This is a genomic window from Mesorhizobium sp. P3_A8 (assembly GCF_056402995.1).
In genome coordinates this window covers 1-57,431 of record NZ_JBFUGI010000010.1, presented here as the reverse complement: position 1 = coordinate 57,431, position 57,431 = coordinate 1, and the positions used below count along the sequence as shown (strand labels likewise).

52 protein-coding genes are annotated in these 57,431 nt (G+C 62.0%); 33 read left to right on the top strand and 19 right to left on the bottom strand.

From position 1 onward, the window contains the following. Positions 1-81 precede the first annotated feature (81 nt). Together AC1DX4_RS22835 and AC1DX4_RS22830 are read left to right on the top strand one after the other, a co-directional pair. Entirely contained in the window at positions 82-540 is a 459-nt protein-coding gene (locus tag AC1DX4_RS22835; RefSeq protein WP_477222443.1) for a PaaI family thioesterase, read from the top strand. A gap of 148 nt (positions 541-688) precedes the next feature. Continuing rightward, on the top strand, positions 689-1,351 hold the full coding sequence (locus tag AC1DX4_RS22830; RefSeq protein WP_477222442.1) for a 5'-methylthioadenosine/S-adenosylhomocysteine nucleosidase: 663 nt from the start codon (positions 689-691) through the stop codon (positions 1,349-1,351). Here the strand turns inward: AC1DX4_RS22830 and AC1DX4_RS22825 are convergent. Further along, positions 1,341-1,658: a hypothetical protein gene (locus AC1DX4_RS22825; protein WP_477222441.1), complete on the bottom strand. Its 318-nt coding sequence runs from the start codon at positions 1,656-1,658 to the stop codon at positions 1,341-1,343. The genes AC1DX4_RS22830 and AC1DX4_RS22825 overlap by 11 nt on opposite strands. An 84-nt stretch (positions 1,659-1,742) precedes the next feature. Here AC1DX4_RS22825 and AC1DX4_RS22820 point away from each other — a divergent pair, with 84 nt between their 5' ends. Together AC1DX4_RS22820 and guaA are read left to right on the top strand one after the other, a co-directional pair. Then, positions 1,743-2,225: a MarR family winged helix-turn-helix transcriptional regulator gene (locus AC1DX4_RS22820; protein WP_477222440.1), complete on the top strand. Its 483-nt coding sequence runs from the start codon at positions 1,743-1,745 to the stop codon at positions 2,223-2,225. Between the two features lie 56 nt (positions 2,226-2,281). Next, on the top strand, positions 2,282-3,844 hold the full coding sequence (guaA, locus tag AC1DX4_RS22815; RefSeq protein WP_477222439.1) for a glutamine-hydrolyzing GMP synthase: 1,563 nt from the start codon (positions 2,282-2,284) through the stop codon (positions 3,842-3,844). 397 nt (positions 3,845-4,241) lie between these two features. Here the strand turns inward: guaA and AC1DX4_RS22810 are convergent, their stop codons facing one another. The 5 genes from AC1DX4_RS22810 to AC1DX4_RS22790 form a co-directional block, all read right to left on the bottom strand. Beyond that, positions 4,242-5,036: an N-acyl homoserine lactonase family protein gene (locus AC1DX4_RS22810; RefSeq protein ID WP_477222438.1), complete on the bottom strand. Its 795-nt coding sequence runs from the start codon at positions 5,034-5,036 to the stop codon at positions 4,242-4,244. Between the two features lie 2 nt (positions 5,037-5,038). Beyond that, entirely contained in the window at positions 5,039-5,962 is a 924-nt protein-coding gene (locus AC1DX4_RS22805; protein WP_477222437.1) for an NAD(P)-dependent oxidoreductase, read from the bottom strand. A gap of 69 nt (positions 5,963-6,031) precedes the next feature. Then, positions 6,032-7,987 carry a (Fe-S)-binding protein gene (locus tag AC1DX4_RS22800; RefSeq protein WP_477222436.1) on the bottom strand — a complete coding sequence of 652 codons (1,956 nt, stop codon included), beginning with the start codon at positions 7,985-7,987 and terminating at the stop codon, positions 6,032-6,034. Between the two features lies 1 nt (position 7,988). Next, positions 7,989-8,957, bottom strand: a complete 969-nt coding sequence (locus tag AC1DX4_RS22795; protein ID WP_477222435.1) for an electron transfer flavoprotein subunit alpha/FixB family protein — start codon at positions 8,955-8,957, stop codon at positions 7,989-7,991. A 3-nt stretch (positions 8,958-8,960) separates the two neighbouring features. After that, the gene (locus AC1DX4_RS22790) at positions 8,961-9,725 is read right to left on the bottom strand and encodes an electron transfer flavoprotein subunit beta/FixA family protein (RefSeq protein WP_477222434.1); all 765 of its coding nucleotides are present in this window, start codon (positions 9,723-9,725) and stop codon (positions 8,961-8,963) included. 315 nt (positions 9,726-10,040) lie between these two features. On the opposite strand from AC1DX4_RS22790, the gene AC1DX4_RS22785 reads away from it, so the two are divergent. The 11 genes from AC1DX4_RS22785 (at position 10,041) to AC1DX4_RS22735 (ending at position 22,233) form a co-directional block, all read left to right on the top strand. Then, positions 10,041-11,252, top strand: a complete 1,212-nt coding sequence (locus tag AC1DX4_RS22785) for a substrate-binding domain-containing protein (RefSeq protein ID WP_477222433.1) — start codon at positions 10,041-10,043, stop codon at positions 11,250-11,252. Between the two features lie 74 nt (positions 11,253-11,326). Continuing rightward, complete coding sequence (locus AC1DX4_RS22780) at positions 11,327-12,856, top strand: sugar ABC transporter ATP-binding protein (RefSeq protein WP_477222432.1); 1,530 nt, start codon at positions 11,327-11,329, stop codon at positions 12,854-12,856. Next, entirely contained in the window at positions 12,853-13,803 is a 951-nt protein-coding gene (locus AC1DX4_RS22775; protein ID WP_477222431.1) for an ABC transporter permease, read from the top strand. The genes AC1DX4_RS22780 and AC1DX4_RS22775 overlap by 4 nt, the downstream gene beginning before the upstream one ends. A 2-nt stretch (positions 13,804-13,805) precedes the next feature. Next, a complete protein-coding gene (locus AC1DX4_RS22770) occupies positions 13,806-14,774 on the top strand; it encodes an ABC transporter permease (protein WP_477222430.1) in 969 nt (322 codons plus the stop codon). Positions 14,775-14,810: 36 nt separating this feature from the next. Beyond that, positions 14,811-16,484 carry a GMC family oxidoreductase gene (locus AC1DX4_RS22765; RefSeq protein WP_477222429.1) on the top strand — a complete coding sequence of 558 codons (1,674 nt, stop codon included), beginning with the start codon at positions 14,811-14,813 and terminating at the stop codon, positions 16,482-16,484. Position 16,485: 1 nt separating this feature from the next. Next, positions 16,486-16,893, top strand: a complete 408-nt coding sequence (locus tag AC1DX4_RS22760) for a hypothetical protein (RefSeq protein ID WP_477222428.1) — start codon at positions 16,486-16,488, stop codon at positions 16,891-16,893. Positions 16,894-16,922: 29 nt separating this feature from the next. Further along, entirely contained in the window at positions 16,923-17,300 is a 378-nt protein-coding gene (locus tag AC1DX4_RS22755; protein WP_109661499.1) for a carboxymuconolactone decarboxylase family protein, read from the top strand. After that, entirely contained in the window at positions 17,297-18,796 is a 1,500-nt protein-coding gene (locus AC1DX4_RS22750; protein WP_477222427.1) for an aldehyde dehydrogenase, read from the top strand. Before AC1DX4_RS22755 ends, AC1DX4_RS22750 begins: the two co-directional genes overlap by 4 nt. A gap of 26 nt (positions 18,797-18,822) precedes the next feature. Further along, positions 18,823-20,325: an aldehyde dehydrogenase family protein gene (locus tag AC1DX4_RS22745; RefSeq protein ID WP_477222426.1), complete on the top strand. Its 1,503-nt coding sequence runs from the start codon at positions 18,823-18,825 to the stop codon at positions 20,323-20,325. A gap of 14 nt (positions 20,326-20,339) precedes the next feature. After that, a complete protein-coding gene (locus tag AC1DX4_RS22740; RefSeq protein ID WP_477222425.1) occupies positions 20,340-21,254 on the top strand; it encodes an SMP-30/gluconolactonase/LRE family protein in 915 nt (304 codons plus the stop codon). A 52-nt stretch (positions 21,255-21,306) separates the two neighbouring features. Further along, complete coding sequence (locus AC1DX4_RS22735) at positions 21,307-22,233, top strand: LysR family transcriptional regulator (RefSeq protein ID WP_477222424.1); 927 nt, start codon at positions 21,307-21,309, stop codon at positions 22,231-22,233. A 306-nt stretch (positions 22,234-22,539) separates the two neighbouring features. Here the strand turns inward: AC1DX4_RS22735 and AC1DX4_RS22730 are convergent, their stop codons facing one another. Next, positions 22,540-23,259, bottom strand: coding sequence for a class I SAM-dependent methyltransferase (locus AC1DX4_RS22730; RefSeq protein WP_477222423.1), 720 nt, complete (start codon positions 23,257-23,259; stop codon positions 22,540-22,542). 243 nt (positions 23,260-23,502) lie between these two features. Here AC1DX4_RS22730 and AC1DX4_RS22725 point away from each other — a divergent pair, with 243 nt between their 5' ends. Then, on the top strand, positions 23,503-26,175 hold the full coding sequence (locus AC1DX4_RS22725; RefSeq protein ID WP_477222422.1) for a glycosyltransferase: 2,673 nt from the start codon (positions 23,503-23,505) through the stop codon (positions 26,173-26,175). Positions 26,176-26,220: 45 nt separating this feature from the next. Here the strand turns inward: AC1DX4_RS22725 and AC1DX4_RS22720 are convergent, their stop codons facing one another. Genes AC1DX4_RS22720 through AC1DX4_RS22710 form a run of 3 tightly spaced genes read right to left on the bottom strand, consistent with a single transcriptional unit; the run spans position 26,221 to position 30,745 of the window. Further along, positions 26,221-26,991 carry a glycosyltransferase family 2 protein gene (locus AC1DX4_RS22720; RefSeq protein WP_477222421.1) on the bottom strand — a complete coding sequence of 257 codons (771 nt, stop codon included), beginning with the start codon at positions 26,989-26,991 and terminating at the stop codon, positions 26,221-26,223. Positions 26,992-27,040: 49 nt separating this feature from the next. Next, positions 27,041-27,955 carry a UbiA family prenyltransferase gene (locus AC1DX4_RS22715; protein WP_477222420.1) on the bottom strand — a complete coding sequence of 305 codons (915 nt, stop codon included), beginning with the start codon at positions 27,953-27,955 and terminating at the stop codon, positions 27,041-27,043. A gap of 3 nt (positions 27,956-27,958) precedes the next feature. Then, entirely contained in the window at positions 27,959-30,745 is a 2,787-nt protein-coding gene (locus AC1DX4_RS22710; RefSeq protein ID WP_477222419.1) for a hypothetical protein, read from the bottom strand. Positions 30,746-30,848: 103 nt separating this feature from the next. On the opposite strand from AC1DX4_RS22710, the gene AC1DX4_RS22705 reads away from it, so the two are divergent. The 3 genes from AC1DX4_RS22705 to AC1DX4_RS22695 all read left to right on the top strand — a co-directional run bounded on the left by AC1DX4_RS22705 (position 30,849) and on the right by AC1DX4_RS22695 (position 34,805). Then, on the top strand, positions 30,849-31,640 hold the full coding sequence (locus AC1DX4_RS22705) for a sulfotransferase family protein (protein ID WP_477222418.1): 792 nt from the start codon (positions 30,849-30,851) through the stop codon (positions 31,638-31,640). 280 nt (positions 31,641-31,920) lie between these two features. After that, positions 31,921-34,494, top strand: coding sequence for a glycosyltransferase (locus AC1DX4_RS22700; protein WP_477222417.1), 2,574 nt, complete (start codon positions 31,921-31,923; stop codon positions 34,492-34,494). Between the two features lie 44 nt (positions 34,495-34,538). Then, entirely contained in the window at positions 34,539-34,805 is a 267-nt protein-coding gene (locus tag AC1DX4_RS22695) for an ATP-binding cassette domain-containing protein (protein WP_477222416.1), read from the top strand. 76 nt (positions 34,806-34,881) lie between these two features. Here the strand turns inward: AC1DX4_RS22695 and AC1DX4_RS22690 are convergent, their stop codons facing one another. The 3 genes from AC1DX4_RS22690 to AC1DX4_RS22680 all read right to left on the bottom strand — a co-directional run bounded on the left by AC1DX4_RS22690 (position 34,882) and on the right by AC1DX4_RS22680 (position 37,821). After that, positions 34,882-35,553, bottom strand: coding sequence for a 4-carboxy-4-hydroxy-2-oxoadipate aldolase/oxaloacetate decarboxylase (locus tag AC1DX4_RS22690; RefSeq protein ID WP_477222415.1), 672 nt, complete (start codon positions 35,551-35,553; stop codon positions 34,882-34,884). A 66-nt stretch (positions 35,554-35,619) separates the two neighbouring features. Beyond that, on the bottom strand, positions 35,620-36,642 hold the full coding sequence (locus tag AC1DX4_RS22685; protein WP_477222414.1) for an amidohydrolase family protein: 1,023 nt from the start codon (positions 36,640-36,642) through the stop codon (positions 35,620-35,622). A 69-nt stretch (positions 36,643-36,711) separates the two neighbouring features. Then, a complete protein-coding gene (locus AC1DX4_RS22680; protein WP_477222413.1) occupies positions 36,712-37,821 on the bottom strand; it encodes an alcohol dehydrogenase catalytic domain-containing protein in 1,110 nt (369 codons plus the stop codon). 281 nt (positions 37,822-38,102) lie between these two features. On the opposite strand from AC1DX4_RS22680, the gene AC1DX4_RS22675 reads away from it, so the two are divergent. Then, entirely contained in the window at positions 38,103-38,459 is a 357-nt protein-coding gene (locus AC1DX4_RS22675) for a DoxX family protein (protein WP_477222412.1), read from the top strand. Between the two features lie 57 nt (positions 38,460-38,516). Continuing rightward, positions 38,517-39,134, top strand: coding sequence for a TetR/AcrR family transcriptional regulator (locus tag AC1DX4_RS22670; protein ID WP_477222411.1), 618 nt, complete (start codon positions 38,517-38,519; stop codon positions 39,132-39,134). 72 nt (positions 39,135-39,206) lie between these two features. Here the strand turns inward: AC1DX4_RS22670 and AC1DX4_RS22665 are convergent, their stop codons facing one another. The 5 genes from AC1DX4_RS22665 to AC1DX4_RS22645 form a co-directional block, all read right to left on the bottom strand. Next, positions 39,207-40,778, bottom strand: a complete 1,572-nt coding sequence (locus AC1DX4_RS22665) for a bifunctional 3-(3-hydroxy-phenyl)propionate/3-hydroxycinnamic acid hydroxylase (protein WP_477222410.1) — start codon at positions 40,776-40,778, stop codon at positions 39,207-39,209. Positions 40,779-40,830: 52 nt separating this feature from the next. Further along, positions 40,831-41,868, bottom strand: coding sequence for an Ldh family oxidoreductase (locus AC1DX4_RS22660; RefSeq protein ID WP_477222409.1), 1,038 nt, complete (start codon positions 41,866-41,868; stop codon positions 40,831-40,833). Between the two features lie 32 nt (positions 41,869-41,900). Further along, positions 41,901-42,782, bottom strand: a complete 882-nt coding sequence (locus AC1DX4_RS22655) for an alpha/beta hydrolase (protein WP_477222408.1) — start codon at positions 42,780-42,782, stop codon at positions 41,901-41,903. A 103-nt stretch (positions 42,783-42,885) separates the two neighbouring features. Next, positions 42,886-43,785 carry a VOC family protein gene (locus tag AC1DX4_RS22650; protein ID WP_477222407.1) on the bottom strand — a complete coding sequence of 300 codons (900 nt, stop codon included), beginning with the start codon at positions 43,783-43,785 and terminating at the stop codon, positions 42,886-42,888. A 103-nt stretch (positions 43,786-43,888) separates the two neighbouring features. Continuing rightward, on the bottom strand, positions 43,889-44,737 hold the full coding sequence (locus AC1DX4_RS22645) for a fumarylacetoacetate hydrolase family protein (protein ID WP_477222406.1): 849 nt from the start codon (positions 44,735-44,737) through the stop codon (positions 43,889-43,891). A gap of 250 nt (positions 44,738-44,987) precedes the next feature. Here AC1DX4_RS22645 and AC1DX4_RS22640 point away from each other — a divergent pair, with 250 nt between their 5' ends. Together AC1DX4_RS22640 and AC1DX4_RS22635 are read left to right on the top strand one after the other, a co-directional pair. Next, the gene (locus AC1DX4_RS22640) at positions 44,988-46,142 is read left to right on the top strand and encodes an alcohol dehydrogenase catalytic domain-containing protein (protein WP_477222649.1); all 1,155 of its coding nucleotides are present in this window, start codon (positions 44,988-44,990) and stop codon (positions 46,140-46,142) included. A 61-nt stretch (positions 46,143-46,203) separates the two neighbouring features. Continuing rightward, positions 46,204-46,746 carry a cupin domain-containing protein gene (locus AC1DX4_RS22635; RefSeq protein WP_477222405.1) on the top strand — a complete coding sequence of 181 codons (543 nt, stop codon included), beginning with the start codon at positions 46,204-46,206 and terminating at the stop codon, positions 46,744-46,746. Positions 46,747-46,812: 66 nt separating this feature from the next. On the opposite strand, the gene AC1DX4_RS22630 is transcribed toward AC1DX4_RS22635, so the two are convergent. Then, positions 46,813-47,769, bottom strand: coding sequence for a LysR family transcriptional regulator (locus AC1DX4_RS22630; RefSeq protein WP_477222404.1), 957 nt, complete (start codon positions 47,767-47,769; stop codon positions 46,813-46,815). 103 nt (positions 47,770-47,872) lie between these two features. On the opposite strand from AC1DX4_RS22630, the gene AC1DX4_RS22625 reads away from it, so the two are divergent. The 10 genes from AC1DX4_RS22625 to AC1DX4_RS22580 all read left to right on the top strand — a co-directional run. Beyond that, on the top strand, positions 47,873-49,054 hold the full coding sequence (locus AC1DX4_RS22625; protein WP_477222403.1) for a cytochrome P450: 1,182 nt from the start codon (positions 47,873-47,875) through the stop codon (positions 49,052-49,054). Positions 49,055-49,083: 29 nt separating this feature from the next. Continuing rightward, entirely contained in the window at positions 49,084-49,383 is a 300-nt protein-coding gene (locus AC1DX4_RS22620; protein WP_477222402.1) for a 2Fe-2S iron-sulfur cluster-binding protein, read from the top strand. 15 nt (positions 49,384-49,398) lie between these two features. Continuing rightward, positions 49,399-50,661, top strand: a complete 1,263-nt coding sequence (locus AC1DX4_RS22615; RefSeq protein WP_477222401.1) for an NAD(P)/FAD-dependent oxidoreductase — start codon at positions 49,399-49,401, stop codon at positions 50,659-50,661. A gap of 367 nt (positions 50,662-51,028) precedes the next feature. Then, positions 51,029-52,237: an amino acid ABC transporter substrate-binding protein gene (locus AC1DX4_RS22610; protein ID WP_477222400.1), complete on the top strand. Its 1,209-nt coding sequence runs from the start codon at positions 51,029-51,031 to the stop codon at positions 52,235-52,237. A gap of 60 nt (positions 52,238-52,297) precedes the next feature. Beyond that, positions 52,298-53,164: a branched-chain amino acid ABC transporter permease gene (locus AC1DX4_RS22605; protein ID WP_477222399.1), complete on the top strand. Its 867-nt coding sequence runs from the start codon at positions 52,298-52,300 to the stop codon at positions 53,162-53,164. Beyond that, complete coding sequence (locus tag AC1DX4_RS22600) at positions 53,164-54,132, top strand: branched-chain amino acid ABC transporter permease (RefSeq protein ID WP_477222648.1); 969 nt, start codon at positions 53,164-53,166, stop codon at positions 54,130-54,132. The genes AC1DX4_RS22605 and AC1DX4_RS22600 overlap by 1 nt, the downstream gene beginning before the upstream one ends. Next, a complete protein-coding gene (locus tag AC1DX4_RS22595; protein ID WP_477222398.1) occupies positions 54,129-54,860 on the top strand; it encodes an ABC transporter ATP-binding protein in 732 nt (243 codons plus the stop codon). Before AC1DX4_RS22600 ends, AC1DX4_RS22595 begins: the two co-directional genes overlap by 4 nt. Further along, on the top strand, positions 54,853-55,581 hold the full coding sequence (locus tag AC1DX4_RS22590) for an ABC transporter ATP-binding protein (protein ID WP_477222397.1): 729 nt from the start codon (positions 54,853-54,855) through the stop codon (positions 55,579-55,581). The genes AC1DX4_RS22595 and AC1DX4_RS22590 overlap by 8 nt, the downstream gene beginning before the upstream one ends. Positions 55,582-55,632: 51 nt before the next feature. Then, the gene (locus AC1DX4_RS22585) at positions 55,633-56,631 is read left to right on the top strand and encodes an SRPBCC family protein (RefSeq protein ID WP_477222396.1); all 999 of its coding nucleotides are present in this window, start codon (positions 55,633-55,635) and stop codon (positions 56,629-56,631) included. A 76-nt stretch (positions 56,632-56,707) separates the two neighbouring features. After that, positions 56,708-57,431: alcohol dehydrogenase catalytic domain-containing protein (locus AC1DX4_RS22580; RefSeq protein ID WP_477222395.1), on the top strand; the 724-nt coding region annotated here is incomplete at its 3' end.

Here is a 57,431-nt window from a genome sequence, read left to right as displayed (position 1 = left end):
TTGTTGCAGTGCAGCAAAAGCATTTGCCTGCCGCTCGTGCCTCTGCGATAAGCTTTCCCGGCAAACGTGAAGGCATCAGCGATGGCAGCAAAGATCGTACCGGCTCCCGACTATGAGGATCGCGTCAGGGCATCCTTCGCCCGCCAGCAGGCTATGGCGACGATCGGCGCCGAGCTGACATTGGTGACGCCCGGCATCATCGAGATCGAGATGCCCTATTCGGTCGCCTTGACCCAGCAGCATGGTTTTCTCCACGCCGGCGTCATCTCTACAGCGCTCGACTCGGCCTGCGGCTATGCCGCTTTTTCCCTGATGCCGGAAAATTCCGGCGTGCTGACCATCGAGTTCAAGGTCAACCTTCTGGCGCCGGGAAGGGGCGAGCGTTTCCTGTTCCGTGGCTCGGTGACCAAGCCCGGCCGCACCATCATCGTTGCCGATGGCCAGGCCTATGCCTTCGCCGCCGACGGCGAGGCCAAGCTGATAGCCACCATGACCGGCACAATGATGACGGTGGTGGGCCGTGACGGGATTGCTGGGTGAGGAGCGGTCCGCGTAGCGGACGAAAAGCCCCCGAATGGGCCTTTCGAGCGACGAACGCCCGGAGCCATAGCGAAGGGCCGGGCGCCGGTGAGGGCACGTCGCTCCTCTTGTCTCCAGCGTAGGTAGTAGTGCAGGGAGGTGCAGGGTCATGACCGGTAATGTTACGCGAGTTGGCGGCAAGGATGTCCTCTTCGTCATGGCGGCGCAGGCCGAATATGGCCCGCATCTTCAGCGGCTGTTCACGCCGCTGATGACAGGCGTCGGCCCCGTCGAAGCCGGTGTCCGGCTCGGCGCCGAACTCTCCTGGTTGAAATCCGAGAAGGCTTTGCCGGACCTCGTCGTGTCGCTCGGCTCAGCCGGCAGCCGGACCCTGGAACAGACGGAAATCTATCAGGCCGTCTCCGTCAGCTATCGCGACATTGACGCCTCGCCGCTGGGTTTCGAGAAAGGCGCGACGCCGTTTCTCGACCTGCCGGTGACCGTACCGCTGCCGTTTCGTATCCCCGAAATCAAGCAAGCCACGCTGTCGACCGGCGGCGCCGTCATCACCGGTTCCGCCTATGACACGATCGCGGCTGACATGGTCGACATGGAGACCTTCGCCTGCCTGCGCGCCTGTCAGTTGTTCGACATCCCTCTCATCGGGCTGCGCGGCATTTCCGACGGCGCGGCGGATTTGCGGCATGTCGGCGACTGGACTGAATATCTGCACGTCATAGATGAGAAGCTGGCGGACGCCGTCATGCGCCTCGAACAGGCGGTCGGTGCCGGCCTACACGGCGCGCCTGAGCGCAATCAGGTCAAGCCGTGAGGTTCTCCGGATCGCCGAAATCGATGCGCGAGATGCGCCCGCGCGCAATGCCGGTCGCATCGACATAGTCGATGGCTCCCGGTGTATGATCGAGTTTCCAGGAGCCTGTCGGGCCGTCCTGCCATTCGACCTTGTAGCCATCGTCTTGCAGCGTCCAAAGTCCATGGAAACGGTTGCCGTCCGGCAATAGCATGTGCGCCCGGTCCTCGGTTTCGTAGTGGATGAAGGCGCTCTTGCCGCCCATGTCGACGACATGCGTGGTGCCGATCATGATAATGGCCAGCGTATCCTTGTTCAGAATTGTCATTATCCCTGTCCATAGGTTTGAGTTCGAAAGCGCTCGACGCAAGCAAAGTCGTCAAGTATCTTGACTATATGGAGTCGCAATAAAGTGGTCAAGGAGCTTGACGAAAAAACCGAAGCGCTGCCCGACCACGTCGGCTGGCGCCTGTGGCAGGCAAGCCGTGCCTGGCAGGCCGAATTCGCTGCCGCGATGCGCATCGCCGGCCACGGCTGGTTCACCGAAGCGCGCGCCGGGCTGCTGGGACATATTCCTCGCGGCGGCATTCGTCAGGCGGCATTGATCGAGCGCTCGGCAATCTCCAAGCAGGCGGTCCAGCAATTGCTCGATGGTCTGGAGGCGGAGGGCGTGGTGCAGCGTCTGCCCGACCCGCGGGACGGGCGCGGCAAGCTTGTCGGCTACACGCGCAAGGGTCTGGATGCCTTGCGTGACGGCGACCGCATCAAGCTCCAGATCGAGCATGGCTATGTCGAGCGCATCGGCCAGAGGCGGTTCGCGGCGCTGATGGACGCTTTGCGGACACTCGACGCCGGGCAGGCGGACGCCAGCGATAAATCGGCCGGCGTTCAGTGAACGGCGCGGCTTTGTAACCCATTGCGCCGACTCGTTTCTTTCTCTAAACGCTCGCCATGACAACAGCCAATCACCCCGACACCGTCCTGATTGTCGATTTCGGCAGCCAGTTTACCCAGCTCATCGCCCGCCGCATCCGCGAGGCCGGCGTGTTTTCCGAGATCGTGCCGTTCCAGTCGGCCGAAGCCGCGTTCAAGCGCATCAATCCCAAAGCCGTCATCCTGTCGGGTGGCCCGGCCTCGACGTCTGATATAGGCAGCCCCCGCGCGCCGCAGATCGTTTTCGACGCCGGCGTGCCGGTGCTTGGCATTTGCTATGGCCAGATGGCCATGTGCGTGCAGATGGGCGGTGTCGCCGAAAGCTCCAACCATCGCGAATTCGGCCGCGCCTTCGTCGAGATCGAGAAGGACAGCCCGCTGTTCGAGGGCCTGTGGGCGACCGGCCAGCGCCATCAGGTGTGGATGAGCCATGGCGACCGCGTCATCGCCTTGCCGCCGGGCTTCCAGGTTTTTGGCAAGTCGGAAAGCTCGCCCTTCGCCATCTTCGGCAATGTCGAGCGCAAGATGTACGGCATCATGTTCCACCCGGAAGTGGTGCACACGCCCGACGGCGCCAGGCTGCTCAGGAACTTCGTCCACAACATTGCCGGCATCGAAGGCGATTGGACGATGCGCGCCTACCGCGAACACGCGGTCGAAGCGATCCGCAAGCAGGTCGGCAAAGGCAAGGTCATCTGCGCGCTGTCGGGCGGGGTGGACTCGTCGGTTGCTGCGCTGCTGATCCACGAGGCGGTCGGTGACCAGCTCACCTGCATCCTTGTCGACCATGGCCTGATGCGCAAGGACGAGGCGGCCGGTGTGGTCGCGATGTTCCGCCAGCATTACAATCTGCCGCTGATCCTGGTCGATGCCTCCGAAAAATTCATCTCGGCGCTGGAAGGCGAGGTTGACCCGGAGAAGAAGCGCAAGACCATCGGCCGGCTGTTCATCGAAGTGTTCGAGGACGAGGCCAAAAAACTCGGCGGCGCCGATTTCCTGGCGCAAGGCACGCTCTATCCCGACGTCATCGAGAGCGTCTCCTTCACCGGCGGCCCGTCGGTGACCATCAAGTCGCACCACAATGTCGGCGGCCTGCCCGCGCGCATGAACATGCAACTCGTCGAGCCGCTGCGCGAACTGTTCAAGGACGAGGTGAGGGCGCTCGGCAAGGAGCTCGGCTTGCCCGAAAGCTTCATCGGCCGCCACCCGTTCCCGGGTCCGGGCCTCGCCATACGCTGCCCCGGCGGCATCACGCGCGAGAAGCTGGAGATCCTGCGCGAGGCCGACGCCATCTATCTCGACGAGATCCGCAAGGCCGGCCTCTACGATGCCATCTGGCAGGCCTTCGCCGTGCTGCTGCCGGTGCAGACCGTCGGCGTGATGGGCGATGGCCGCACCTACGAGTTCGTCTGCGCACTGCGCGCCGTCACCTCGGTCGACGGCATGACGGCGGACTTCTACCACTACGACATGGCCTTCCTCGGTGCCGCCGCCACCCGCATCATCAACGAGGTCCGCGGCATCAACCGCGTTGTCTATGACGTGACGTCGAAGCCGCCTGGTACAATCGAGTGGGAATGATTCAGGCCCACTTAAACGCCGCCGAAAATACGCCAGTCTGCGACGTAACGTACTGAAAACAAAAATAAATCCTTTCAGAAACAATCAGCGACAATCGGTGCGCTAGGATTGGCTTTGACGGACCGCTTGACGGACCTTCCCCATATTGCCCACCCAAATTTTTCTGAGTACCGTCAGAGTCAATGAGGCTCGTGACGGTACTTTTTTACCCATTAAGGCATTGAAGAAAAAGGGAATTTCCTGCCACGAAGCCTCTAAACTGTCCTGACGGTACTTTTCAGGAGGCGGTGGTGATCCTTGTCGCCTGGACGTCGTGGCTGGTGCCACTTCACACGAGATCTCTTGGTTTTTCCAAAATCTGCGGGATGCCGCGGAGACCTCTTGCCACCGCAATGCGTCAGCCTTGGGGCCGGTTCAACGCAACAATACCTTCGACGTCCTGGCGGCTACGCGCGAAGCGCTTCAGCACTAGCGGGTCGTGGCCAGGAACAATGTGAGCGGGGGAACTGGCGAGTTGTTTCATCCGCTCGACCCCGAAGATCACATCGCTCAGCCGGTCGAAGACCGGAAAAGGCTTTTCGCGTTCCATGTTGGCGTAGAAATGGGCCGCGTCGGACGCGATCACGACCGCGCCATTGTCGGTTTCCACACGCACCACCTGCAATCCGCGCGAGTGGCCGCCAACCTTGTGCAAAGTTATGCCGGGCGCGATCTGCGACTCCGGGTCATGAAAGCAGACCTTCCCCGCATACAGTCGCCGCACCATGGTGGTCACGTCTTCGGCCTCGAAGGGATGACGCATCGCATGGTGGCACATGCAGCGGCCGGTCGCGAATTCCATCTCCGCATCCTGCAGGTGAAAGGTCGCATTCGGGAACAGGTGATGGTTCCCGCAATGGTCGTAATGCATGTGGGAGATGATGACGTCGCTGACATCCGCATGATTGATGCCGATTGCCGCCAGGCCTTCATCGACGGGCCTGACGACACTGCGCCCGCGTTTGTCGCCAGTCGGCTTGTCGAAGCCGGTGTCGACGATGAAGGTACGCTTCTCCCCGACGATTGCCCAGACGAAGTAGTCGAGCGGCATGGGAACATCATGCGTGTCGCCGCCCAGGAAATTCTCGCCCGAGCGGCGCTCGAAATGGCCGTAGCGAACGGCATGGATTTCATAGCGTCCGGCATCACCCATGATCAGCTCGCTTTGGCGACATCTGTGGTCTGGGCCGAGCCGACTTCTACATGCGCCCATGTCTCGACCGTCTTGACCATACAGGTAAAATCGGAATCAGGCCCGTAGAGTTGGTTCGTCACGCTGAGCAGCTGGCGCACGGCACTGCCCACCACCATCGGCACGCCCATCGCCTCCGCCTCATCCACGCACAACCGTACATCCTTGAAGGACAGGCCGGTCGCGAAACCGAAATCGAAGGTGCGCGGCAGGACGGATTTTGGGAACTTGTCCTCGGTGGCGCTGTTGCGGCCGCTCGAGGCGTTGATGACGTCGATCATCACCTTGGGATCGAGGCCTGCCTTGACGCCCATCACGACCGCTTCGGAGGAGATCGCCAGTGCTGCCGCCGCAAGCAGGTTGTTGGCAAGCTTCATGGTCTGGGCGGAGCCCTGCACTTCGCCCATGAAGAATATCCGGCCGAAATTCTCGATCACCGGCCTTGCCGTTTCGAAGGCAGCCTTCGGCCCGGACACCATGACGGCGAGCGTGCCGTTGCGCGCTCCCTTCAATCCTCCGCTGACGGGCGCGTCGATCATGGCGATGTTCTTGGCTGACAGGCCCTCGGCAACCTTGGCGGCCGTCCGCGGACCCGTCGTCGAGATGTCGATGAAGATCCGGACCGCCTTGCCCTCGGCGATGCCGCCTTCGCCGAGCACCACCTTCTCCAGGATCTGCGGGCTAGGCAGACTGGCAAAGACGATCTCCGCAACATCGGCAACATCGCGCGCACCGGCGGCGGCTTTCGCGCCCGCATCGGTCAACTCCGCAACGGCTTTGCTGTCGACGTCGTAGACAGTCACTTCGTAGCCGGCCTTGATAAGACGGGTCGCCATCGGCGTACCCATTTTTCCAATGCCAACAAAGCCGATTTTCAGGGTCGACATGATCGCTCTCTCCTCATTCGGGGCCTATAGCCCATGGTGCTTGGTCTCGATCTCTTGGATCGTATTCCGTCAGGTCGTTTCCACTGTGGGCATTTCGAGCGCTTGGCCTGTTCGCGGCACGAGAAGCTCCGCTATGTCCACGACCTTCAATCTGTCGGCCACGCCGAGCGCATCGATCGCGGCGGTGTACATCACCTTGTCCTTCGGGCAGGCGACGACGAAATAGGCGACGTCGCCCAGGCTCAGTGCTTCACGGATGCGGCTCTCGCTCGGCCGCTCGGTCACGCCGTCGTCGCCTTGCCAGATGCGGCCGCCGCCGGCGCCGCAGCAGAAGGAATTCTCGCGACAGCGCGGCATGTCATGAAGCGTGTAGCCGGCGGCGCGGATCAGCGCGCGCGGCGCATCGAAGCCGCCATTGTAGCGCCCAAGATAACAGGGATCGTGATAGGTGACCCTGGCGCCGTCGGCGACATGCAGGTCGAGTTTTCCCGCCGCGATGAGTTCCGCCAGCAGCGCCGTATAGTGCAGCACCTCGAACGCCGCGCCGAAATGCCGATAGTCGTTCTTCAGCGCATTCAGGCTATGCGGATCGGTGGTCATGATCCGGTTGAAGCGACACGCATTGATCTCATCGATGTTGGACTGAGCGAGCGTCTCGAACAGACCTTCTTCGCCGGCGCGCCGCACGTCGTTGCCGCTGTTGCGCTCGGCATCGAAGAGAATGCCGAAGTCGACACCGGCTGCGGTCAGCAGTTCGGCAACCTTGCGGGTGATCTCCTGAACGCGCGGATCGTAGGAGGCGTAGTCTCCGACGAACCACAGAACGTCGACGGGTTCCTCGCGCGCGTCCTTGACCGGAAAGCCGAGCTCCCTGGTCCAACGCGCCCGCATCTTGGAAGGCTTGCCCATGGAATTGCCGAGACGGGTCAGGTTCGATAGCGCCTCCTGCAGGCCGGGGCTGACACGGCCTTCGTCGACCAGATGACGGCGCATGTCGATGATCTTGGGCAGATGCTCGATCTCGACCGGGCATGCTTCCATGCAGGCACGGCAGGTGGTGCAGGCCCACAGCGTCTCCTCGGAAATCACGCCGCCGACCAGCGGGGCCGCCGATGGTCCCGCGGCAAGCGCATCGCGCATGTCGGTGATCAGCAACTTCGGGCTGAGCGGCAGACCGGCAGCATAGGCTGGGCAGACCGCCTGGCAACGGCCGCATTCGGTGCAGGACAGAAGGTCGAGCTGCTGTTTCCAGTCGAACTGCGCCAGGCTGTCGATGCCTGGAGTTTCACGGGCCTGCGGGACCGCTGGCGCCAGGCCGCGCGGTTCGAGGCTGCGGAAGTAGATGTTGGGCGCGGCAAGGAACATGTGCCGGTGCTTCGAACCGGGGATATAGACAAGGAATGCCAGAATGGCGCCGACGTGAACCCAGTAGAACAGCTCTTCGCCCGCATGTGCCGACATGCCGGTACGATCGAGCAGTCCTGCCAGCGCCGACGCGACCGGCCGCCACGAGCCGTCGGCGCCACCGACTATGCGCGCCGCCGCCTCAAGCAGCAAGGACGCCACGATCAGAACGATCAGCACATAGATGATTGCCGCATCACTGCCGCTCGAGCCGTCGAAGCGGGCAGGCCTCAGCACATAGCGCTGATAGAGCGCAAGTCCGACGCCAACCAGCATCAGCACCGAAAAGATATCTTGCAACCAGGCGATCCAGGTCTCGCCGCCAATGGGGGCAAGCGAAAACCCCGGGAACAGCCGCGAGCCGAAGGCATCGATGGTGGCTGTGAACAGCACGAAGAACGAGATGAAGATGATTGCGTGCAGCACGCCGGAAAGCGGCTTGCGAAGCATTTTCCGATGCAGCCCGATCGCGACCATGACGCCTTCGAGACGCCGCATCGGCTGGTCGAAGCGGGCCGCGGCCGGCGCCTTGGCAAGAGCAAAGGCGTAGTGTCGCGCGCGCCAGCCCGTCAGGACCAGTGCTGCTATGACCAAAACCCAGAGTGGCAGGGTCGATGCCATCTCAGCGGCCAGAGCCGGCCCGCAGCCTGTCGCTCAGATTGGCGACGAGATCGAACAGGTCACAGGTGGCGCCATAATGCGCGACATTGAAAATGGGCGCCTTCGGATCGGTGTTGACGGCAATGATGAGGTCGGCCTGCGACATGCCTTCGAGATGTTCGGGCGCACCGGACACGCCGAGCGCCAGATAAAGCTTCGGCTTGACCTTCTGGCCGGATTTGCCGACCTGGCGCAGCTTTGGCAGCCAGCCATTGTCGACGACCGGACGGCTGCCGGCGATCTCCGCCCCCAGCATCGTCGCCAGATCGCGCGCAAGGTCGATGCTTGCCTCGTCGCCAATGCCTCTGCCCACGCACACGATCCTCTCGGCTGTCGTCAGATCGACGTCGGCATAGTCGGGCACGTCGATGGCCACCATCTTCACCTTGCCGCCGGTGAGCACGGGTTCGGCATCGATCGTGCGCACCCTCGCGGTCTCGATCGGACCAGCTGCTGCCTCCGCAAAGGCGCCCGGATTGATCATCAGGATCGCCGGCAGCCGCACCGCGCATTCAGCGAGGATCTTGCCGCCATACATCTGCGCGACGACCGTCAGGCTTTCGCCGTCCCGCTTGATTTCATTGACGTAGGAGATGAGCGGCCAGCCGGTTCTTGCCGCGATGTCGGCGGCCACATCCAGGCCGTTCGCCGAATAGGGCACCAGCACGAGGCTTGGGCTCTCGGCGGCGACGACGTCGCGCAGAAGTCGTGCATAGGTCTCGGCCGGAATAAGATCCGATGTTGCCACGCAGGCCGCGATCAACCGGTCGGCTGCGCCGAACGAAGCAGACGCTGCTTGCGCATCCCGGCCGGCGAAAAAGGCGACGACCTCATCGCCAGCCCTGGCGGCCGACCGCGCCGCGGCGATCATTTCGAGCGAGAAGGCTTCGATCTTGCTGGAGTGGCCTTCCGTACAGGCAATCAATTTCATGACTTAGTTCCTTGCCAGGCCTTTGGCTGCCAGGATGGTGACCAGACGATCCGCTACAGTCTCGGCATTGCCGCCCAGGTTCTCGCCAGCGCCGCCCTGGACGGGCAGACGCAATGTGGTGATCTCGGCGGAACGCTCGAAGCCTGACGATTCTGGAGTGGCGCGGCCGATGGGCGTCTTGGACGCCTCGCGAAGTTTGCTGCCGGAGACATAGCGCGGCGCCTTCGACGCCGTCTGCACGCCCAGCACCGCCGGCGTGGCCAACTCATAGGTGACGGCGACACCCGCGCCGCGCTCCTGCGTGACGCGAAGCACGGTGCCGTTCGCAACGATGCGGGCGGTTCCTGAAACGTGCGGCCAGTCGAGCAACGCACCGACATAAGGCGCGAGCTGGCCGAAGACATCCTCGGTGGATTGAACGCCGCACAGCACAAGGTCGGCCGACTTCGCCCGCGCCATCGCAGCGATGGACGCCGCGATCTCGCGTGAGGAGATCATGGCGTCCTCCTCGGATTGAAGCGCCACGACTTCGTCGGCGCCGCGCGCGGCAGCCATCTGCAGGACACGGTTGGCACCTTCGCCAACGGCGACCGCCGTCACCTTCGCGCCGCCGGCTTCCTTGAGCAGGATTGCTTCCTCGAGGGCATGATCGTCGAAATCGTTGAGCTGGAAATCCAGCCATTCCCGATCGATGCTGCGCCCGTCCTCGGCGAGCTGCAGCTCGCCTGCGGAATCCGGAATCATGCGCAAGACAACAAGAATATTCACGGCCTCTCCTCCGACGGAACGCACCTCAAGCGCCCGGCACCGGCTGCTAGATAAGTCGTATTCTTCGCTGCCCCCAATGGCGAAAAAGGTAATAGCAGCTATTACAAGACGGCAGATTGACGATCGTGGGTAATCGACTGCTAATTTGCGTCAAATCGCTCTCAATCGAATTTTCCTGAATTGGAGGGTATCAGGAAGATAGTCGTGCGGTTTGCCCGAGATATAAACATATATTCTTTGTTTATACTTTCTCGAGTGCGAGGATTTCTGAGGAGAATTTCAAACGCTCTGTCGAGCGTTCAGGAGGAGGAACCAATGTCAATAAAGAGCATCCTAGACCACAAGATATCACGCAAAAGCTTCATCAGGGGTATGCCGGCCGCCGCTGCGGCGATCGCCGCCGTGCCGGGGCTCCAGCTTGCACAGGCCACCCCGGCCGCCGCGGCCGAAGCCGAAACCAAGCCCGGCTACTATGGTGCGCCACGCACCTGGATGTGGAACCCTAATGCCAACAGCATGGTCGACACGTCGAAGTGGAAGAAGGCGGGTCCTTATACGATCGGCTTTTCCAATGCGTCGATTTCCAATGCCTGGCGCGTCGCCTTCCAGCATGGCGTCCTCTGGTCGGCCGGCCAGCATCGCGACGAGATTGCCCATCTGCTGGTCACCGACGCCAACGACGATCCCTCCAAGCAGATCGCGGACATCCAGGATCTGATCAGCCAGGGCGTCGATATTCTCCTCATTGCGGCCTCTACCGAGGACGCGCTCGATTCCGTCGTCGGCCGCGCCACGGAACAGGGCATTCCCGTGGTCATGGTCGATCGCAAGGTGAAGACGCCGGCAAACTACATCACCTACGTCACCGCATCCGATTGGGCACTGGGCCGTCTCGAGGCGCAGTGGCTGTGCGAGACGCTGGGCGGCAAGGGCAACATCGTCATGCTGCCGGGCATCGCCGGATCAAGCGTCGCGGAAATCCGCATCAAGGCGAACGAGGAAGTGTTCTCGAAGTTCCCCGGCATCAAGGTGCTGGAAAAGCAGTATTGCGACTGGAATCCGGCCACGGGCAAATCGGTGATGGCTGCGCTGATCCAGAAGCACGGCAAGGCTATCGACGGCGTGCTGTCCGACAGCGCGCTGCAGGGCTATGGCGCGATCGAGGCGTTCCTCGACGCCGGCTACAAGGACGGCGAATTTCCGCCGATTACCGGCGGTGACGTTGCGCGGATGTATCAGCTGGCCAACCAGCACAACATCAAGATGGTCGGCATCGACTATCCGACGTCGATGGGCATCACCGGCATCGAAACGGCGCTCGACGTGCTCAAGGGCATTTCGGTTCCCGACAAGGTCGAGGTCAGCTTCCAGGTGGTGACGTCGCCAGGCGCCGATACGGTGTCCGTCAAGGGCGACCGGCATCTGCTCGACCATGTCAGCATGAGTGACCCGGGCGACCTGTCGCCAAGCAACGGACTGCCGGCTGGGTACAACCCTAGCACGTTCAATCCCGACTATCCGAAGTGAGCCTCCCAGCTCAACCGGGTGTGCGTCCACGGACGCGCACCCGGGTGTGATTTGATTGTTTTGAGCGTCGGATAATGTCCATTTCTGTTATCGAACTCAGCCAGATCGAGAAGGAGTATCCCGGCGTAAAACCCCTGGACAAGGTTGATTTCGCCGTGCAGCCAGGCGAGATTCACGCCCTTCTCGGCGAGAATGGCGCGGGCAAGTCGACCCTTATCCGCGTCATGGGCGGGGCCGTGAAGCCGAATTCCGGCGCCATCACCTATCTCGGCAAGCGGGTCTCCTGGCAATCGCCAAAGGCAGCGCGAGCCGCCGGCATCCATGTCATTCATCAGGAACTTGCGCTTTTTCCCGAACTGTCGGTGGCCGAGAACATTCTGGTCGACGCACAGCCTCGCGGCCGGTTCGGGCTCATCTCCAATCGCGCCCGCCACGCCCGCGCCGCCGAAATCCTCGCCCAGCTCGGGGTCAGCATTCCCACGCACGCCAGGATCGACGAACTGCCGCTTGCCGACCAGCAGATGGTCGAAATTGCAAAAGCTCTGGTCGGCAAGGTCAGGCTGCTCATTCTTGACGAACCGACCGCTGTCATTGCTGGCCATGAGGTCGACCTTCTGTTCGAGAACATGCGCAGGCTGCGCAACGAGGGCGTCGGCATCGTCTATGTCTCGCATCGGCTCGAGGAGATTTTCGAGATCGCCGACCGGGTGACAATCCTGAAGGACGGTCAGGTCGTCGGCACGAGTCCGGTGGGAGAGATCAGCCGCGAAGAGATGATCACCAAGATGGTTGGCCGCCGCCTCAGCCAGATCTATCCGGCGCGGCGCGCGGCGCCGGCGGACGGGCCGGACATCCTCAGCGTTCGCAACCTGCGGGCCGGTCCGCGCGTGCGCGACGTCAGCCTGAGCGTGAAGGCCGGAGAGATCGTCGGCGTGGCCGGCATGGTCGGCTCGGGGCGCACGGAAGTCGCGGAGGCCATTTTCGGCGCGCGCGCCGTCGAAGGCGGGGTGATCGAGTTCGACGGCAAGCCGTTCCCAGGGAGAGTGCCGAAGGATGCCATCGCTGGCGGCCTCGGTTTTCTGACCGAGAACCGCAAGGACGAGGGCCTCTTTCTCGGCCTTCCGATTTCCGCCAACATTATGGCGCCGGACCTCCAAGGCATCACGAGATATGGCCTGATCGAGCGCTCGCGAGAGCGTGCGCTGGCCGAGCGCCAGATCCACGATTTTTCGGTCGCAACACCTTCGCCCGATGTGAAGGTCGGCAATCTGTCCGGCGGCAACCAGCAGAAGGTGCTGTTCAGTCGCTGGTCCAGGATCGCCAATCGGCTGCTCATCCTCGACGAGCCGACGCGCGGCGTCGATATCGGCGCCAAGGTCGAGATCTACCGCATCGTCCGGCGTCTGGCGGATTCGGGCGTCGGCGTCCTGATGATCAGTTCCGAACTGCCCGAAATCGTTGGTCTGTCCGACAGGGTCTTCGTGATGGCCCAGGGTCGCGTCGTGGGCGAAGTCGAAGGCGACGCTCTCGGCGAGGAGGTAATCATGGATCTCGCGGTAAGATCGATCGAGCGTCACAAGGCGACAGCGGAGGAGATCGCATGAGCGCCATCGCCATGGATATTCGCCGCAACCGGTTGACGATGTCGTACCTGATCGTCGCGGTGCTGCTGGTCGTGCTTGCTGTTGCCGGGGGTTTCCTGTCCGACCGCTTCCTCACCTGGCGCAACATCGGCAATCTGTTCCAGCAGCTTATCGTGTTGGGCATGGTCAGCCTTGGCCAAACCTTCGTCGTGCTGATGGGCGGCATCGATCTGGCGATCGGCTCGCTGGTGAGTGCTCTGACGGTCTTCCTGGCGAACTTCCTTGAATGGCGCCCTGATCTGGTCTGGCTTGCACTGCCGCTGGCATTGGTCGCTGCCACCGCCGTCGGCGCGCTCAACGGGCTGCTGACGGTCGTGCTGCGCGTCCATTCGCTGATCGTGACGCTCGGCATGTCCTCTGTCATTTTCGGCGCAACGCTGATGTATCGCAAGGAACCGGGAGGCTCCGTACCGCGTGCTTTCGCCGACGTTGCCTATGCCAAGGTCGCGGGCATTCCGGTCAGTGCCATCATACTCGTCGCCATTTTCGCCCTGGCTGGTCTTTGGCTGCAGCGGACGCGTTCGGGCCGCAGCATCTATTTCGTCGGCGGTGATCGGGAAGCGGCAAGGCTGAACGGCCTGCCCGTCGACCGCATCGTCGTGCTTGCCTACGCGCTGTCAGGCCTGTGCGCCGGCATCGCGGCGATTTTCCTCACCGCCCGCACCGGTGTCGGCGATCCGCGCATCGGTGCTGCGCTGACACTTCAATCGGTGACGCCTGTCGTTGTCGGCGGCACCATATTGGCCGGCGGCAGGGGTGGCGTGCTTGGCACGTTCCTCGGCGTGCTGCTGGTCACCATGCTCAACAACCTGCTGAATTTCGTGAACGTCTCGTCTTACTACCAGTGGGTCATCCAGGGTCTCATCATCATCATCGCGGTCGGCATCCACACTTCGAGGCGGAGATAACGATGGCGCCTCTCGACACTCCGATGCCACGCTCACGAGGCCTGTCGCTCGCGACCATCCTCGAACGCTACGGGCTCTTGATCTTCCTGGCGGTGCTGATGGCGGTCGCCGCGGCGGCGTCGCCGACCTTCCTGCGGCCGGCCAACCTGGTCAATGTGCTGACCATCGCCGCACCGCTCGGCATGGTCGTGATCGGCCAGACATTCGTGATCCTGGTGCGCGGGCTGGACCTGTCCGTGGCGTCGCTGATGGCCACGGTCGCCGTGCTCGCCACAGCCTTCAAGGCCACCACCAACGACGCCATTCCGCTGATCTTCCTGGCGGCGATCGTCTTCTCGGCCATTGTCGGCCTGCTGAACGGTTGGCTGGTGGCCAGGCGCAACGTCAGTCCGTTCCTGGCGACGCTGGCGATGATGATCATCCTGCAGGGTATTCGCTTCGCCTACACCGGCGGTGCGCCGATCAGCACTTTGCCGCCTGGCATGGGCTTTCTGGCCTCCGGCCGCATTCTTGGCGTTCCCGTCAACCTGATGACGCTGGCGGTGCTGGCGATTGCTTTCGGCATCGTGCTGCATCGCTCGCGCCTCGGCCGCGAAATATTCATGGTCGGAACCAATCCCAAGGCCGCGTTCCTCAACGGCGTCGCGCCCGATCGCGTGATCATCCTGTGCTACGTGATCTGCTCGGTCTGCGCGGGAATAGGCGGGCTGTTCCTGCTCGGCTATGTCGGCACCGTTTCGAACTGGGTCGGCCAGGGCTACGAACTGGACTCCATCGTCGCCGCCGTCATGGGCGGTGTCGCGCTGACCGGGGGGCGCGGCAACATCTTTGCGGCGCTGCTTGGCGTGGCCGTGCTGATGGTGATCAACAATCTCGTGCTGTTGCTCGGATTTCCGATCGAGATGCAGCTCATCATCAAGGGCATCATCATCATCGGCGCGGCGGCGTTTTACCGGACGCGCCTCGTCTGACACGATGTTGCCATTGGACCGCAAGGGAGGAAGAAAATGACCGTTGAAGTTCTGGCGGATCGCAGTGCACGGGCAAGGCGCGACGAGGAAGTCGATGTCGTGATTGTCGGCGCTGGTCCATCCGGCTCGGTCGCCGCACTTCATCTGGCGCGTGCCGGCATTTCCGTCGTCGTGCTCGAGCAGGGCGAATGGCCGGACTATGCCGACTATACCGGTGCCCGTCCCGAGCACGAGCTTGTCAGCACCAAGCTCTGGCATCCCAATCCCAACGTGCGCGACAACCCGAACGACTATCCCGTCGACACCTCGACGACGGACATCAACCCGCTGATGTTTGCCGGCGTCGGTGGCAGCGCGACGCTCTACGGCGCGCAGTGGATGCATTTTCTGCCGTCCGACTTCCGCGTCCGCTCGATGGATGGCGTGGCCGAGGACTGGCCGTTCACCTACGAAGACCTGTTGCCCTACCAGCTCGAGATCGAGCGCGAAGTGGGCGTTTCCGGCCTTGCCGGCGATCCGGCCTACCCGCCGCGCGGCGCCTATCCCTTTCCGGCGCTCCCCATGGGCTCCGTCGGCCAGCGCGGTGCGCTGGGCATGGAGAAGATGGGCTGGCACTGGTGGCCCGGCAGCAACGCCATCCCGTCGGAGAAGTTCGGCGAACTCAATCCCTGCGTGCGCCGCGGAACCTGTCTTACCGGCTGTCCGGAGGGCGCGAAATCGACGACCGACCGGTCGCATTGGCCGCTGGCCCTGAAGGCCGGCGCGCGGCTGGTCACCCGTGCCCGTGTCAAGGAGATCGAGACCAACGACCAGGGGCTGGCGACCGGTGTCGTCTATGTCGATGCGAACGGTCGCGATCGGCGCCAGCGCGCCAAGGTGGTGATCCTGTGCGCCAACGGCGTCGGTACACCCCGGCTGCTGCTGATGTCGGGTGGAGCCGGGAACCAGGACGGCCTTGCCAACTCGTCGGGCATGGTCGGCAAGCGGCTGATGATGCATCCTTTTGCAAGCGTACTCGCCTCCTACCAGGATCCGCTGGATTCCTGGCGCGGTCCTTTCGGCCAGCAGGTCTATTCGCTGGAATTCTACGAGACCGACGAAAGCCGCGGCTTTGTACGCGGCTCGAAATGGAACTGCATGCCGTCGGGCGGACCGGTCGGCGTATCCGGCGCGACCGGGTCCAAGGTCTATGTCGCCGAAAGCGGCCGGTTTCAGGATTTCTGGGGTGCCAACCTGCATGAAAATGTGGCGCGCCGCTTCGGCCACTCGCTGATCTGGGGCATCGTCGGCGAAGATCTTCCGGAGGAGAGCAACCAGGTGGTGCTGTCGAAGGATCTGGTGGATTCCGATGGCCTGCCGGCGCCGCAGATTGTCTACAAGGTCAACGAGAACTCCAACCGGCTGCTGAAGTTCAACATCGACCGCTGCCTGGAATCGGTGCGCGCCGCCGGCGCCATCGAGACGCTGGTTTCGACGCCGGTGCGTGAATCCGGCTGGCATCTCATCGGCACCACCGTCATGGGCGACGATCCGAAGCGCTCGGTCGTCGATCAATGGGGCGCCTGCCACGACGTGCCGAACCTCTACGTCATGGATGCGTCGACCTTCCCGACCTCGGGCGCCACCAACCCGACGGCGACCATCATGGCGGTCGCGCTGCGCAACACGCGCCGCATGATCGCCGAGCGCCGCAACCAGAAGGTGGCCTGACATGTCGAACCAGAACACTTTCTTCGCGCTCGCCGACTTCCTCATCCCCGCGCATGGCGAGATGCCGAAGTTCAGCGACGTCTGCGGTTACGCCGATGTCGAGAAGTCGCTGGATTTTCGTATTGATCTGAAGCCGGGCTTTGCGCGCGGCATCTCGGTCGATCCGGCCAACGGCGCCGAGGCTCGCCTGGAAAGCCTCAACAAGGAGGATGGCGAAGCCTTCTCGGCGATCAGCACCATTGCCATCGCCACCTACTATATGAGCCCGCGCGTGCGCGAACTGATCGGCTATCCCGGCCAGGAGAACGTCCCCTACGATTCGAAGGCGACGCAGATCTACCTGACCAACGGCTCGCTCGGCCACGTCATCGCGCGCGGCCGCAAATATCGGCCGACTCCCGGCCTTTGATCTCCCAATCAACCGGAAAGGACAATCCAATGGGCAAAGACGTATTCGACAAGGGTTTTGAAATCCGCAAATCGGTTCTGGGCGCCGAATTCGTCGAGAAATCCTTCGCCAGCGCCGACGATTTCAATCGCCCGCTGCAGGAACTCGTGACGGAATATTGCTGGGGTGCCGTCTGGGGCCGCGACACGCTCGACAAGAAGACTCGCAGCATGCTGAACCTCGCCATGCTTTCCGCGCTCAATCGTCCGCATGAGCTGAAGATGCATGTGAAGGGCGCGCTGACCAACGGCGTGACCAAGGACGAGATCCGCGAAGTCCTTCTACAGGTCGTGATCTATGCCGGCGTGCCCGCAGGCGTCGATTCCTTCCGGGTGGCACGCGAAGCGATGCAGGAAGTCGGAGCATGACAACCCGTCCGCCGCTCGCCACGGAAAAACTCTCCATGCTGATCGGCGGCCGCTCGGCCGCCGCGCAGTCAGGGGATTTTTTCGAGTCCTTCGATCCTTTCACCGGCAAAGCTTGGGCGCTGGTTCCGCGCGCCGGCGTCGCCGATGTGGATGCGGCCGTTCAGGCAGCCGCGGCCGCCTTCCGCGGCGAGTGGCGGACGATGAACCCAAGCGCGCGTGGGCAGATCATGACGCGCTTTGCAGAGCTCGTGGCGGAGGAGGCCGAAAACCTGGCCGTTCTCGAAACCCGCGACAACGGCAAGCTGATCAATGAAATGCGGATGCAGTGCAAATACATTCCGCAATGGTTCCGCTTCTTTGGCGGTCTCGCAGACAAGATCGAGGGACGGGTCATCCCGATCGACAAGCCGGGCGTGTTCAACTACACGCGCCGCGAACCCCTCGGGGTTGTAGCCGCGATCACGCCGTGGAACTCTCCCTTGATGCTGGCGACGTGGAAGCTTGCCCCAGCGCTCGCCGCCGGCAACACGATCGTCTGGAAGCCGTCGGAATTCTCCTCGGTGTCGGCATTGTTCTTCGGCCGGCTTTTCGAGAAAGCCGGCTTTCCCAAGGGCGTCGTCAACATCGTCACCGGCTTCGGTCACGAAATCGGCGACCGCCTCGTCACCCATCCCGATGTCGCCAAAGTGGCCTTCACCGGCGGCGACGCGACCGGCCGCCGCGTCTACCAGGCTGCCGCTGGCGGGCTCAAGAAGGTCACGCTCGAACTCGGCGGCAAATCCGCCAACATCGTCTTTGCCGACGCCAAGATGGAGGCCGCCATTCCCGGCCTCGTTTCCGGCATTTTCGCCGCGACGGGGCAGACCTGCATCGCCGGTTCGCGCGCGCTTGTGCAGCGTTCCGTCTACGACCAGGTGACGGAAACACTGGTCGCCTTCGCCAGGACCGCGAAGATCGGTGATCCGCTCGATCCCGAGACCCAGGTCGGTCCGATCACCACCTTGCCGCAGCGCGCGAAAGTGCTCGATTACATCGGCATCGCCAACGGTGAGGGCGCCGCGCAATTGCTCGGCGGCAAGATACCCGAGGACACATCGATCGCCGACGGCTGGTTCGTCGAGCCGACGATCTTCGGTAACGTGAAGCAGTCCATGCGCATCGCCCAGGAAGAGGTCTTCGGACCGGTGCTATCGGTCATTCCCTTCGAGGATGAGGACGAGGCGGTGGCCATCGCCAACGACACCATCTACGGGCTTGCGGCCGGAATGTGGACTCAGGACCTCGGTCGGGCGATCCGCCTGCCCGAGCGGCTCGAGGCCGGCAGCGTCTGGGTCAACATGTACCGCGCCACCAGCTATCTCTCGCCTTTCGGCGGCTACAAGCAGTCGGGCATCGGCCGCGAGAACGGCCAGACCGCCATCTACGAATATCTTCAGGAAAAAAGCATCTGGATCGATGCCGGGAATTCCATTCCCGCACCGTTCGTCCAGCGCTGACCGACCAGATGCTTCGGGAGGAACCCATGACCATACGTTTCGATGCCGTGCCGCCACTCGATCCCAAGGTGGCGGCGTTCGTCGGCGGCAAGCATGCGATGCTGATCGGCAACGCGTGGCTCCCGGCGGCCTCGGGAAAGACGTTGGACGTGGACGATCCTTCGAACGGCCGGATCATTGCTGCCGTGCCGGCTGGCGACAGCGCCGATGTCGATCTGGCGGTCAAGGCCGCGCGGACGGCGATCGACGGTCCCTGGTCGAAAATGGTGCCAGCCGAGCGCGCGAAGTTGATCTGGAAACTCGCCGATCTGATCGATGCCAATGTCGATATGCTGGCAACGCTCAATTCCTATGAGAGCGGCAAGCCGATCGGCGATTCCCGCAATGGCGAGGTGCCGTTCACGGCCGAGACGTTCCGCTACTATGCGGGATGGGCCACCAAGATCAACGGCGAGACGATGACCATCAACGCGCCGGGTGATTGGCACGCCTACACCCGCCGCGAGCCGGTCGGCGTCGTCGGCCAGATCATTCCGTGGAACTTCCCGCTCAGCATGTTGGCCTGGAAGGTGGCACCGGCCCTGGCGGCCGGCTGCACGATCGTGCTCAAGCCAGCCGAGCAGACACCCCTCGGCGCGCTCTATTTCGGCCAGCTGGTCCAGGACGCCGGCTTTCCGGAAGGCGTGGTCAACATCCTGACCGGCTTTGGCGAAACCGTGGGTGCGGCGATGGCGGCCCATCCCGATATCGACAAGGTGGCTTTCACCGGTTCGACCGAAGTCGGCCGGCTGATCGCCCGCGCCGCGACCGGCAATCTCAAGAAGGTCAGCCTCGAGCTTGGCGGCAAGGCGCCGACCATCGTGCTGGGCGACGCCGATATCGACATGGCTGTGGCGGGAGCCTCGAGCGCGGCATTCTTCAATGCCGGGCAGAGCTGCGGCGCGGGAACGCGTTTCTTCGTTCACAAGAAGATCTACGACAAGGTCATGTCCGGGATCGCGGCGCGCGCCGAGAAGCTGAAGCTCGGCGCCGGGCTTGATCCCTCAACCGAGCTTGGCCCCGTCGTCTCACAGCAGCAGATGGAACGCATCACCAGGCTGATCTCCGAAGGCAGGAGCGACGGCGCCGAGATCGTCACCGGTGGCGCGCGTGCCGGCGACGTCGGCTATTTCGTCAAGCCGACGGTCATTTCCCGCACGCGGCCGGAAATGTCGGTGATCCGCGAAGAGATATTCGGGCCAGTGGCCTGCGCTATGCCGTTCGACGACGAGGATCTGGACAACCTCGCCAAGGACGCCAACGATACAGAATATGGCCTTGCCGCATCGATCTGGACCAACAATCTGGGCACCGCGCATCGGTTGGCCGCGAAGATCAAATCCGGCACGGTCTGGGTGAACTGCCATAACTTCAACGACGTCACCATGCCGTTCGGTGGGTTCAAGCAATCGGGCTGGGGGCGAGAACTTGGCGAACAGGCGCTCCAGCTTTACACCGAGACCAAGACCGTCGCGATCCGGCTGCCATAGGCGAGGGGCGGCCGATGTCCTGCTACGAGACGATCGATGCGCGGTTCGGGGATCTGATCGACCCTGTCGCATTCCTCGAAACCATCCATACGGGAAATCGTTGGGCGGAGGGACCGGTTTATTTTGCCGACCTTCGCTCTCTGATCTGGAGTGATATTCCCAACGACCGCATGCTGCGCTGGGACGAGGACACGGGGGCGGTTTCGCTGTTCCGAAGCCATGTCTCCAACCCGAACGGCAACACGCGCGATCGCAACGGAAGGCTGGTCACCTGCATGCAAGGGGAGCGTCGCGTCGTGCGCACCGAATGGGACGGCTCGATCACCGTGCTGGCCGCCTCTTTCGATGGCAAGCCTTTGAACTCGCCGAACGACGTAGTCGTGAAATCCGACGGCAGCATCTGGTTCACCGATCCTAATTACGGGATCATTTCAGACTATGTCGGGCGCAAGGGCCTGCAGGAGCAGGCTGGCTGCCACGTCTATAGGATCGACCCGCAGTCGGGGATGATCACAGTCGTTGCCGATGATTTCTCAATGCCGAACGGGCTCGCCTTCTCGCCTGACGAGAAGCACCTTTATATTTCGGACTCCGGCTTTCTCACCGATCGCAGCGCTCCGCATCACGTCAGGCAGTTTGACGTCGACGGCGACAGATTGGTAAATTCTCGCGTCTTCGCCGACATATCACCTGGCATTCCGGATGGCTTTCGCGTTGATATCGCGGGCAATCTCTGGATCAGCGCATGGGATGGCGTACAATGCCATACGCCCGAAGGTGAACTCATCGGGAAAATTCAGGTGCCGGAGATGGTTGCGAACCTGGCCTTTGGTGGGCCGCGCAACAATCGGCTGTTCATCACGGCGACAACATCGGTCTATGCCGTGTTCCTGAATGTTCGAGGCCAGAAGTACCCGTTCGGCACGTGACACCATTGGGGGAGCATGGAAGCGCCGCAGCAGCGGATGGTTAGGGTGAAAGTTGGACACGAAGCAGCTACAGGTATTCATCGCCGTCGGTGCGGCTGGCAGCTTCTCCAAGGCCGCGCTCGACCTCAATGTCACCCAGCCTATGGTCACGCGTCATATTCGCGGGCTTGAGGAGGAACTCGGCGTCGAGCTGTTTTATCGCAACGGCCGCGGTGTCGTGCTGACCGAGGCGGGCGTGCTTTTGAAGGCCCATGCCGACGAGATCGTCGAGCGGATGCGGCTGGCGCATAATGCCGTCTCGAACCTCAAATCCTCGCCGAAGGGAAGGTTGGTGCTGGCCGTGCCGCCTTCGGTCGGCACCGTGCTGACGGTGCCGCTGGTCAAGAAGATCAAGAACGAGTTTCCCAATGTCGCGCTGCAGGTGATCGAAGGTTTCAGCGGCCATATCCTGGAATGGCTGATCGCTGGTCGCATCGATGCCGCCGTGCTCTACAATTCGCCGAACCATCCTTCCGTGCTGACCGAACCGCTGGCCGATGACGAACTGTTTCTGATCGGACCGGTCTTGTCCGAGCGCGTGCTGCCGCGCGGGCCGGTCGGCCTCAACATCTTCGCCGAACTGCCGATGATACTGCCCAGCCGCCCGCACGGGCTGCGGCGGCTCATCGACAATACCCTGGCGGAGCATGGCATCTATCCGCGTGTCGAGATGGAACTGGAGGCGATGCCTTCAACCTTGCTGCTTGTCGAGGAGGGTACTGGCTATACGGTTCTGCCCTATGCTTCCGTGCATCTCCTTGTCGAGGCTGGCCGCATCGAGGTCTGGCCATTCGACCCGCCGATTACCCGACAGCTGATCCTCGCGACCTCCTCGCAGCGACCGATGTCCTCGAACTTTCGCCCACTCTTCCGCGCGGTGCGCACGGAACTGCGAGACATCATTTCCACCCACATCTGGAAACCATTGACGCCATCTTGAAAACCGATGGGCTCGGACTTGCGTCCATGGTGCAGATAGAAGCGTCGGCGGCGACGTTCGGTTATCATTGTTCGTCGATTCGATGGCTGCGTGAGCCTGACGTATTCATCAGATCCAGATGACTCTTGCGATGTCTTGCATAGAGATGTCTGCATTTTGCCGATTTGTCCGCAGCCGGGACCGCCGCTTCCGGCCTTTTACGCCCTTCCTGCAACTCGCATGCGCCTTTTTCTTCCCGTAACGTTGATTCGCAGGCTGGACGTTGTCCTGCGGCTATCCATTTTTGCCAGCCGACGCCGTTGGCGGTTAACCCGGAACCAAGCCGTAAGCGAGGTCCATCTTCTTGGTGTTTGTCTTGAAGCGAGAGCTATCGACCAGCAGGCGCTTGCCCCAGCTATCCTCTCTCCTCATATGGAAGCCTGTATCCCGCAATATCGCAAAGAGACATTCCCTGTTGGGCACCCAGAAGTTGGTGATGTCGTTCGCCAGAGTGCCCGCTTCGTAATATCGCGCCACCGCCACACCCGGCATCAGTTCCGGCTCAAACTGCGTTTCGACAAGCAGGCGGCTACGGCACAGTCGCGCTACGATATCGAGCGCGCGTATCATGTCGGGCAGGTGATAAAGGACACCTAGAAACAGCACGAGGTCGAATTCGCCAAGATCCGAAGCGGGTATGTCGTACAGGTTCATCTGCCTGTAATCGAACTCCAGGCCGGTAAGGCGCTCCATGGCCCCAAATCCATGACCATCCTTGGCCCGGTAGTCGATTGCCGTGACCTGGGCTCCACGACGCGCCATGTTCATGGAAAAGAACCCATCCGAAGGGCCGATGTCCAACGCCCGCATGCCGGTCATATCGGTCGGCAACTGCAGTTTTTCGAGTAGAAATTGGGGATCGTAGCTGCCTGGAGTGACCACCCCGGGGAACACTTCGAACTTGTGATGCCAGTGCGTCACTTTTGAAACGATCGCTTGGGCGCGCTCCCTTTCAGCCGAACTCGACGCTGGTGCTTGGTAGTGCATCTCTCTAATCTCCAACCAAGGTCCTGCGTCAATCAGGAGATGAAGGTTTGATCCAAAAGTGCCACGTCGGTCACGACACTGCCAGGCGACTATGCATGCGCACCCTGTCGTTGCCAACAGACCAGCCGAATTCCTGCGGGGTCTCACCGATGTTGAACCAAAAGCGCTTGGGCGTCATGCGCGCGTGAAGGTCGACCACATCCGCTCCGCCCGGCCCCGCAAGCATTTATCGTTGGAAATATCGTGACCCGCAGAACCGCCATAGTCGTCGTTGGAATGCATCGCAGCGGTACGTCCGCCTTGACGCGAATGCTCAGCCTTCTGGGAGCATCATTGCCGCGCAACCTCTATGGTGAGGAACTGGGCAATGTGTCAGGCCATTGGGAACCCGAAGCTGCAATTCGTCTCAACGACCAGATCCTGGATCTGGCTGGATCGCCGGTGAACGATGTCAACGGACCGTCTCCCGCCTGGCTGGAAACGCCTGCCGCGACAGCCTTCGTCGACACGCTGAAGGACCTGATCTCCGCTGAATACGGAGACGCTCCGCTCTTCGTGTTGAAAGACCCACGCATCGCACTGGTGTTCCCGCTTTGGGAGGCCGCGTTGGCCAAGCTCGATATACGCTGCGTTGCCGCAATTATTTCGCGCAATCCGGCAGAAGTCGCACTGTCGCTGGCGAAGCGCCAGGGCCTGGCGGGAGATAGCCAGCCCTGGTCCTTGGAGCGCGGCGGTCTGGTGTGGTTGCGCTACAATTTGGCGGCAGAGGAGCATACGCGGTCGATCAACAGGGCGTTCTGCGATTATTCGCAGCTGCTTGACGACTGGAGATCAGTCGCAGCCCGCCTCGGCGATGAACTCGACATCCGGTGGCCGGTGTCCATCCCTGACGCTGCCTCCGATATCGACAGTTTTCTGTCGCAGGAGCTCCGACACCATCGCGAGTCCGATGACCTTGGCTCGAGCCCGGGGATCTGGACGACATGGATAGCGCCGGTGTTCGCGGAGATGCGCGGCGCCGGTCGGGGCCACCCTCTCGATCGTGCCGTTTTCAGCGCGGTAAGGCAGTCGTTCGATGAAGTCTATGAATGCATCCGGCATCCTGCCTCGCACCAATCCATAGTTCGCAGCACCCAGCGTTGCATAAGAGTCATGCGTCGTGGGAAGGGCCGACGAAGAGTATGTCTTGTCGGCGATCTGTTTTGGAAGCCTGCCCCCGGCACCAAGGATGAGAGAGCCGCAATCGACGCTGCCATTGCCGCGGACATCGATATTTCTATCGTCGAAATCGGCACTTTCCAGTCAGCTGATGTCGACTCCTTTGCCGAGTTCGCCCAAAGCCGTGGCTTCGACGTTGAATATCTCGGTATCGATGACCCTCCAATCCAGCCCTCGTTCCTGGCATCGACAATCCAGTTGCTCAGATACGCCCGCGGCCAGGCATTCGATGCAGTTCTTTTCCAGGATCGGGATGGCCTGGCCTACGCCAGTGCCATCGCCAATCAGACAGATCTGGCCTTTGACGGAGTGCCGCTCGCCGTCGTGGCCATGGGAAGCTCTGGTCGCACCCGGCAGCAGCAAGGCGAGTTTCCCTCAAACCTGATGACGATCGGCATCGAGCATCTGGAGAAAATGGCGTTCGAGTTTGCCGATTTCGTCATCCTGCCGCGTCCCGAGATCGCGCAATGGATGACCGAGCAAGGATGGCGAACGGCCTCAACGCTCTCAATCGGCGATGAGACGCCCGAAAACGATTGGTTTCGTGCTTTTCAACAGATCCTGCCGATGAAAGCCGGAATTTCGGTCAAGCAAACGCCGCGTAGGGATGCAGCCGACACCACTGTGCTGATTACGTCTTACGAGCAACCACGCCTTTTGGAACAGAACTTACAAGGCCTGATGCAGCAGACGGAGAAGGGCTTTTCCGTTGTCGTGGTCGATGACGGAAGCAGAGGCGTGGAGGCCCGGGAATATCTGGAGACGGTCGAGGATCGGTTTCGCCCGCTGAACCTGAAATTGATAAGGCAGGAGAACAGGTACCTTGGCGCCGCGCGCAACACCGGCATACGGGCGGCGGCGACCGAGTTCGTCATCCTGCTTGACGACGACAACGTGGCGTTTCCAGACATGGTCGGGACCCTTTGCAGTGCCGCCCGAACGTCCAAGGCCGATGTGGTGACCTGTGGAATCAAACATTTCCATGATGAAACCCAGCCACCAGACGCTGCGACGCATGGGAATGGAACGGAGCATTATTTTTCGGCAGGCCCAGTTCYCCTCGGCGCCATCCACAACTGCTTCGGCGACTGCACGGGCATTTATCGAACTGACATATTTGGCCAGGTCGGTGGCTTCCACGAAATCCACGGCGTCACTTACGAAGACTGGCAGATGCATCTGCGAATTGCCGTCGCGGGATTCCGTATCCTGAGCCTGCCTGAGCCTCTGCTTTGGTACCGGATACGCAAGGCCAGCATGCTACGCTCGACGCGGCCCTACACAAATGCACGCGTGATAGCGTCCGTGATCGACTCGCTACCGTCTTCGGCCCTGGCTCCCCTTGGCGACTACCTTATCGGCACGGAGTTGGAGCAAAGCAGGCTCAACGGGGATCTGGAACGGCTTGGCGTTCGAGCAGCGCTTGAGCGACAGATCACTCAGGCGATTATGGCCACCGGCTTGACGGGCGAGGTCGGCCGATATGTTGGCAGCTTGCAGGCTGCCTTGGAAGAGCGCTCGAAAAGCGCTTCGGAGGCCGCTCGCTACGCGAACTCCCTGGAACGCGCGTTAGCCGAGATGCGGGCCGCGAATGAAACCGCAACCGAATATGCGAAGAGCCTCGAAAAGTCGCGGGCCGAGATGGAAACCTACGCCAAGACGCTCGAGGCCGAACTGAAGAAAATCAACTCCGGCTAACAGGCGTTGACAGGCCGGCATCCCTTGGAACAGTAAGGCGGTGGCTTATGAAAAGAGCCGGAAGCGGATGAGATACCAGATCGCCTTGACGCCATCGCGCCAGCCGATTTTCTTGCCCTCCTCGTAGGTGCGGCCGAAATAGCTGATGCCGACCTCATAGATACGCCAGCGGTTGGCCAAGGCAATCTGGGCACTGAGTTGGATCTCGCAACCGAAATCGTTGCAGGTCAGGCGCAGGTGCCTCATGACTTCCCGCGTGAACATCTTGTAGCAGCACTCGATGTCGGTGAGGGTCTGGTTGTAAAGAAGATTGAACACCAATGAGATGAAGCGATTTGCGACATAGTGGTGGAAATAGAGCGAGCGATGAGGCCGGCCGTAGAAGCGTGAGCCGTAGACGACGTCCGCCACTTTGCGCCGGTCGATGAGGTCGTACATGACGGCCCAATCCGCGGGATCGTATTCCAGGTCCGCGTCCTGAACCACAATGACATCACCGTTGGCTTTCGCCAGCCCGGTCTGCAGGGAAGCGCCCTTTCCGCTGTTTTTGTCGTGGTAGAGCGGCATTATCGTGACGCGGGCAGCTGCTGATTCATTCGTGATGACCAGGTCTCCGTCGACCCCGACGGTTATACAGGTGCCATTGCGGGCACCGGTTGGAAAATTGGCCAGCAGCCACTCCCGCGTACCATCGCGGGATCCGTCGTCGACGATGATGATCTCCTTCTCCACCGTGGGAAGCGCCGCACTTGCCATCGCCAGCACGAGCGGCAACGTCGCGACTTCGTCGTAGACCGGTATGATTACAGAGAGCATGAAACCTCGGGCCTATGATGTCGGCTTCCGCCGGAGCCGGCAGTGCCTGTCAAGACAGGACGACCGACACGGTCATGACGACGCCGACAGCGGCGAACAGCACCCGGTAGCATCGTTGCAGCCGGCGAAGACTCTCGGGCGTCAGACCAGCCCGTATGGCCTGGAAGGAAGCCAACAGGTGCACCGGAATGAGCCCGGCGGCAAAGACGAGTGTTGGTGGCACAAATCGGAGCGCGCCCAAGGCAGCCACAAACGCATATGCCAGGATGAAGAGAACGAGACCGGCGCCGAAGCTTCTTGCCTTGCCGAAAGCCACGGCGTTCGTCCTGATCCCGTTGAGGCGATCGACCTCATGATCACTTGCCTCGTGCGTGAAATGGCCGGCGGTGAATACCAGCCCGAAGAAACAACTGACGACAAGCGCCCGAATGTCGATGGCGCCGAAAGCCGAATAGCCCAGCAGGAAATGCACCGACCCGCCGACGAAATGGAGGGCCGAGTTGAGGAGCGGAGACCCCTTCCAATGCAACGCGGGAGCAGAATACAGGGCGCTCAGCCCGGCAATCACCACGGCGAACAGGAGTACTCTCGTGTTGAGCAACCCGAACAGGACAAGACTGATCGCGAGCAACAAGCCCGCGATGTAGCCGACTTCCGTTCGCGTCAGACCTTTTGCGGCAAATGTTCTGTTGGCTCGCTTCGGGTCTTTGACATCGCCGTCGATTCCCGACCAGTCGTTGATAACAAAGACATGAGCCACCAGGCAAACATTTGCCGCCATCATGACGGCCAGGGCCAGGACATGGGTCACCGAAAATGACCCGGCTGAAAAAACCGCGCCGATCAGCGGTGTTGCCTGGAGCGCGGCGACTTCGTCGAACCGGATGCAAGACAACCAGCGTGCCGCCAGCCGATACGCTGCGGGGCGACTTTGAACAGCTGTGTCGGTCGTGATTCTCGTCAATTGTCACCCGCACTTCTGTTTTGGGCCGCCAGAGGCACAGGGAAGTTTTGCAAGCATGATCTCATTCTCGAAATAGAGCCTTAACCAGAGCGCATATCCGAAATCCTGTGACCAATAGAAGCGTTTTACCGTCGCCGTGAGGTCATTGTGATAGAGGAGCGGAGGCGCGCGGCTAAGCAGGTCGAAGTCGTCCGCGGCAATCGCACGCAGCAATTCGCTGGTTTGCTGATAGAATTCATACGAGCCACCACCAGTCTCCATCTGCCGAAGCTGCTCCGCGGCCCGAACCCAGATGTCCTGGCCGGGCGTTTCAGTCCGTAGTCGCGCTTGCGGGAACTGTGGCACGCATCCTGCCTTTTCCAGATCCGCCAAGCGCAGCCTGACCATAAGCGGCGCACCGGCATAGTAGACCCAGATATCGTCGTCGGCCGCCTTTAGCGACAGCGCTTCGCAGAGCGCATGCGCGGCTGGCTTGTCCACCTGCTCGAGAAACAGCAAAATATGCATCTGGATCCCTACATCGGCCGGGTTGGGGTCATGTCCAGGATCAAGGCATTGATATTTGTCGCGCGGCGCGAGCCAGGTCCGATAGAGGCCGTCCGCCCGCTTGAATTCTGTCATCATGGCAAGCGCGGATTGCCGCAATTCCATCCTGTCGCTGGGCGCGACACGCCAGGTGAGGGCAGTGTCGTCCGAATCCGGCGTGATGGCGCAGCCAAGAGTTCCAATCGTTGGCGCGTCCGGTCGTCCGTGATAGCGCACAAGCCCGCTTTGCTCGATCTGGGTGGTCAGGAACTGGCGCACCCTTGCCAGCATGTCGGTTGCACCCGCCGCTTCGGCCACCGGATTGAGTACATCGAGGATGACGGCGTTGAGATAGGTATTCATCTCCTGGCGCGGCTGCTCGAAGCGCGTTGCGGACGAATACGCCGTCAGCCAATAACCGCTGGCCTGCTGGCGGCTTTCGAGCATCTGCCGTGCGCGCCGTGCTGCGCTCGGGAGGTCCGTGACATGCTCGAAAGCTTCGTTGCCTTGCGCGACGAAGAGTGAAGTCTGCTTCAGCAGGCGCGGCTCGCCGCCTTCGGTGGCGCGCACCAATACCGCCAGAAGGTGCTCTCCTGGGGCGAGTTGATCGATTGGCATGGTAAGGCGCCAACCGGCCGGGCTCGATTGCCCAAGCGTCTTCTCGACATCGGGCCGCGAGAAGAAGGCCCTGGTTCCAGCGCCGGGCCGGCCATCGATCAACACCGCGACGTCACTTGGAGAATGGTTGTTGGTCAGTGCCCATCCCAGGACCTCGACCTGTCGGCGCACGAGCCCGCCGGTGCTTGCCTCGCCAGGCAGGATGTTGACGGCATCGATATTGCCGCGCAGATCAACGATCAGGTCGGGTTGGACGTGCGGATGCATCAGTTCCGCGACAAAGGCGGCATTGCGAATGTCCCATGCGGGCCGCATCCGGTCTGGTCCCTGGGTGGAGATGACGGGCATATCGGCAACGCCAGTGTACCAGAACGCGCCAACGGTCTGGATCGAGATTGCCACAAGGGATGCAAGCGCAAATGCCACCCGCCCGCTGCGGGAAAGAGCCTGGACCACGGGCGGAAGCAGCCAGATGAGCATGGGCAGCATGTCTGTCAGCCACCGCGGACCCCAGGACAGACCCTGCCTCCAATCGATCATGGCATAGAGAAGCAACTGGATGACCATGGCGCAGCCAACGGCCGCGGTGAGTCCCCGCCCCAGGCGCTCGGTTGCTATTCGTCGGCAAAAGATCAGAACGAACATCAGGAAGGGCGAAAATACAAATAGCCCTCGGGTCGGGCTGAAAAGCAGGCCAGCAATGCCGCCCACGATGCTGTCGTTGAAATTGTCGGCGCGGACATGGACCGCATAAGCTCCGGCAACATTGCCGACGAGCATGATGTTGTAGCTCAGGACCAAAACAACGGGGATCAGGCCCGCCAGGACGAACAAAGGCCGCATGCGGCCGGCCCACCACAGGCCGTAGAGACCAAGCCCAGCCGCCAGAATGGCATCGGGCTGACGGTTTGCTGCGATAAGTCCGCAAAGCAGGCCTGCCAGGAAAATCCGCCACGTTGTGGCAGGTCCCGTGAGCAACAGCATCGTAGCCACGATCAGGACTTGGGCGAGCCCGTGCATCCACAGAGCCTGACTGCTGATGACCCACGTCGTCGTGCCAAATGCATAAAGCAGCGTGAGAATGACGGCCATGTTTTGATCGGTGCGCCGTCGCAAAAGCAGATAGATCAGAGCGACCGACAGCGCCGCCAACGAAGAAGCACAGAGCTTTTCCATGATGCGTGCGACTTTGTCGAAAACCAGCGGATCGGAACCATGATGGTTCAGATAGACGACGGCCGGCAGGTAAAACGGGGAGAGGATGACCGGAACAACAATGGGAAACTTTGAGACATAGTTGTCTCCACGAACCTTCAGAATCCAGTGAGCCGTATCGCCTTTCTCCAGCGTTGCCGGGGGCTTTCGTCCCTGAGCTACGGTGGTCAGAATTGGGTTCAGGGTCAGGCTGTGGTTCTGCCAGATTGAAAAGGGCAGGTAGCGCGCTGCATAGCTGTCAGCCGCCGTTATCGAGCGCAGGTTTGCATTGTAGACAAGAAGGGAAAGAAGCCCGAGCAGCAGCGCGACGGCCGCATCGCGGGCGCAACTGCGCCGAAACGCCGGCTTCGATGCCGCCTGGTCCGGGACACGGGTCGTGATCGCCCCAGTCGCCAACAATCTTCCCCGTTGTGATTTTCTGCCAAAGGTCATAGGGGCACGCACCGCGTTCGACAACGATCGTCTTGGCGCTTCAACAGGATCGTTTAGAGTGCTGGAGTCGCGCCTGGTTTACCGGCCGTCCCGAGAGGTATAATTGCTGGCATTGAACGAGCAGTCCCCAAGGCGGGCAAATCTCATCGGTATCGGCGCGCCGCGAACAGCCACAAGCAGTCTGGCCAGAATGCTTGGCGCCACGCGGAAAGTTTTCATACCCCCGGAAAAGGAAGTTAATGGCTTCGGCATCGACGCCGATATGGCCGAAGCCCGCTATGAAACGCGCTTCGCCGACGCACGCAGTGACTGCCGCTATCTGGCGGATATCTCTCCGGTCTACCTTTCAAGCCGGCAGGCGGCCGAACGGATACAGTCCTACAATCCCGAAGCAAAAATCATCGCAACGCTGCGGGAACCCGTCAGCCGTGTGATTTCGCAATACAGACACATGAAGGCAAAAGTAGACGTGTCCCTCGGCCCGGAACTCGCGTTTGATATCGATGCGTATCTGAGAGCCGGGCTCGCCGAGATGAAAAGCGCGCAACATCAGGAAAATTCCTGGTACTCGGCGTCTCTGAACATCGCCCACTCGTTCTATGGCAGCAACCTGCGCCGCTACTATGATCTCTTTCCCAGAGATCAGATAATAGTCCTCATCTATGAGGATCTGATAAGACCCCGCCGCTTCTGGGAAAAGGGGATATGGGAACAAGATCTGCAGAGGTTCCTGGGCATCAAAGTCAGCCAGAGAGTTTGGGACAATCGCGCGAAGGGCTCCAAAATGGCTGTTTCGGATGAAGTAGCGGGCGACTTGAAAGCGTTGTTCGCGGCAGAGGTCGCCATAACCAGCGACCTGATCGGACGCGATCTGAACCAGATGTGGGGCTACTGACGCGCGCCGTGTCGAAGCGTTCCCAAATAGCTTCAACTTGGACCCTACACTGACCCCAGTTCCGATCCGTATCGAGACCGTCGATCCGCCGCGAGACTTCCCCCTTTTCACCGAGTACTTGACCAGCCTTGTTTGATGCCCACAGTCCTGGGCCGTGATGCCTGTTGTCGACGCCGGCTCATTTGCCACGCCTGTCCTCCCGCGTTTGAATTGTGGCGGCTCAACGCATGCGCTATGGCGAAGTTTCTAATGTACCGGCGAGGGAAGATTCGAGCCAAGCATGAGGAATGTGTTTTTTACGATTTCGTCGTGGAACTACCTCCACTATTCCCGGACCGTGGCATCCTCCTTCGCCCGTCATCATCCCGATTTTTCATGTGTGATCGCGATCTGCGACAAGCCTCGCGATGACCTGGGAAAGGACGCGTTTCCCGAGTTCGACGATCATGTTTTTTTCGACGATCTCGATCTTCCGGATCGTCATGCTCTGAGTTTTCGCTACGATGTCATGGAGCTGAACACGGCCATCAAGCCGACGATGTTTCGTCGACTGTTCGCCGAAGGTTTTGATCGCGTCATTTACCTCGACCCCGACATCTTCGCCTATCGTCGCTTCGACGAGCTGTTGGCGGCGTTTGACGCCGGAGCTTCCTCGATACTGACGCCGCACGCGCTCGAACCCAACCTTCATGCAGAGAGTCCGAACGACCTGACCTTCCTGCGCGCCGGCGTCTACAATCTGGGATTTCTGGCCCTGGCCAAGACGAAGGAGACGCTGGCCCTGCTGGAATGGTGGGAGACACGTCTGCAAAAGGAATGTGTCTGGACCCGGATATCCGACGGAATTTTCGTAGATCAGAAATTCATGGACCTGTGGCCGGCCTATTGCCCCGGCACGCACATCCTGCGCGATCCGGCCTACAACGTGGCGTATTGGAACCTGGATTCGCGCACGATCACGAAGAAGGGCGACGACTACGACGTCAACGGTTCGCCGCTGGCCTTCTTTCACTTCAGCGGGATCATGCCCAGCGATCGAAGTGTCCTCTCCAAGCATCAGCAGCGCTGGAAGCCGAATTCCACCCCGGAATTGGCGACCTTGCTGACGGACTATCACCAGCAATTGGAAGATCACGGCGCCAGCAGATTTTCTTCGATGCCCTACGGCTTCGGGACATTCGCCGACGGAACCGCAATTCCGATCCTGGCGCGCGTGCTGTTTCGCGAGAAGCTTGAGCCGATCGAAGGTGACCCCTTCGCCGTCATGCCCGACTATCTCGACCGTCCAGCCGATGTCGATCCAAATCCCGGTGGCGTGGTCACGGAACTCGCGCGCACACTTTGGGCGGCGCGGCCGGATTTGCAGTTCCACTTCCCGCTCAGGGAAGCCCAGGCGCAGGTCAACTTCGCCGACTGGTATGTCACCGGCGGTGCCACGTCGGCTGGGATCCCAGCGCGGTTCATTGACACCGTTGCCAAGAGAATTGATCGGCTCGGCTCATCCATCACGGCTGCAGAAGGTGTGACAAGCGCTTCAGGCAGAGCGGTATCGATCGCCACGCGTCGTGTCGCGCGTGGTATTTATAGAGCTCTGCTGAGGGCCGAGCCCCGTATTCGATGGCTCTACAGAAAGGTACCGGCGGCTAGGCGAAGGCAGGTTCTCGATGCGCTCCTGCGACGCGGATGGCCCACCAATTTCGACGCAACAACCAAGGCCGCGCTTGTGCCCGGTCTTTCTCTGATCGGTTATCCCTTTTCGGAGACGGGCGTTGGCGAGGGCATGCGTCTGTTGGCAAGCTCGATCGAAAGCGCCAACATCGGCTACGACGTCACGAATTTCGATCAGCAGGTAACCTCGTCACGTGGCGATCGGGCGCTGGCGTCTCGAGTTGCCGAGCGACCATCGAAAACGGTGAACGTTTTCTGCGTGAACGCTGACATGCTGGGATCGACCATCCAGGGAATAGGCAACGACATTCTTCCCAACAGGTACAATGTCGTGCGCCCGTTCTGGGAATTGCCCAACATCAATCCGCAATGGCTGGACGCCTTGCAGCAAGTGGACGAGATCTGGGCCCCGACGACCTTTGTCCGCGACGCGTTCGTGGCGGGGACGGATCGCCCCGTTACGCATATTCCGGTCGCTATATCCATCCCACCCGACATAGCGCCGAACCGGGAGCGATTTCATATTCCCGCCACCTCGACCGCATTTCTCTTCGCGTTCGATTTTTCGTCCTACCCGGACAGAAAGAACCCGGATGCCGTCCTGCAGGCATATCTGCACGCGTTCGGGCAAGACAGCGATCGTCGGGTGTCCCTCGTCATCAAGACAATGGGAAGCAGCCCGCAAAAAAAAGCGATCCTGAATACAATTCGCAGCCTGGCACAGGCGGACAACAGGATCATCCTGATCGACGAGGTTCTGACCCGATCCGAAACATACAGCCTGACGGCATCGTGCGATGTCTTTGTGTCTCTACATCGCTCGGAAGGCTTTGGATTGGGAATTGCCGAAGCCATGGCCATGGGCAAGGCAGTCATCGCGACGGACTATTCGGGAAGTAAGGATTTTGTCAGCCCTCAGACGGCATTTCCGATTCCTTACCGGCTGATCGGCGTGGAACCTGAACAGTATCCTTATTTTATCCCAGGGCAGAAATGGGCGGACCCCGATGTCATCGAAGCCGCCCGGATCATGACGTTACTGGCTGGGCAAAGCGATTTGATCACCGCCATCGGCGAGCGTGCCCGCTCCTATATGGCCGCAATGCACAGCCCACAAGCCGTGGGCAAGATGATCGCAAACCGCCTCCAGGATATCCACGGATACAGAAATCTCTATTTGCGCTAGTCGAGACGCGAACCGAGCAATAGTTGAATTTCGATCCGGGGCACATGAGCGAGCCCGTGCTTTCTATCCGTCATCTGGTCAAGCGCTTCGGCGGCCTGACAGCGGTCGATGATGTCAGCTTAGATATCGCGGCGGGCGAAGTGGTTGCCTTGCTCGGCGACAATGGCGCCGGCAAGTCGACATTGATAAAATGTGTCTCGGGAGTCTATCAGCCTGATGGCGGCGAGATCTGGTTCGGCGGCAAGCCACAGATTTTCTCGAGCCCGATTGCCGCCCGCGATGAAGGCATTGAGACCATCTACCAGGAGTAAGGGCGCGCCGGCCATAACATAGGTCGTTAGCCCTTTCGATTTCCGTTTCTACTGCGCGCCTCATGGCAAGGCGTCTTTATTCGTAGATGAGGCCCTTGCGCTGCAAGCGCTCGCGCATGTCGTTGACATCGAGACTGAACTTGCCCGCGGCATAGAGGCTGCGCTTTTCTTCTTCCATCGCCTCGCGCTTGCGGGCGATTTCGAGGATCTTTGCAGCGGTTTCGCGCGGCACCACGCACACGCCGTCGTCATCGGCTACGATCACGTCGCCGGGCCGGATGTGGGCCCCGGCGCAGACGATCGGCACCTGGACGTTGCCGAGCGTCTCCTTGACCGTCCCCTGTGCGCTGATCGCCTTCGACCAGACCGGGAAGGCCATGGAGCGCAAGGTCGACACATCGCGCACGCCAGCATCGATGATGAGGCCCCTGATGCCTTGCGCCTTGGCCGATTCAGCCAGCAGGTCGCCGAAATAGCCGTCGTCGCAAGGCGAGGTCGGGGTGACGACCAGGATGTCGCCTGGTCGCGCCTGTTCCAGGGCGACGTGGATCATCCAGTTGTCGCCCGGCGCGACTTCACAAGTCAGCGCGTTGCCGCCAATCCTGGCGCCATCATAGATGGGCCGCAGCCGCGCGGCGAGCAGGCCCGTCCGTCCCTGCGCCTCGTGAACCGTGGCCACGCCAAGTTGGCCAAGAGCATCGCAGGTCTCGATCGGCGTACGCTCGGTCTTCGTGACGACTTTGGCCATCGGTGTTCTCCCGTAACGATGAGGGGCGGCCGTCTGGCCGCGCCCAAACAGTGCTCATAGGTCGACCTAGCGCCCTTGCGCCTTCAGCCGCGCATCAAGCCTCGGATAGACCTTGCGGGCATTGCCTTCGAACACGGCGTGCCGTTCGGCCTCATCGAGCGAAAGCGCGTCGATGTAGCGCCGCGTGTCGTCGAAGTCGAAGCCGGTCTCCGGGTCGATGGCCTTGACCGCTCCAAGCAACTCGGAGCCGAACAGAATGTTGGCCGGACCAACGACGCGAAACAGCGTGTCGATGCCTGGCTGATGGTAGACGCAGCTGTCGAAGTAGACGTTGCGCAGCAGGTGCGCGCCCAGTTCAGGCCGGCCCAACATCATCGCCAGGCCACGATAGCGGCCCCAGTGATAGGGCGCCGCACCGCCGCCATGCGGGATGATCAGCTTGAGATCGGGAAACGCGCTGAACAGGTCGCCCTGGATCAGCTGCATGAACACTGCGGTATCGGCATTGATGTAGTGCGCGCCGGTCGTATGCAGGCACAAGCTGCAGGAGCCGGAGACATGGATCATGGCCGGCACCTGCAGCTCGACTAGTTTTTCGAAGAGCGGGTACCAGTAGCGGTCGTGGATCGGCGGCGCCGACCAGAAGCCGCCGGACGGATCAGGATTGAGGTTGCAGCCGACGAAGCCAAGTTCGACGACGCAGCGCTCGATCTCGGCAAGGACCGGCTTCAGGTCGCCGCTCATCGATTGCGGCAGCTGGCATACGCCGGCAAAGTTGGCCGGGAACATGTCGACGATGCGGGCGATCAGATCATTGGAGATGCGCGACCATTCGGCATTGTTCTCCGCGCTGCCGATATGATGGCCCATGCCTGAAGCACGCGGCGACAGGATGGTCAGGTCCGAGCCGCGCTCGCGCTGCAGGCGCAACTGGTTCTGTTCGACCGTTGCCTTCAGCACGTCGTCTGCAATGCGGGGATAGGCAGGCCTCAAGTCGCGCGTGCCCTCGACGAACTCGACCTGCGCCTTGCGAAAGGCATGATGGTCCTGCGGTTCGCTCGTGTAGTGGCCGTGGCAGTCGATGATCATTTCGGTTCTCTTCGCGACGCGATCCGGCAAGCGGCGGATGCCGAGATCCGCCGCCGCCGATTGTTGCGCCTATGGTTCGAGCACGTAGTTGGTGAAGCCGCCGTCACCGGAGGCGACGCCGTTGATAGCCTCGTTGATCCGCTCGAGCGGATACGTCCTGGCCTCCAGCACCGAGAGATCGATCGTGCCGGAGCGGACCATGTCGGCGATCTCCATGCCCTCGGCCGTGGTCAGCCAGGCCGAGCCGATCAGCTCCATCGAATTGTCCATCCACCATTTGGTGTTGAACAGCATGTCGCTGCCGGTGCCGCCGATGTTGACGATGCGGCCGCCGCGTTTGACGCCCATCATGGCATCCTTCATGGCATTGACGTCGGCGACCGCGCCGAGGCAGTCGAGCATGAAGTCGGCGCCGAGACCACCGGTCTGCGAGCGGACCCAGTCGGCGACCTTGCCGTCCTGGTTGGAGAAGGTCTGGATCCGGTTCGGGGCAAGCTGCTTCAGCCGCTCGAGCAGGGGCTTGCCGCGTGCCACCGCGTAGATCGTCGAGACGCCCATGGCGAGCGCGAAGAGGGTGGCGCCGACGCCCAGCGTGCCCGTCGCGCCATTGATGATCAGCGACTTGCCGGTCGGTATGCCGAACTTCTTGATCGCGGAATAGGACGTGCCGAGGTACCCCATGCGGGCGGCCTGCGGAAAGGTCATGTTGTCGGGAATCTTGACGATCGCATTCTGCGGCGCGCACATGAACTGGGCGAAACCGCCTTCCGGATAGCGCTTGTAGATTTCGAGGCTTTTCTCGTTGAAGCCGAAATAGCCGTTGAAGGTGAAGTACTCGCACTTCGCCTGATGGCCGCTGACGCAGGCATGGCAGGCGCCGCAGGAACGCAGCGGATTGACGTAGACGCGGTCGCCAGGCTTGATCGCCACGACTTGGTTGCCGACCTGATGCACGATGCCCGCGGGGTCGAGGCCGAAGATCGCGGGCTTTGTCGGCAGCGGCTGATGTGGGTACCAGGTTTCCCAGTTGTTCAGCACGTTCGCGAGGTTGGGCACCATCCCGCAGGCCTTGACCTCGACGACCACATCCGTGCCGGACGCCACCGGTTTCGCCACCTCCTCGACACGCATCGGCTCGTTCACGGCATGTAGCCGTGCCGCCCGCATCATGATCGTCATCGTCTGTTCCTCCCAATATGTCGGTTCCCGGAGATGCCGCATTGACATTCCAACTGGATTGCAGATACCGTACAGTATCTGGATTGGATGACGCAAGAGCCGATTTCCACTGACGAAAGCATTTGCAGGAGATCTCGGCGTATGCCGTGCCGGTTGCGGCCCGGCGATGAACGCTTTCGCCGCGCGAACTTCGCTCGCTGAATGAACGTGGCGCCATCCAGGCAACAAGGACAGATGAAAGGGCATCGAAGGCCCGTTCGGCGTCCTACACGGAGGGATGAGTGCCGGAGTTTACGCTAACGCCAATCGATCTTCTGCGCATTCTGTGCGGGCTCTGGTTCCTTCCGCATCTCGTCGGAAAGATCAGGAACTTCGAAAAGGCGACGAAGACGTTCGAGGCCGCGGGACTGAAGCCAGGAAAGCCTTTCATCGTGCTGACCATAGGGCTGGAGTTTCTCGCCGCCGTTGGAATGGTGTTCAACATTCATCCGCGATGGGCGGCGGCGTGCGGCGTGGCTGTCTTGCTGGGGGCGGCCTATGCGGTGGTGCGCATCAATGGGCCACGCTGGCGCTGGCAGCTGATGGGCCCCGAATACCCGATTTTCTGGGCGCTTGCCTGTATTGTTTCGGCCTTCTAACCTTCGGCCGATTCGGATACCAGAGGTATCCCGATAGTGGACTGGAAGGACTAAAAGATGGCGCGACTGACACGCGAACAGAGCCAGGCTCTGACCCGCGAGAAGCTTTTGCTGTCGGCGAGCGAGGTCGTGGCGCGCGACGGTTATTCCGGCGCGACCATCGAACGCATCGCGGAAGAGGCCGGATATTCGAAGGGCGCCTTCTATTCGAACTTTGCCACCAAGGAAGAGATTTTCCTTCAACTGCTTGAGCGCCATGCCGGCGGCGACGTGGTCGAACTCACCGGCCTGCTCGACGGTTACGATGACCCGAAAGAGATCATCGACGCGATGTGCAATTGGGCCAACCAGCGCGCGAAGGACAAGCGGTGGGGAACGCTTGCCATCGACCTGCTGCGGATCGCCCGCCGGGACAACACGCTAGAAGAGCGGCATCTGCGCTTGTTCAAGGACCAGTGGGTGGGCCTGGGCAAATTGCTGTCCGGAAAGCTTTTCCCGTACGGTGGTTCCGATATCGAACCACTCTATGTCGGCGGCGTCGTTCTCGAACTCATCTATGGCGGCCTGTCCAGCTTCATGAAGGACGATTCGCCGGGTGAGATGGTGAGGGCCACGCTCACCTCGATGCACGAAGCCCATCTCTACAGGCACTTGAAGCAGCCAGCCCGCAAATAAGGCCGCTTCCAACACGCACCGGTCAGTCTTGGCTCGCAGCCGAGGCCGTCCAGGCGCACGACGCAAGCACCGTCATTGGGTTGGTGCCGCCACCAGCATCATCTGAAGTTGACACACGAGCTGCTCGGCCTCCCTTGTGCCGGCGGCTGTACCGAAGACCACATGGTCGGGACGCACCAGGGCGGCGCGCGCGCCCTTCGCGGTCAGCCAGTTGACGAGAACGCGGTCCTCTTCCATCAGCAGCGAAGGGTAGGATTTCTCCTGCGCCACGCGATGCACGGCAATGCCCACCTCCCGCGCCTTGTCCAGGAGGGTAGGAGAGGGGTCCATGTCGCCGGCGATGAGAAGCTGGAATCCTGGCGGCGACGCATCGTCGAGCCGCATCCGGCCGAAAGGCCCGATAACCCAGGGTTGAGGACATGGCTCACCGGCGCCAGGGCTCGGCGAGCCGTCGATGTTGCTGGCGACAAGTCCGTGACGGATGGGCGGAAAGAGGTTCTGCCGGATCTGAACACCCTGGCCCGCGCGCATGGCTGCGGCCATCTCGGCATCACGCGCCTGCGCCTTGTCCGGATCCAGCTCGCAGATGAACTGTCCAAGCCGCTTGGTGATGTCGATGACTTCGCGCATGAACGGCCTGCGCTCGGCCTGGTAGGTGTCGAGCAAGTGCTCCGATCCGCCGCCGATCACATGGGCCAGCTTCCATGCAAGATTGGCTGCATCCTTGATGCCTTGCACCATTCCCTGCGCGAGAAACGGCGGGGTCATGTGGCAGGCATCGCCGGCGAGAAAGACATTACCCACGCGCCACTGCTCCGCAACGAGGGCGTGGAAGTTGTAGGTCGCCGAGCGCCACAGCCTGGCCTGTTCCGGCCGAAGCCAGGGCGAAAGCAATTGCCAGATCCGTTCCGGGCGGTTGATCTCCGCCGGATTTTCGCCCGGCAGGATCATGAACTCCCAGCGGCGTAGCTGATCAGGCCCACACACGTAGGTGTGCGGTCTCGCGGGATCGCAGAACTGGACGTTGGTCTCCGGCAATGGCGCCTGCTGGTCCTCCAATATCATGTCGACCACGAGCCAGGGTTCGTCGAAGTCGAGGTCCTCAAGCGCGACGCCGAGCCCGCGCCGGATGAAGCTGTTCGCGCCGTCGCAACCGACGACATAGCGCGGGTCGCGCGTTGTGCGCTCACCGCTCGCCTTGTCGTGCAGCTTAAGGACCGGTCTTTCGGGATTCTCAAGGCCGACGAGTTCCGTTCCGGTGCGAAGCGTCAGATTGGCGAACCTCTTGCCATTGGCGCGCAGGGCCTGTTCAAGCTGCGGCTGCAGGAAGGTCTGGTAGGGCGGCCAGGCAAGCGGGTAGGGTTCGGAAGGGGACTCGAACCGGCGCAACAAGGTCCCGTCGGCGGACCTATATTCCGATGGACGATAGTGCCCCGTCGCTGCGGCCACGGCGTCGGCCGCGCCGATGTTCTGGAAGACCCGCATCACCTCATGGTCCATGCCGATCGCGCGAGGCAGGGCATAGACGTCGTCCGCGGCGTCTATGCCTTCCACCCCGACGCCTGCTGCCGCAAGAAGATTGCACAAGGTGATGCCGACCGGTCCGAGCCCGACCACCACGACGTCCGCCTCATCATGCGCCATCAGTGATACTCCCGTCCTCTCTGGCCGGCACGGTGCGAACTGCCGCGCGGCATCACTGCAGGAAAGTCGGCACCGAGAGCCCCAGCCGAACGGCTACATCGGTGAGGTTCCTGGCCGTGCCCTTGGCCAGCGGGATGCCGTTGGCGGTACGCTCCCGCCTGGTCTGGAAGCCACGTTCGCCAGGCAGTTTCACGCCATCGGAGCCGCCTGCCGGATCAAGCGCATGGATCGCGCCGGCGAGGCTTTCCACCGAGGTGAGAAAGGATGAGCTGTCGCCGAAGGCCGCCGGATTGATGGCAAGCATGAGGCCATTGAAGCCGCCTTTCTTTTCGCCGCGCAGGAACGGCGCGATGACCGCATTGCCCATCAGCACGCTCGACAGAATTTCGATCATCAGCGACAGGCCGGATCCCTTCGGTCCGGCCATCGGCAGGATGGCGGCCACGGCATGTGGATCCTGTGTTTCGACGCCGTTGCCGTCGATGGCCCAGCCTTTGGGGATCGGGTTGCCCGAATCCTTGGCCGCCATGATCTTGCCGAGCGCGACGGCGGCGGTCGACATGTCGAGCACGATCGGATCGGCGCCGCCCGGCCGTGGAACGGCGATCGACAGGGGGTTCGTCGACAGGGCCTCGCCCTTGGCGCCGAAGTAGCTCATGAGCGGCCTCGACGCGGTCATGGCGATGCCGATGAGGCCGCGGCCGGCCAGTTGGGTGGTGAAGTAGCCGATTGCGCCGGCATGCGATATGGCGCGGGCGCCGCACCAGCCGATGCCGAATACTTCGGCCAGATCGCCGGCCTTGCCCGCCGCGTGCATCATGGCGCCGGCGCCCGGCGCCTTGGCGTAGTCGAAGACGCAGGTCGCCCCGAACTCCCGGATCAGCGTCGGCTGCTGACCAGAGCACACGACGGCGGTCTTGATCATCTCGATGTAGCGCGGGATCCTGAGAACACCGTGCGAATCCGTGCCACGCATATTGGCCCACACCAGCAGCCGCGCGGTCTGTGTCGCCTCGTCCGGCGTATAGCCGGCAGCATGCAGGAGCGCTGCGGCAAAATCGGTCAGTTCGGTTTCCTGGGCGACGGGCATGCCTGATGTCTCCTGGTCTGGCCGCATCGACCTCAAGCGACCGGCGTTGCCGGGAAGAATTTGTCGAGCCAGCCCTTGATCATCACCTTGGTGCGCGGCGCGTCCTCAGGGGCGAGCGGGAAATGGGCGGTGCCCGTGATCAGCATCAGTTCGGCCGGCTGCCCGGCCTTTTCGAACAGGCGGATGGATTGCTCGGTCGGCGTGATGATGTCGTCGGCGGTGTGGAAGAACAGGGCCGGCCGCGGTGCTATATTGGCCACCACGTCATCCGCCCTGAAGTTCATCATGCTCCATGCCGTCTCGGTCGGGATTTCCATGATCGCCTTGGGCGACAGGTTCTTGCGCAGTTTTTCCGGGATCGGCACGGCGTCGAAGCGCGAGATCCACAGGCTCTCGCCCGTCGCGCGCTTGTGCTCGCGCCCCTTCTCGAGCAAGCCCATGAAACGCTCCCAGGCCTCCGGCGTGGGATGCTGGCCGCGGAACTTCCGCTCGCCGTGGCCCCAGCCGCATGAGGAGATGACGCAGGCGAACCGCTCATCGATCCCGGCTGTGTAGACTGACACCGCGGCGCCGAAGCTGTGGCCGGTGATGCCAATTCGCTTCGGGTCGATCTCGGGGCGCTTGGCGAGGAAGGTGAGCGCGTTCTTTGCGTCGGCGACCTGATCGAAGCAGCGCACCTGGGCGCGCTCGCCCTCGCTCTCGCCGCAGCAGCGGAAGTCGAAGCGCAGCGCGGCATAGCCGAACGCTTCCATCATCTCCGCCTGGATCTGGGCGTGCGACTCGTCCTTGGAGCCGACGAAACCGTGGCAGACGATGAACGCCGGCAGCTTCTGTCCAGGACGGTGGCTGTCGGGAATGTGCAGAATCGCCGACAGTTTCAGGCCGTCGGATTCGAACGTCAGTTTTTCCTGCATGGCAATCTCCTATCGAAGCAGCGCCCACACCCTGGGTTGAGCTGCTTCGCCTTGCTTCCTTGTACGGTCTGCCGAAGCGCGGCCCGCCGCCGCACCTTCCTGGTCAGTCGATCCTGGCGAACGGAAAATGGTGCTCGCGCCAGTCCTGGGGGGCGGGAGACCCCCAGACATTCATCTGGCGGACGTTTCCTGGGCGCTCCAAATTGGTGATGACGTTCGGCACGAAGTGGGCGTCGTCGGCAACGGTGTGCATGGCGCCGGAGCACTCGACCATGGCTCCGCTGGCGTCCAGATAGTAGGCGTAGGTGTTGTCGCCCGGACGGTGGCGGCCCGGCCCCCAGAGGAGCTGGCGGTCGAACCCGTCGAGAATGTCGCCGAGCCGGCAGTAGTCGCTGAAGTGGCTGAATTCGAAGGAATAGTGGTGAAGCCCGACCGGGCCCTTAGCCAAACCCAGGATGTGATGCTGGCGGTTGCCGCCATGCATCCAGCTCAGCGCTTCGTTGACCATGCGCTCGGTGAGCTGCATGCCGCAGATTTCGGAGAGTTGCCGCCTGGTAACGACCGGGTCGGGTGTGATGAGATTGATGTGGTCAAGCCGCCGCGGCTTGATACCGTTGGTTGGGAAGCGCGGATTGTACATGTCGTCGCGCGCCGGGGTGTGAACCTCGAAGCGCAGTCCTTCCGGCGTTGCGAAGGTCACGCCGGCATCGCAACAGGCCAGGCTGGGTTCGCGCGAGAGGATCCGGCAGCCGGCACCGTCGACGCGCGAGGCGGCTTCCGCGACGGCCTCGGCGGTCAGCGCTTCGAGCCCGATCGTATGGCAGGAATTCTCATCGGATTGGAGCAGAACGAGTTCGGCCTTGCGGCCGTTCGAGCTCAGCCATGTCTCGCCCGCCGTCTGCTTGGTGATCCGCAGCCCGAGAATCTCCGTCGAGTCGTGGATCACGGCCCCGACGTCACGGACATTCAGCTTTATGTGACCGACCCCAAATACCAGGTGCATCACTATCCTCCTCTTGCGGTCGCAGCGTGGCCCTGGCGATCTCCTTAGAGCAAACTCAATCCGACGGCAATAATTTTCGAAAAAAAGATATTATTACGAAATATTAGAGGTGGCTGTCTGAACGGACTGTGTTTCGCAGCGTTCCAATCCCGTGGATCTCGATCTCGACCTCGTCGCCGGGGAAAAGGAACTCCGGCGGATTGCGGCTGGCGCCGAAACCCGAGGGGGTGCCGGTAACGATGACGTCGCCAGGGTCGAGCGGGGCGAACGTCGAGATGTAGGAGATCAGCCAGGGGATGTCGAAGATCATGCGATCGATCGCGATCGACTGCTTGGTGACGCCGTTGACCCGGCTCTCCAGAAGGAGCCGCGCCGGGTCCGGGATCTCGCGCGTGCAGACCATCCAGGGGCCGAACGCGCCGCTGTGGTAGAAGTTCTTGCCTGGCGTGAACTGGCTCGAGTGTTTCTGCCAATCGCGCACGCTCCCCTCGTTGAAGCATGCGTAGCCGGCGACACATGCCATCGCTTCGGCGCGCGCGATCTTGTGGGCGCGGCGCCCGACGATCACCGCCAGTTCGCCCTCGAAATCCAGCTTTTCGGAAATCGCCGGCTTCAGGATCGCGCCTCCATGGCCGATCTGTGCTTGCGCGTGGCGCATGAACAGCAGGGGAAACTGCGGCGCCGGCTTGCCATCCTCGTGGAAGTTGGTGGCGACGCAGAAGATCTTGCCCGGGTTGGGTATCGGAGGGAGCAGGCTGACTTCGGCCAGCCGCAGGGTTTCGAAATCGCCCTTGTCGGGCGCGATGTCGGGAAAGCGGCTGCCGAGATGGGCTTTGAGATCCAGCGGCGCGCCGGGAACGGAATCCAGGCGCAGGATCGTTTCGCCGTCGACGATTCCATAGCCGGCACCGGAGTGGTCAACGAAGGAAGCGAATTTCAAAGGCTCACCCATTCAAGACGTGCCATGAAGGCAGGCACCTCTGCAGCGGAGTAAATCGGATTTTCGAAAATATGCAAGTCGTTGGAAGGCGGCGGCAAAGCGAACCGATTTCAGACCGAAATGGCCTGATCGCTGGTTGAGCATGGTGCCGATTTCCACCTGTCACAACAAAGTTACGAAAAAATATTGATATTTCGAAAAAAGTGTGCGACCACCGATCTGGCCTCGGGAGGAGGCCCAGGTGCGCGCCGAAAAGTTCGGCATGCACTGGTTCGAGCGAACGGGAGGTATCGACGTGACAGCAATTCCGCAGACGATGAAGGCGGCGCGCATGCACGAGATCGGCGGCCAGCTGAGGATCGAGGAAGTGCCGGTCCCGAAGCTTGGGTCGATGGACGTGCTCGTTCGCGTCAGGTCGTGCGGCATCGTGCCGAACCTCGCCAACATCCTGGCGATGTGGCCGACCTGGTTTCCCCACATGCCGCAGCCGCCGCTGCCGGCGATCTTCGGCCTCGACCCGACCGGCGAGATCGCCACGGTCGGCAGCCAGGTCCACGGTTTGAAGCCTGGCGATCGCGTCTACGTCAATCCGGGGCGCTCCTGCGGCTCTTGCCGTCATTGCCGGCGCGGTGACATGATTTCCTGCCGCCACTACGCCTTCCAGGGCTATTTCGGCTTTAGCCACGACGCGCTGCAGACATTCGAAGACTACCCGGTCGGCGGCATTTCCGAGTACATGGCCGCGCCGGCATCGGCGATCGTCGCGCTTCCAGACAACATGACCTTCGATCAGGCGGCGCGGCTCGGCTACATGGGCACAGGCTATTCCGCTCTGAAGAAGGCGCAGGTCGGCCCTGGCGACACGATCCTCGTCAATGGCATTTCCGGCACGCTCGGCATATCGATCGCGGTGTTCGGTCCGTCCTTCGGGGTCAAGAAGATTCTCGGCACCGGTCGCGACAGGAAGCTGCTGAAGGAGATCGAGGCGCTGGCGCCTGGCATCATCGAGACGCATTCGCTGGACGACGGATCGCCCGACGAATGGGCCCGTTCCAGGACGGCGCATGGCGAAGGGGTCGACGCCTTCATCGACTGCAACGGTCCCGGTACCCCGCAAGAGCCTTTCCTGGCGGGTCTCAGGGCACTGCGCCGTGGCGGTGTCGCCGTCGACATCGGCGCCGTGATGGGTGCGGTTCCCATTGACGTGCACATGATGATGGACCGCAACCAGCGTCTTATCGGTTCGGCATGGCTGACGACATCCGAGGGCCAGGAAATGGCTGACCTCGTCGGGATCGGCAAGGTCAGCTTCGACCTCCTGGAAACCCATGCAACGCCCATGAGCAAGGTCAATGAGGCCATTTCGGGTATCGCCCAGCGCCATGGCGGGTTCTCGAATTTTGTGATCCATCCGTAATTGCATACGTAGTAGTATGTTGATACCGGATGGTATCCATGTTATTTGGGAGGTTCAAGACATGAACATTCGCCGCATCGTCACAGGAAAGAACGCCGCAGGAAAATCGGTATTCATCAGCGACGGCGCCTCGCCGCGCGAGATGGCGCTGCGGCACACGCCCGGCTTCGTTTCCTCCCCGCAGTGGAAGGTCGACGGGACGCCGGATCTGGCCAAACGCGACGGCGTCGATCCGATGGCGAGCGAGGGCACGATGCTGGCTTCGGTCGGGGGCTCGGTGTTCTGGATGATCACCTTTCCGCCGGACAGCGTGATGATGTCGCCCGACTGGAAACCCGAACTGGCGGGTCCGGAGCATGTGAAGGCCGCGCCCGGCATCGCCGAGTGCTTCGAGATGGACAGCCCCGGCATGCACCAGACGCCGACGGTCGACTATGTGACCGTCGTCAAGGGCCGGCTTGTGCTCGAGCTTGATGACGGCAAGACCGTTGAGCTGAAGCAGGGCGATACGGTGGTGCAGCAGGGCGCGCGTCATGCCTGGCGCAATCCCTTCGACGAGCCGGTGACGATCTCGGTCGTCATGCTTGGCGCGACGACGGCATAGCCGCGTCGCACGCATCGCCCACCGGCCCTCCGTTGGGCGGCGTCGACGTTTTCTCTCTCTCCGGGCCTACTGTCGGTCCGGTACGTGGTCGCCCCTTACTGCCTCGTGCACGTCCCCGTCGCCGAGGTTCTTCTCAGCGACCTCAGCCAGGATCTGGCGGGCCCAGCGGTGCAGACCGGAGTGGTGCGTGCGCTCGGTCCAATAAATGTCGACCTGGATGAAGACGTCCATCGGGAAAGGGCGGAGCGCGAGTCTGTCCGACAGGCGACGCGCCAGCCGATACGGAATCGTCGCCACCAGCTCCGACCCGGGAATAAGCCGCTCCAATATGTCGTGGCTCGACACGGTGACCTCCGGCTGCATCTCGATGCCCTTTGCGCGCAACGCGGCGAAATAGAGGGCTTCCCAGCGTCCGTTATGCGTGACCGCGACATGCCGCGAGGCGCAGTAGCGGTCGAGCGTCAGCGTTCCCTGCGCCAGCGGGTGCGCCGGGTCCATGACGCAGGCGTAGTGATCGGTGAACAGTTTCCTGCGGTAGTAGATGTCGCCGAGGATCGCGACCGGTCCAAGCACGATGTCGCATGTGTTCTGCTTCAACTGCTGCTTGCCGTCGACAGCGGATTCGAAGATGTGGATCGTCGCTTTCGGCGCCTCCTTCTGCGCCCGGCGCACGAAGTCGGGAATGACGAACATGCGCTCGTGGTGGTTACAGGACACCGTCACGCTTCCTTCGGCCGTGGTTGGGTCAAAACCCGTCGGCGAAGACAGCGCGGCCATCTGCTCAAGGATGCCGCGCGCCTGCTGGGCGAGCTGATCGCCCTTGTCGGTTGCCACGATCGAATTGCCCTGACGGACGAACAGCGGATCGTTGAAGGCCTTTCGCAGCCGTTTGATGGCGTAGCTAATGGTGGACTGGTTGACGCCAAGAAGCTGGGAGGCATCGGAAAACGAGGCGCGGTCCTGGACGGCAACAAGCGTCTGCAAGGCCGCGAGGTCTACACTGGCAAGCTCGTCGGGCAGCATGGCCGTTCTCCTCCATGCAAATTTTCGATGACCTCTATCTAACTCATCGCATTGCTGAATACACGTCGATTTCGTACCTCGTTCCCCCAACAGGGAGGAAACCATGTACGAAGCCGTGAAAGTGGTCGACGACGTCTCTTTCGAAGACCTGCTTGCCAATCCGTATCCAGTCTTCAAGCGCGTCCGCGACCTCGGACCGGTCGTCAAGGTCGAGGCGGCCAACATCATGATGGTCACGCGCTTCGACGACGTCATGGCCATCGAACGCGACCCCGATACGTTTTCCTCCATCAATCCGCAGTCGCTGCTCAACACGGTGATCGGGCCGAACCTGATGCGCAAGGACGGCGACGATCATGCCCGCGAAAGGGCCGCGATGGATCCGAGCCTGCGTCCCGGCGTCGTCAAGCGCTGCTGGGCCGACCCCATGCGGGCCATTTGCGACGACGTCATTTCGCAGATCGAGCACAAGGGTGAGGCCGAGCTCTTCGAGGAACTCGCCGCGCCGATCGCGGCGCACGCGCTGGCCGACATATTGGGTTTCGACGGCGTCGACTGGCGCACGATGGCGCTGTGGTCGCAGTCGCTCATCGACGGTTCCGGCAACTACTCGCACAACGCGGAAATCGCGCTCAAGGCGAAGGAGGCAGCCAGCGGCGTCGAGAGCGCCGTCGACAGGATGCTGCCCCATCATCGGGCCAATCCAAATCCTTCGATGCTGTCTTCGATGCTCCAGGCCGATCCTGCGCAGACGGTCGAGCAGATATACGCCAACATCAAGGTCGCGATCGGCGGCGGATTGAACGAGACCCGCGATTCGATCCTGACGCTGATCCTTGGCCTGCTGCAGAACCCGGATCAGCTCGCGCGCGTTCGTGCCGAGCCTTCGCTCTGGGGGCAGGCCTTCGAAGAAGCGGTGCGCTGGATCTCGCCGATCGGCATGTATCCGCGCCGCTTGACCCGCGATGTCGAGATATCTGGCACGCTGGTCCACAAGGGCGAGCAGGTCGGTCTGTGCGTCGGCGCCGCCAACCACGACGACCGCCGTTTCAGCGATCCGGAAAAGTTCGATGTCTTCCGGGAGAAGAAGTCCCACCTGGCGTTCGGCGCCGGATCGCATTTCTGCGCCGGCACCTGGGTGTCGCGCGCGCTGGTGAGCCAGCTCGCCGTACCGATGGTGTTCGAGCGGCTGCGCAATCTCCGGCTCAAGGACCAGGAACTCGTCCGCGTCCGGGGCTGGGTGTTTCGTGGCCCCACGCACATGCCTGTTGTCTGGGACGCTTGAGGGAGAGAGCCATGCCAACGATCAGATTCATGCTCGCGAACGGCGCCGAGCTCGCCGTAGAGGCCCAGAACGGCCGCAGCTTGATGGAAACCGCGCTTGAACACAGCGTTCCGGGCATCATCGCCGAATGCAACGGCTCGGCGGCCTGCGCCACATGCCATGTCGTGCTTCCCGAGGAAATCCTGCTGGCGCTCGGACCCATCAGCGAACATGAAAACGACATGCTGGACTTCGCCGAAGCGCCGCGCGAATCCGGAAGCCGGCTGAGTTGCCAGATCAAGGTCAGCGATGCGCTGGACAATATTTCTGTCCGCATTCCGGCCGCCTAGCGGTTGAGGCCGATCATGTCCCTTGACGCCGATCATCCCGCCGCGGCCGTGCCCGGCAACGAAAGCAGCATAATCATCGTCGGTGCCGGCCAGGCCGGCCTGTCCACGGCCGAAAAGCTGCGGGCAAACGGCTTCGCGGGATCGATCACCCTGATCGGCGAGGAGCCCGATGCTCCTTACCAGCGTCCGCCGCTGTCGAAGGCTTATCTTCTCGGCGAACTCGAGCGCGACCGGCTGAAGCTGAAAGCGGAGGACTGGTACGCAAAGAACCGGATCGCGTTGCGATTGGGAACGCGCATCGCATCCATCGACCGTTCGCGGCGGTGCGTGTGTCTGGCCGATGGCGCCGTGCTCGACTACGATCGTCTCGTGCTCGCAACCGGCGCGACCGCCCGAAAATTGCCGCAGGCGATTTCGCGCGGTCTTGCGGGCATCTTCACCATACGAACGCTCGCCGACATCGATGCATTGCGGCCGACGCTCGAAAAGCACGGCAAGCTCCTTGTCATCGGCGGCGGATATATCGGGCTCGAGATCGCTGCCGTCGCGCGTGGGCTCGGCATGACGGTAGCTGTGGTGGAAGCCGCCGATCGCCCGCTCGCGCGGGTGGCCTCGGCGCAAACAGCCACAGCGGTCGAGGCGCTCCACCGCTCCAGGGGCGTGGCGTTTCATCTCGGCAAAGCGGTGAGTGAGTTGCTGGGCACGGACCGGGTCGTCGGCGCCAGGCTCGGCGACGGCACGATCATCGCCGCCGACGTCGTCGTGGCGGGGATCGGTGGCATGCCGCAAACGACGCTGGCGGCCGAGGCGGGTCTCGCCATCGACAACGGCGTCGCCGCCGACGCCCACGGGCGCACGGACGACCCGTTGATCTGGGCCGCCGGAGATTGCGCCAATTTTTCCTTGCCCGGAGGCGGGCTGCGGATGGAGAGCGTCGGCAACGCGATCGACAGCGCCGACCTGGTCGCCCGCAACATCATGGGCGCGCGCCAGCCCTACAGGCCGAAGCCGTGGTTCTGGTCGGATCAGTTCGATCTCAAGCTGCAGATCGCCGGCCTGTCCCGGCTGGACGATACGGTGGTTGTCAGGCAGGGGGCAGGAGCGGGACGGTCGCACTGGTACTACCGCGAAGGGCAACTCGTCGCGGTCGATGGGCTGAATGCGCCGCGCGACTATCTGATCGGCAAGCGCCTCCTTGCCATGTCGGCGAGCCCCGATCCCGCTCAGATCGCGGATCCGGCGCTGGCACTCGAGGCCCTGGCGAATGTCTCGAAATGAGGCCGGCCCGACAAAGCTCCACATTTCCGTATTGCCTGACGGACGAAGCAGGGACGCAGAGCGTACCGGCAGGCTTTTGGTATTGACATTCCATGTCGTATCCGAATACTACTTGGTATCTTAATGATGTGAGGCGGAAGCGGGTTGGACGGGCGCAACTGTCGTGCTCCGGCCAAGTCCCTTGAGCCGGGTAGGGAATATCGTCACTCGGAAAAAATAACGAAAATACCAGATATTACGAAATTAGATGGATCATCAGAGGAAAATGGCCTAAGCAATTTCGTTAGGGAGGATCGGGCGATCAACTCGTCTCGCGAGCCGCGAGGCGAGGGAGCGCCCACTGCAACCAGAACTGGGAGGAATTTCGATGTTGCGACGCAGTTTCAACGTACTCATGCTTTCGGCGGCCCTGGCGGCCGGCACGTTCAGCGCGGCCTTTGCGCAGGACCCGGTCAGGATCGGCGTGAGCGCCTCCAAGACCGGGCCGCTTGCCGGCGGCGCGTCAGGCGTGCTTTGGCCGAACATCAAGCTGTGGGCCGAGAAGGTGAACAAGGCCGGTGGCCTCAAGGTCGGCGATCAAATGCGGCCGATCGAGATCGTCGAATATGACGACAAATCGTCACCGGAAGAGGCGGTCAAGAACATCCAGCGTCTCGCCACCCAGGACAAGGTCGACCTGATCATCCCGCCCTATTCGACAGGCCTCAATCTCGCGACCGCTCCGCTGATCGCGAAGTATGGCTACCCGCAGATCGTCTCCACCGGCAATGCCAACGATCTCGACCAATTCGTCAAGCGCTGGCCGAACACGTTCTGGCTGCTCGGTCCGGCGCAAGGCATCGCCGACGGCATCGTCGGCACGCTCAAGGATCTGCACGACGCCGGCAGGATCGGCAACAAGGTCGCGGTGGTCAACGTCTCCGATGCGTTTGGCCTCGAGATGATCAAGACCGGCAAACCCGCGCTGAAGCAGGCCGGTTTCGATATCGTCTACGAGAGCTCGTATCCGCTCGGGAACCAGGACATGGCGCCTGTCATCGCCAGCGCCAAGGCGGCCAATCCCGATGCCTTCATTGCCTACTCGTACCCGCCGGACAGCTTCGCTCTCACCGAGCAGGCGCAGTTGCAGAAGTTCGATACCAAGGCGTTCTTCGTGAGCGTCGGCGGCAATCTCGACGCGTACGGAAAGCGCTTTGGCGCTGCTGCCAACGGCATTCTGATCATGGGCGGCGTCAATGCGAGCGATCCGGTCTTCCAGGCCTATCGCAAGGAGCATCTCGCGGTGACAGGTCAGGAAGCAGATTGGTGGGCGAGCCCGGTGGCCTATGCCAGCCTGGAGATCCTGCAGCAGGCGGTCGAGCATGTCGGCAGTCTGGACAAGAAGGCGATCAACAAGGACATCCAGTCGGGCACCTTCAAGACCGTCATCGGCGATGTCCACTTCGAGAACAACATCAACAACAACAACTGGACGGTAGGGCAGTGGAGCGATGGCGTCGTGCATGGCGTCAGGGCGACCGGCAACCTCCAGGGCGCACAGCCGCCAGTGCTGAAGCCCGCCTGGCCCAGCAACTGATCCGATGTTCCCGGCGGCCTGGCGTCCTCGTGATGCCGGGCCGATGACTGCGAGAGTACAATGCTCATCCTGCTGACAGGCCTGCTCCTAGGGGGCACCTATACGCTCATCGCGCTCGGGCTCACGCTCCAGTACGGCGTGGCGCGGATCATGAACCTTGCCAACGGCGAGACGCTCGTTGCTGCGTGCTTCGTCACCTTCTGGCTGTATACCGGCTTCGGGATCAATCCGCTTCTTGGCCTGCTGTTGATCGGGCCCGGCGCCTTCGTCATCAACTGGCTGATATACACAAGGCTGATGCAGCCCCTGGTGAAGCGGGCCAAGAACCGCGGCATGCTCGAGGTCGATTCCATCCTGGCGACTTTCGGACTGCTGTTCCTGTTCCAGGGGGTGATGCTGCAGGTCTTCGGCGGGTCCTACTTCAACTATGAGTTCCTCGCCCAGCCATTCTCGATCATGGGCGACTCATTCGGCCTGAACCGCGTCGTGGCTTTTGTCGCCGCGGCCGTCATCGCCGCGGCTCTCTACATCTTCCTCTACCACACCGATCGCGGCACCGCCGTTCGCGCCGTCGCCGTCGATCCGCGCGCGGCGCGGCTTGTGGCAATCGATGTGCGCAAGACAGCGGCCTTTGCCTTTGCGCTCGGAGGAGCGATCACGGCCTGCGCCGGGACGTTGCTGTCGACCTTTTACACGTTCGACGCCTCGATGGGCGTGTTCTTCACCATGAAGGCGCTGATTATCGTGATCATGGGCGGTGTCGGCGACATTCGCGGCGCGGTTCTCGCTGCCCTCGTCCTTGGCCTGACCGAGACCCTCGTCGCCAGCCTGCTGGATCCGGGGCTGACGCTGGCGGCCAATTACGCCCTGTTCATCCTCGTTCTGCTGTTCCGGCCGCAGGGCATGTTCGGAAAGCGGCCAGCGTGATGAACATCCCGCGCAATGAACTTCTGGCTCTCAGCGCCGGGCTTGCCAGCGCGGCTGTGCTGGCATTTCTACCCCTGGTCACCGAGGGGTTCTGGTTGTCGCTCAGCGTGAACATCATGCTCTATGCGGCCATATGCACGGCCTGGGCGCTGTTTTCCGGGCCGACCCACCTGGTCTCGCTCGCAAGTGCCGCCTTCTTCGGGGTCGGAACCTATTCGGTCGCGATCTTCATCGACGTGCTGCCGTTCCCGGCTCTTATCCTGATAGCGGTCGCGGCCGGAGCCATGCTGGCCGTACTGGTTGGATTGGCGACCCTCAAGCTCTCGGGCGTCTATTTCGTCATCTTCACCCTCGGCCTTGCCCAACTCATGGGCCAGATCGTGACCTGGGTGCAGACCAATTTCGGCGGCGCGATCGGGCTCTACGTCTTCACTGATTTCACCGAGGCGGATCTCTACTGGATGCTGCTTGCACTGACCGTGATCGTGTTCGTGACAGGATGGCTCATCAACAGGTCCCGGCTGGGCCTGGCCTTGCGCATCATCGGCAATGACGAGGCCGTGGCGCGCCATGTCGGAGTCGATACCGCTCGCGCCAGGATCATCCTGTTCGCGGTCTCGGGAGCGTTCATTGCCGTGGCCGGCGCGATCATGGCGCCCCGCTACAGCTACATCACACCGGATGCGGCGTTCAATCCGATGACGTCCTTCCTCGTGGTCATCATGGCGCTGCTCGGCGGCACGCGCCGCCTTTGGGGACCCCTGGTCGGCGTTATTCCTTTCACCGTGGTGATGGACTTCATCTCGGGCCACTTCCCGAACCAGACTGCGGTGATCATGGGACTCGCGTTTCTGGCGATCGTCTATGTGCTCCCCGACGGCGTAACCGGCCAGTTGGAAACCCTGTTCCGCCGCCGCCGCTCCATCGACAAAAGCCTGCTGGCAACGACCGCCGAGGAGGGCAGATGAGCGTTCCTCTCCTGACCGTCAATCGGGTGCGCAAGGCCTTCGGCGGCCTCGTCGCCGTCAACGACGTGAGTTTCGAAGTCGCCAAGGGCGAACTGTTGGGACTGATCGGTCCGAACGGCTCGGGCAAGACGACGATGCTCAACCTCATATCGGGGGCGCTGTCGCCGACATCGGGTAACATCCTCCTTTCCGGACAGCCCATCGCCGGACTGGCGGCCCACAAGATCGCCCGCATTGGCGTCGCCCGGACCTTCCAGCTGGTACGCGTTCTGCCGTCCATGAGCGCGGTAGAGAACGTCGTCGCCGGCGCCGTCTTCGGGCACAACAGGCTCTGGGGCAGCGAGGCGCTGACGCTTGCCCGCGATCTGCTGGAGCGGGTCGGGTTGAAGGGTCGCGAGGAGGTTCCCGTCGCCGCCATGACCTACATCGACCAGAAGAGGATCGAACTCGCCCGTGCACTTGCGGGAAACCCTCATGTCCTGTTGCTCGACGAATGGCTCGCCGGCCTCAACCCGAGCGAGTTGAGGGTCGGTATAGAACTCATCCGCGAGATCAGCGCACAGGGTCGGACGATCATCATGGTCGAGCATGTGATGGATGCCATACGCTCGCTTTGCCAGCGCTGCGTGGTCATGAATTCCGGTACGAAGATCGCCGACGGTAAGTCGGCCAGCGTCCTGGCCGACCCGGAGGTTGTCCGCGCCTATCTGGGAGATGACGATGCTTGAGGTGTCCAATCTCGGCGTCCGCTACGGGCGGCACGTCGCGCTAGAAGGTGTTTCCGCGCGCGTTTCCAAGGGCGAGATCTGTGTCATCCTGGGCGCCAATGGCGCCGGAAAGTCCAGCTTCCTCGGCGCCGTCGCCGGGCTTGTCGGGACGGAGCCCGGCACCAGCATCGTCATGAACGGCAAGGATGTCACGAAACTCGACGCCCATCTGATGGTGGAGGAGGGGATCGCGCTGGTTCCGGAAGGCCGAGGCATCTTTGGTGAACTCACCGTGGCGGAGAATTTGCGGCTTGGAAGCCATGCCAGGCGCGCGAAAGCCGATGCGGGAAAGATGCTTGATTTCGTCTACGGCCTGTTCCCCCGGCTCGCCGAACGCCCTCGCCAATTGGCGCAGACCATGTCGGGCGGCGAACAGCAGATGGTCGCGATCGGCAGGGCGCTGATGTCGAAACCGGACATCCTGATGCTGGACGAGCCCTCGCTCGGACTGTCGCCGCTGCTGTCCAAGGAATTATTCAAATCACTCGCCATCATCGCCCGCGAAGGCTTCGGCATCCTGCTTGTCGAGCAGAATGCGCGGCTGAGCCTCAAGACCGCTGATCGCGGCTACCTGATCGAGACCGGAAGGATCGTCGGCGAGGACACGGCGCCAAATCTGCTCAACGACCCAAAGGTGATGAGCGCCTATCTCGGCGTCTCCGCCACGACGGCCGCGCATTAGCGCGCTGCCACACTCCAGAACATAAATCTGGTCCAGGAATGAGGATGCTCCATGCGCTTGCTCGAAACCGAGATCGTCATCGACGCACCGCCACAGACCGTGTGGGCCGTGCTGGACGATCTCGAGCGCTACGGCGAATGGAACCCGGCCTTGCCGGCGCTGCGCGGACGGACGACGGTTGGACAGCGCGTCGTCGGTACGCTGCGCCAGCCCAACGTTCCCGAGCGCGAGGTCACGCCGACGATCACCCGCATCGTGGGAGCGCGGGAACTGCGCTGGCTGAGCCAGGCGCCTGGCGGCGTGTTCAGCGCGGAGCACATCTTCATCCTGGAGCCGACCGGGAATGGCGGCACGCGGGTGCGCCACAACGAGATCTTCAATGGTCCGATGGCTGACGAACGCTGGCCCAGCATCGATACCAATTTGCGAACGGCCTATAATGACCTGAACAGCGCGCTGAAGGCGCGGGCCGAGGCGCTGCGCGGCGAGACCGCCGTGCTGCACCCGGCTGTCGGGCGAACGTTTTCGGCTTCGCCGGTCGGAGCATTCACGGCGCGCTGCAGATGTGCCAGCGAGCCGGTGGAGATCGCGATGTACCAGGCGGTGGCGCACAACCATCTGTGCGGCTGTTCGAAATGCTGGAAGCCTGCCGGTGCCGTCTTCGCGCAGATCGCGGTCGTGCCGGCGGGCTGCGTCGAGGTCAAGGCGCATGGCGACAAGCTCGAGGCCGTGGACGCCACGCAGAAGATCGAACGCCACCGCTGCAAATCCTGTGGGACGCATATGGTCGGCAAGGTGTCCGATCCGGATCACCATTTCTACGGCCTCGAATTCGTGCATCCCGAACTGGCGACGGATAAGCACCAGCCGAAGATCGAGTTCGCGGCCTTTGTGTCTTCGCTCGTCGAGACTGGGACGCCGGCGACCAGCATGGCCAGCGTGCGCGGTACCCTGGCCCAGGCCGGGATTCCCGCCCACGACGCGTTCTCGCCGGAACTGATGGACATCATCGCCTGGCACAAGGTGAAGCTCGCGCAAGCGGTTGGCTAGCGGCCATCATGCCGCGAGCCGTTAAGAACCGCCCTGTCGACGGCAGGCCGGTATCGAAAATAATTGGAGAGCACGCATGAAAACCCGCGCCGCTGTCGCTGTCGCCGCCGGAAAGCCGTTGGAGATCATGGAGGTCGACCTCGACGGTCCGCGCGAAGGCGAGGTGCTGGTCGAGATCAAGGCGACCGGTATCTGCCACACCGACGAATTCACCCTGTCGGGCGCCGATCCCGAAGGCCTGTTCCCGGCCATCCTCGGCCATGAAGGCGCCGGCATCGTCGTCGATGTCGGCAAGGGCGTCACCTCGGTCAAGAAGGGTGACCATGTCATCCCGCTCTACACGCCGGAATGCCGACAGTGCCCGTCCTGCCTGTCGAGAAAAACCAATCTGTGCACCGCCATCCGTGCCACGCAGGGGCAAGGGTTGATGCCTGACGGCTCGTCGCGCTTCTCGATCGGCAAGGACAAGATCTTCCACTATATGGGCTGCTCGACCTTCTCGAACTTCACCGTGCTGCCCGAGATCGCGCTGGCCAAGGTCAACCCGGACGCACCCTTCGACAAGATCTGCTACATCGGCTGCGGCGTCACCACCGGCATCGGTGCGGTCATCAACACCGCCAAGGTCGAGCAAGGCGCCACGGCTGTCGTCTTCGGCCTCGGTGGCATCGGCTTGAATGTCATCCAGGGCCTGAAGCTGGCCGGCGCCGACATGATCATCGGCGTCGATCTCAACAACGACAAGAAGGAATGGGGCGAGCGGTTCGGCATGACGCATTTCGTCAATCCGAAGGAGATCG

Excerpts from the sequence above, each read along its gene's own strand:
- AC1DX4_RS22620 (WP_477222402.1), top strand. The coding sequence starts at position 49,084 with ATGCTCGCGAACGGCGCCGAGCTCGCCGTAGAGGCCCAGAACGGCCGC.
- AC1DX4_RS22795 (WP_477222435.1), bottom strand. The coding sequence starts at position 8,957 with ATGAAATTGATTGCCTGTACGGAAGGCCACTCCAGCAAGATCGAAGCC.
- AC1DX4_RS22825 (WP_477222441.1), bottom strand. The coding sequence starts at position 1,658 with ATGACAATTCTGAACAAGGATACGCTGGCCATTATCATGATCGGCACC.
- AC1DX4_RS22755 (WP_109661499.1), top strand. The coding sequence starts at position 16,923 with ATGGGCAAAGACGTATTCGACAAGGGTTTTGAAATCCGCAAATCGGTT.
- AC1DX4_RS22745 (WP_477222426.1), top strand. The coding sequence starts at position 18,823 with ATGACCATACGTTTCGATGCCGTGCCGCCACTCGATCCCAAGGTGGCG.
- AC1DX4_RS22595 (WP_477222398.1), top strand. The coding sequence starts at position 54,129 with ATGAGCGTTCCTCTCCTGACCGTCAATCGGGTGCGCAAGGCCTTCGGC.
- AC1DX4_RS22695 (WP_477222416.1), top strand. The coding sequence starts at position 34,539 with ATGAGCGAGCCCGTGCTTTCTATCCGTCATCTGGTCAAGCGCTTCGGC.
- AC1DX4_RS22740 (WP_477222425.1), top strand. The coding sequence starts at position 20,340 with ATGTCCTGCTACGAGACGATCGATGCGCGGTTCGGGGATCTGATCGAC.
- AC1DX4_RS22665 (WP_477222410.1), bottom strand. The coding sequence starts at position 40,778 with ATGGCGCATGATGAGGCGGACGTCGTGGTGGTCGGGCTCGGACCGGTC.
- AC1DX4_RS22700 (WP_477222417.1), top strand. The coding sequence starts at position 31,921 with ATGAGGAATGTGTTTTTTACGATTTCGTCGTGGAACTACCTCCACTAT.
- AC1DX4_RS22655 (WP_477222408.1), bottom strand. The coding sequence starts at position 42,782 with ATGCAGGAAAAACTGACGTTCGAATCCGACGGCCTGAAACTGTCGGCG.
- AC1DX4_RS22635 (WP_477222405.1), top strand. The coding sequence starts at position 46,204 with ATGAACATTCGCCGCATCGTCACAGGAAAGAACGCCGCAGGAAAATCG.
- AC1DX4_RS22800 (WP_477222436.1), bottom strand. The coding sequence starts at position 7,987 with ATGGCATCGACCCTGCCACTCTGGGTTTTGGTCATAGCAGCACTGGTC.
- AC1DX4_RS22810 (WP_477222438.1), bottom strand. The coding sequence starts at position 5,036 with ATGGGTGATGCCGGACGCTATGAAATCCATGCCGTTCGCTACGGCCAT.
- AC1DX4_RS22690 (WP_477222415.1), bottom strand. The coding sequence starts at position 35,553 with ATGGCCAAAGTCGTCACGAAGACCGAGCGTACGCCGATCGAGACCTGC.
- AC1DX4_RS22720 (WP_477222421.1), bottom strand. The coding sequence starts at position 26,991 with ATGCTCTCTGTAATCATACCGGTCTACGACGAAGTCGCGACGTTGCCG.
- AC1DX4_RS22805 (WP_477222437.1), bottom strand. The coding sequence starts at position 5,962 with ATGTCGACCCTGAAAATCGGCTTTGTTGGCATTGGAAAAATGGGTACG.
- AC1DX4_RS22770 (WP_477222430.1), top strand. The coding sequence starts at position 13,806 with ATGGCGCCTCTCGACACTCCGATGCCACGCTCACGAGGCCTGTCGCTC.
- AC1DX4_RS22710 (WP_477222419.1), bottom strand. The coding sequence starts at position 30,745 with ATGACCTTTGGCAGAAAATCACAACGGGGAAGATTGTTGGCGACTGGG.
- AC1DX4_RS22765 (WP_477222429.1), top strand. The coding sequence starts at position 14,811 with ATGACCGTTGAAGTTCTGGCGGATCGCAGTGCACGGGCAAGGCGCGAC.
- AC1DX4_RS22680 (WP_477222413.1), bottom strand. The coding sequence starts at position 37,821 with ATGACGATCATGATGCGGGCGGCACGGCTACATGCCGTGAACGAGCCG.
- AC1DX4_RS22615 (WP_477222401.1), top strand. The coding sequence starts at position 49,399 with ATGTCCCTTGACGCCGATCATCCCGCCGCGGCCGTGCCCGGCAACGAA.
- AC1DX4_RS22780 (WP_477222432.1), top strand. The coding sequence starts at position 11,327 with ATGTCCATTTCTGTTATCGAACTCAGCCAGATCGAGAAGGAGTATCCC.
- AC1DX4_RS22785 (WP_477222433.1), top strand. The coding sequence starts at position 10,041 with ATGTCAATAAAGAGCATCCTAGACCACAAGATATCACGCAAAAGCTTC.
- guaA (WP_477222439.1), top strand. The coding sequence starts at position 2,282 with ATGACAACAGCCAATCACCCCGACACCGTCCTGATTGTCGATTTCGGC.
- AC1DX4_RS22640 (WP_477222649.1), top strand. The coding sequence starts at position 44,988 with ATGCACTGGTTCGAGCGAACGGGAGGTATCGACGTGACAGCAATTCCG.
- AC1DX4_RS22625 (WP_477222403.1), top strand. The coding sequence starts at position 47,873 with ATGTACGAAGCCGTGAAAGTGGTCGACGACGTCTCTTTCGAAGACCTG.
- AC1DX4_RS22650 (WP_477222407.1), bottom strand. The coding sequence starts at position 43,785 with ATGCACCTGGTATTTGGGGTCGGTCACATAAAGCTGAATGTCCGTGAC.
- AC1DX4_RS22670 (WP_477222411.1), top strand. The coding sequence starts at position 38,517 with ATGGCGCGACTGACACGCGAACAGAGCCAGGCTCTGACCCGCGAGAAG.
- AC1DX4_RS22630 (WP_477222404.1), bottom strand. The coding sequence starts at position 47,769 with ATGCTGCCCGACGAGCTTGCCAGTGTAGACCTCGCGGCCTTGCAGACG.
- AC1DX4_RS22585 (WP_477222396.1), top strand. The coding sequence starts at position 55,633 with ATGCGCTTGCTCGAAACCGAGATCGTCATCGACGCACCGCCACAGACC.
- AC1DX4_RS22730 (WP_477222423.1), bottom strand. The coding sequence starts at position 23,259 with ATGCACTACCAAGCACCAGCGTCGAGTTCGGCTGAAAGGGAGCGCGCC.
- AC1DX4_RS22760 (WP_477222428.1), top strand. The coding sequence starts at position 16,486 with ATGTCGAACCAGAACACTTTCTTCGCGCTCGCCGACTTCCTCATCCCC.
- AC1DX4_RS22600 (WP_477222648.1), top strand. The coding sequence starts at position 53,164 with ATGAACATCCCGCGCAATGAACTTCTGGCTCTCAGCGCCGGGCTTGCC.
- AC1DX4_RS22685 (WP_477222414.1), bottom strand. The coding sequence starts at position 36,642 with ATGATCATCGACTGCCACGGCCACTACACGAGCGAACCGCAGGACCAT.
- AC1DX4_RS22835 (WP_477222443.1), top strand. The coding sequence starts at position 82 with ATGGCAGCAAAGATCGTACCGGCTCCCGACTATGAGGATCGCGTCAGG.
- AC1DX4_RS22610 (WP_477222400.1), top strand. The coding sequence starts at position 51,029 with ATGTTGCGACGCAGTTTCAACGTACTCATGCTTTCGGCGGCCCTGGCG.
- AC1DX4_RS22660 (WP_477222409.1), bottom strand. The coding sequence starts at position 41,868 with ATGCCCGTCGCCCAGGAAACCGAACTGACCGATTTTGCCGCAGCGCTC.
- AC1DX4_RS22750 (WP_477222427.1), top strand. The coding sequence starts at position 17,297 with ATGACAACCCGTCCGCCGCTCGCCACGGAAAAACTCTCCATGCTGATC.
- AC1DX4_RS22605 (WP_477222399.1), top strand. The coding sequence starts at position 52,298 with ATGCTCATCCTGCTGACAGGCCTGCTCCTAGGGGGCACCTATACGCTC.
- AC1DX4_RS22775 (WP_477222431.1), top strand. The coding sequence starts at position 12,853 with ATGAGCGCCATCGCCATGGATATTCGCCGCAACCGGTTGACGATGTCG.
- AC1DX4_RS22645 (WP_477222406.1), bottom strand. The coding sequence starts at position 44,737 with ATGGGTGAGCCTTTGAAATTCGCTTCCTTCGTTGACCACTCCGGTGCC.
- AC1DX4_RS22590 (WP_477222397.1), top strand. The coding sequence starts at position 54,853 with ATGCTTGAGGTGTCCAATCTCGGCGTCCGCTACGGGCGGCACGTCGCG.
- AC1DX4_RS22830 (WP_477222442.1), top strand. The coding sequence starts at position 689 with ATGACCGGTAATGTTACGCGAGTTGGCGGCAAGGATGTCCTCTTCGTC.